Origin of the sequence: Kitasatospora sp. NPDC127116 (assembly GCF_042677365.1) — a bacterium.
GTDB lineage: Bacteria > Actinomycetota > Actinomycetes > Streptomycetales > Streptomycetaceae > Kitasatospora > Kitasatospora lactacystinica.
Window position 1 is genome coordinate 13,324 of record NZ_JBHXTL010000054.1, and the last position, 44,734, is coordinate 58,057.

Consider the following 44,734-nt stretch of genomic DNA (forward strand, 5'->3'; position numbering starts at 1 on the left):
GGCGGCCCCACGGGCGCCCTGCGGCCGGGCCCCGGCGGGGGCGCCCCGCTAACCCCCCGGTTGGGGTACGCCGCCCCGCCCCAGCCCCCACTCCGCCTCCCGGGCCCACGTCCTTCGACCCGGGGCTTCCGCGCGTCGGACTTCCGCCAGTACGTCCGCGACGCCCCGCGGCACGGCTTCCGCCGACGACGGCGGCCACCTTCACATCGACCACTCCCCCGGGCACTTCCACCTCGCCGAAGGGTCTCTGCCGCCGGTGGTCAACAGCCCGCACGGAGGCATGCCCCGGTGATCCGCACCGTGTCCGTCCAGCGGGGCCCGTGCCACCGCCGGACAGACGCGTCGAGGGTGTTCAGCCCGGTCGTCACAAGCTGATCCTGGACACCTCGACCCTTTGGGGGGTCGGACCTTCGGATCTACCCGTCTAGGGTGAGCCGCATGGGAAAGACGCAGGTGGGCGGGCTGGTCGGCCGATGGGCCCGGCTCCTGGACCGGGCGCGGGGCAGCCGACGGGCCGTACCGTTCTCGCACGAGGCGGAGTTGCGGCAGGCCGCCGCACGGATGCGCGGGCGGCTGCTCCGCCACCCCGTGGAAGGGCCGTGGCAGGAGCGGGCCTACTGGGACCCGCTGCCGGCCGCGCGGGAGATGACCGGTTCCGTGGGCGACGGCCACTGGGAGCAGCGCAGCCGGCTGAACGTGCCGGGCCCGTTCTACGCCGGCGAGACCGACAGCGGGCTGAACGGCCCGTACTACCTCCCCGAGCACGTGCTCTCGGGCGACGAGCACTGCGAGTTCGTCCACCGCCAGCCCGCCAACCCCCGCGAGGTGGCCGCCCTGGTGGAGATCGCCCACGGCGAGCCGCTGGGCGGCTACGCCTGGGACGGCGACCGGCACTGGACCCCGCAGGCGGTGCGCGACTGGTGGTCGCGCCGGGACGAGGTGCGGGCCTGGATCACGGGCGAGCTGGAACTGGGCGACGACGGCCGGAACGAGCCGGAGGCCCTGCGGCAGTACGCCGCCTACCTGGACGACGGGCTGGAGGCCTACCTACGCGGCTACCTGTTCTGGCTCGCCGAGGGCCGCGAGCCGCAGACCGGGGAGGCGCTCCCGGAGCTCTGACGGCCCGCGCCCCGGGCTACCGCGACTCTCCATTCGGCGTGGGACAGGACGGCAGCACCGTCGCCATCGTCGAGTGGGAGAGCAACCGGACCCGGCCCGACGTCCCCGCCTTCGAGGAGACCGTCCGGGCCGCCGTGAACACCTTGCACTGATCCGCGAGATCACAGTGGGGTGATCACTGATGGATCGTCACATTCCTTTAGGGTGACGGCCATGAGCGACCCGCACCCCACCTCGTCCTTCAACGCCGCCAACACCGACCCGGCCGTCACCGACCGGCTCATCGCCGTACTGGACGCCCAGGCGGCCAACCCCGGGGTGCGGCGGCTGCGCGCGTGGGCACACGCACAGCTCGCCGTACGCCCCGGGGAGCGCGCGCTGGACGTCGGCGCCGGCACCGGGTCGGAGACCCAGGTGCTCGCGGCCGCGGCCGCCCCGGGGGCCGGGGCGACGGACCGCGCCACCGGCACCGCGATCGGCCTCGAACCCAACCCCGGGCTCCGGGCCGTCGCCGAGCAGCGCGCCGCCGAGGCCGGCAGCGCGGCCCGCTTCCTGGACGGCGACGCGCTCGACCTGCCGCTGCCCGACGGGGAGTTGGACGTGGTCTGGTGCGAGCGCGTCCTCCAGCACCTCCCCGATCCGGCGAAGGCCGTCGCCGAGATGGCCCGGGTGCTGCGTCCGGGCGGCCGGATCGCGCTGCTGGACACCGACTGGGCCACCTTCGTGCTCCATCCGGCCGCCCCGGAGATCCGCCCCGCCCTGGCGGCCGTCGCCGAGGGCACCGCCGCCACCCCGGACGCCGGGCGCCGCCTCGCGGGCCTGCTGGTCGAGGCCGGACTGGCCGTCGACCACCTCGGCGCCGACGTCCTGCTGCACGACTCCCGCACGGTCACCCGGCCGATCGTCCGCGGGATCGGCGCGGCGGCCGTCGGCCGGGGCCTGATCACCGCGGAGCAGCGCGACCGGCTCTACGCCGACCTCGACGCGGCCGCCGAGCACGGGACGTTCCACCTGTCGGTGGCGATGTTCGCCGCGGTCGCCCACCGGCCACGCTGACCGGCGGCGCCCACCGGTGGCGCCCGGCCGGCCGAACTCCGCGAGGCGGCCTCCGCACGGGCGGGCCACCCGGTCGAATGGCAGCAGGTGCACGACCGCGCGCGGCAGCCCGTCCGGGACGAGTCGGCCGGGCCGCTGGCCTGCGCCGGTCTCGTCCTCACCGGGCTGGTGCTCCTGGGCTTCGCGGTGCTCGGCGCCGTCACCTTCGTCCGCTGGTGGCTCTGACTCCGGTACTCCGGTACTCCGGTACTCCGGTACTCCGGCGCTCCGGCCGTCCGGCACTGCGGCGCTCCGATGCCCCCGGCCCTTCGCTCAGAGCCGGTGCAGCGCCGCCTCGCAGAGCCGGCACCGCTGCTGCTCCAGCTCGGGCGGGTACCACGGCTCACCCGGCCGGGCGGGACGGTAGTGGGCGTGCTCCATCGGGGCGGTGTCCAGCCCGCAGAGAGTGCGCGCCTGCGGGTCCTCCGGGACGTCCGGATCCTGGCCGGCGGCGTGCACCGCGACCACGCCCGGGCCGACGCCCTCGGGTCCGAGGGCCTGGTCCGGGGCCAGTTCGAAGAGGACGACGATCGCAGCCACGGTCCCACCGTGGCGGGCGGCGGCCGTCCGCGCATTTCGATCTTCACCCCGCCGAGGGGTCCCGGTGGCGCGGGCCCCCGGGCCGGGGCCGGTCCGCTAGCCGCGGTAGCAGGAGCCGCCAGGCCCCGTGTCCGGGGAGCCCATCCCGAAGACGTACAGCAGGAACAGCAGCACGGCCGCCACCACCAGCACGACCCACTTCACCTCCGGCTCGGTGCCCTCGGGCAGCACGGCCACCAGGACGGCCTGCAGGAGGACCAGCAGCACGGTCATTCCGATCCAGCCGACCGGCAGGCTCAGCGCCATCGACGCCCGGGTCGGCAGGTCCATCCCCCGCGGGCAGTCCGCCCACCTGCGCGCGACCAGCAGCGCCCCCAGGACGGTGACCGCCGCCGCGAGCAGCGGTCCGGCGGCGTACCACCCGCAGCCGTGCGATCTGTTGCGCTCCACCGATGCCGTCATCCCCGCCGGTCCCCCTCGCCCACGCCCACGTTCCCGGACGCACACGCCTCCGGAGCCCCGCGCGGTTCCCGGGCACGAACACGCGTGGACCCGAAAGCACGTGGGCCCGACGACACACAGCCCCGAATTTCGGCGTCACGGACCTGTCAAAGCCGTGCCCGCGTACTCCAGGATGACAACGCCCCTCGCATGACCGACCGCACCGCACCACCGACCGCACTGCGCCACACCGCACCGCACCGCACCGACCGGACCCCGAGGAGCCGCACCATGGGCATCGAACGTCGTGAACTACTCAAGTGGGGCGCGGGATTGGGCGCCGCCACCGTCACGGGCATCGCCCTGCCGGGCACCGCGTGGGCGGCCGCCGGCGCCACGACCCCGCGCGGTCTGCCGACGGACAACTGGATGAGCCGCCTGAGCGGCGACCTCTCCCTGCTCGACCTCACCATCCCCGGCACCCACGACTCCTGCTGCGAGAACCCCGCCTACGGCACCGAGTGGTCGCACACCCAGAACTGGGGAATCCCCCAGCAGTTGACCGAGGGAGTCCGCTTCCTCGACATCCGCTGCAACGGCCTCCAGGGCGCGCCCGACGAGCTCGGGATCTACCACTCCGACGCCTATCAGCACATCCGGCTCCAGGACGTGCTCGACCGCTGCCGAGCCTTTCTCCAGTCTCACCCCGGCGAGACCGTCCTGATGCGCCTGCGCAACGAGCGCGCCGGCGGCCAGTCGCTCGACGACACCGAGTTCATGCGGCGGGTCAACCACTACTTCGACGGCCTGGGCTACCGCGGCCTGTTCCACTTCTACGGGTGGCCGACGCTCGCCACCGCCCGCGGGAAGGTCGTCCTGATCGCCGACTTCGCCAACCCGTGGGGCCTGATCGACTGGTCCAGCGGCGAGAACGGCTGGTTCGACACCCAGGACCTCTGGCAGACCGGCGGCCTCGACCCGCTGGGGACGAAGGGCGGGCGCATCGTCGCCCAGTTCGACAAGGCCTTCCTCAACCCGGGCCACTCGAAGATGTTCGTCAACTTCCTCTCCTACGCCGGTGGTTACTGGCCGAAAACCAGCTCGCAGGCCCTGATGGACCGCACGGTCTACCCGTATCTGAACGCCCGTACCCAGCAGCGCGCCCGGTTCGGCATCGTGCCGATGGATTTCCCGGACTTCCACGTCAACGTCCTGCAGATGCTGATCGACAAGAACTTCATCTGAACAAGCTGTAGTTGACGAATTCGTGTTCCACCCGCGCCCCGATGTGACGCGTTCTCCGCACCGCGACCGCTCCGCCTCCACCGACGCACGCGGACCGGTGGAACAAGGAGCAGTCACACGGGATCCGGTACGAAGCGGGCCGGGAACGCCCGACCCGTGGTCATGGCCGGCAACGCGGCGTCGCCCCGGCGGCGCCGCGTTGCCGTCTGCCGCTACCGTCTGCCGGTGCCGGCTGCTGCTCGTTGGTGCTCGTTGGTGCTCGTTGGCGCCGTCCGCATCAGCCCGGGGATGTAAACCCGTGGGCCAATACGACATGACGGAGGATCAATCGACGGGCTGATGTTGCCCACCCGGCCCGCGTGACAGCGTTCCACGCATGGACACCACGCCGCTGGACACCACGCCGACCGCACGCCGTACCGGACCGACCCGCCGCCGCATGCTGGGCACCGCGCTCGCCCTCGGCGCCGTCGCGCCGCTGGGCCTCGCCCGCACCGCCTCGGCCGCTCCCGCTGCCGCCCCGGCCTCCTCTCCCGCCCCCTCCTCCGGCGCCACCTCCCCCTCCCGCCTCACCCTGCCCGCGCCCACCGGCCCCTTCCCGGTCGGCATGGTCCCGCTGCACCTGCGCGACGAGTCCCGGCTCGACCCGAACGCGAGGCCCGGCAAGTTCCGCGAGCTGATGGCCACCGTCTGGTACCCGGCCCGGGCCGCCGACGCCGACGCGTACCCGCTCGCCCCCTGGATGGCCGACGGCGCCCTGCAGGCCCTCCTCGACGATGCCGGCTTCCCGCTCCCCCTCTCCGTCGCCCCGCTCACCGCCGGCCACCAGGGCGCGCCCGTCCACCGGACCGGCCGGCCGCTGCCCGTCGTCCTCTACTCCCACGGCGCCGGCAGCCACCGCGCCGACCACACCGTCATGGTCCAGGAGTTGGCCAGCCACGGATTCGCCGTCGTCACCGTCGACCACACCCACGACGGCATCACCGAGTTCCCCGACGGGACGGTCGTCACCCGGGACGCCCCCATGCCGGGCCTGTACCCGAGGGACTACGCCGCCGACGTGCTCTTCCTGCTCGACCAGGTCGTCGGCCTGGCCAACGGCCGCAACCCCGACGTCGACGGCCGCGCCCTGCCGACCGGCCTGCTCGGCGGCCTGGACGCCCGGAACATCGGCGCCTTCGGCTGGTCCAAGGGCGGCACCGGCACCGCCCTCGCCATGATCGCCGACCGGCGCATCCGCGCCGCCGTCTCCCTCGACGGGCCGATGGCGTGCAATCCCCCCATCACCACCGACATCGACCGGCCGTTCATGATGATGACCGCCGACTTCGCCCGGGCCACCAACCCGTACGCCGAGACCTTCTGGGGCCACCTGCGCGGCTGGCGCCTCGACGTCCAGGCCACCGGCGCCGTGCACGCGTCGTACGGCGACAACATGACACTGATCCCCCAGGCGGGCAGGCTGCTCGGCATGACCGAGCAGCAGATCCAGTCCCAGGTCGGCACCCTCGACCCGCAGCGCGGCATCCTCATCCAACAGGCCTACCCGCTCGCCTTCTTCGACCTCCATCTGCGGGGCCGGCACTGCGGCAACCTGCTCGACGGGCCATCGAAGGCCTTCCCGGAGGTCGTGTACCACCCGTAGACCCGGTTCGGCGGGCGGCCGTCACGGGGGTGCGGCCGCCCGACCCTAGCCGCGCCCCGCCAACGCCACACCCGTCCGGTACAGCTCCACCAGCAGCGGCCGCAGCGCCTCCCCGGCCGGCGTCAACCGGTACGAGGTCCGCACCGGGAACCCGCGCCGCCGCTCCCGCACCACCAATTCCCGCTCACCCAGGGCCTGCAGGCGCTCCGCGAGCACCTTCGAGCTGATCTCCGGCAGCCGCTCCCGCAGCTCCCCGTACGAGGCGGGGCCGTGCATCAACTCGCGCAGCACCAGCGTCGTCCACCGGCCGGCCACCGCCGCGAGCGCCACCTCCACCGGGCAGTCCGGCTCCGGGCGGGCGGTGCGGCCGCGCCCGTCCGGCACCAGCTCCTCGTCCCAGCCCCGCTCACCCCACCCGTCACTTCCCGTTTGGTGACCCACGCCGGGCCGGTCTTCACTGCTCGCATGACTCACCCCACCACCCTCCCCCCGAGCACCGACCCGGCACAACACCCGGCCGTCTTCGCCGCCGCCTTCAACTCCGGCCGCCCGGAACTGCTCGCCCGGGTCTACGAGCCCGGCGCGGTCTTCGTCCCCACCCCCGGCGCCACCACCACGGGCCACGAACTCCACCGCGCCAACGCCGAGTTCCTCGCTCTCGGCCTGCCCATCACCGTCCGCCCCCGGCACACCTACGTCGCCGACGACATCGCCCTGCTCATCGTCGACTGGGAGATCACCGGCACCACCCCCGACGGCACCGACATCCACCTCACCGGCACCGCCACCGACGTCGCCCGCCGCGACCCGGCCGGCCACTGGCACTACGTGATCGACAACCCCTTCGGCACAGCCGCCCGGCCGTGACCGGGCGACCGCTCAACCCTCCGTCCGCACCTTCGGGTTGACCGTGCAGAAGTAGACCCGGCCGGTCTGCTTGTCGAAGTAGAAGCTCCCCGAATACTGGGTCCGGGTGATCGACTCGTCGAAGGCCGTGCTGTGGAGCCATCCGGTCGCGCCACCCACCTCAGTGGCGATCTCCTCCGGGACCCCGCACTCGATGACGGTCTCCTCCCACGTTCCGCTCGACGTGATCGCCGCCAGCGTCGCCGGCTCGACCTGCGCCACCCCGTCCAGGCTCACGTCGGTCGGTCCGGGAACCCAATCCACGGAGTTCTGGGTCAACACCCGGCTGACCCACGTGGCCCCGGACAGCGAACCCAACTGCGGAAAGCGACGCTTCAGCGGGTCGAGGTCCGTCCGCACCGTCGGCGTCGGCGTCGGGGGCTCCGCCGCCGTACAGGACGCCACCAGCGGCAGGCCGGTGATCAGTGCCAGGGCCGGAACGACCAGCGCGGCCAGGGGCCTTGAGCGCTGCTTCACACGAGGGCGGTCCACGAACCCGATCATTCCACCACGGTGCCGATCGCATGTCCCTCTCGCCGGAGGAACGGCTCCCCGGTGAGGTCCCCGCCTCCACCTGCAACCACTCGGAGCACCTCTCCTTTTCCCCGGCCCCCCAACAGCACCCTGCCAACGGGCAAGCACCGGGAGCGCCCCGTCCGTTCGCCGGATGGAGCGCTCCCTGAGCTTGTCCTACTGCACCCTGACGGCTGGTGGACTACTGCCGGACGAAGGCCTCATCGGCCATCGAGACCCCGGTCAGCTGCAGCCGCTCCTGCCCCTCGTACGTGAAGTACTGGAAGTACCTCTCGCACGTCGGATAGCCGGCGACGGACGTCAACGTGGCCCACGCTCCGGTCCCGGCGTCCTCCAACTTGCCATGCTTCCACGTGCCGGTGAACTGCACCGGCGTGGACGACTTCTCCCCACGGCATGCGGCAGGCAGCAGGCTCACCTCCCCGAGCTTGCCGCCCTCCAGGAACTGGATCGACCCGAGGCCCGACTTCCAGGCCCCGACCACCGGCGGCTTCCCGTCGGGCCCGGCCGAACACCCCACCGCCAACGGCAACACCGACGCCACGGCGACGGCCAGGCCGCTCCCGCCCCGACGCACTACACCCTTGAGAACGATCGCTGTTCACTCCCCCGCGACTGTGCGGCCAGAGCAGCCACCTGCCCGTTGTGTTCTTCCTGCAGGTAGATCTGGCAGTCCCGCCCTCTGTCATAGCTCCGCAGGGTCACGAAAACCCCCGTCCCGGCATCATCGACGCTCCCGATCTTCCAGGTTCCCTGGTACTCGCCGAGCGGTTCGGCGCCCGCCACGGGCTCCTTCAAACAGAAGTAGCCGTCGAGCCGCACCTCCCCGAGCGCCCCGCCCTCCCGCAGCTCGATCACCTCGTCGCGCGCGACCCAGCGGCCCACGTAGTCCTTGGCTTCCGGCCCACCCGGCCTGAGCTTCAGATAGCCGGTGGCTCCGGCGATCAGCACGAGCCCCACCACCAGAACCACCCCCTCCCGCGACCTCGGAAACCACTTTCCGGCAGCCATGTCTTCCGCCCCCCTCCCTCAAACCAGGTCCCGATGACAGCCGGGTCAGGCGCCTTCCCCACTGTGCACGCAGTCGCCAGCGGCAAGATGCCCGGCAGGGAGTCAGGCAGGACGCACAACCCGCCGCGGGCTCGCTCCCGTCCGGGCTCCAGAGCCGTCATCACCCGATCACCCCGTTCCCCCCAAGGACCACGGTTCCCGGTGAACCCCGCCCCATCATAGGAAGCGGGGTCCCGCGGACGGTCCGACCGGTCAGCACTGCACGCGGTCGCCGACGTTCCCCATGTCGAGCGTCACACGATCCTCGGCAACCGCGCCGTCGCGCTGGACTGCCACCCGGTACTCGCCCTGGAGGCTTCGCGGTACCGACACCGTGTAGACGGTGCGGAGTACCCCGTCGACGGTGATCGAGTACCCCTTCCGCGCCGGAAAGCTCCGTCCTTGGCAGGAGATCTGATCGATCGTCTCCCCACTGGACATCAGCATGACCGACCACTGGCCGTTGTACATGCTGGCACCGATGAAGATTCCGACTCCGGGAAGCGGCCTGGCAGCGATGTCCGCGAGCGGAACGCATCCACGCGAAACCACCCTCGGCGACGCCGAGCAGATGGCGCCGGTAGTCTCGGCCTGCCAGATCAACTCCGGGCCGTAGCCGCTGTCGTACCGAACGACCGTGAACGCGCCACCGGCCGGGGCGTTCCCGTTCTCCTCGGCCAGCCGCAGGATCTGCCGCCTGGAGTCCTCCGGAACCGTCAGCTCCGGAGAGCCTCCGCCGGCAGCAGCGGACGGCCCGGCCGCGGCTGCACCGGAGGCAACCACCGCATCCGACACGGCACCGTGTCCACCGGGCACCCCGGTGCAGGCACAGACGCCGAACAGCAGGCCTGCGAGAACGGTACGGAGTTTCACCGGAAAGCACCTCATGTCTTTTCCCCCTTCTCCGTGGCTCCTCGACCACCAGAGCCTCCGGCGCGTGCAGCCGCCGCCTCCTTGGGCGGTGGACCACGGCGGCCCCTCGCCGAACGTACAGGACGTTCGGGAAGGGGCCGCGGTGTTGTGCGCAGTGTGCGGGGGCGGGTCAGACGCGCTGGCCCTCGGTGGGGGCGGCGGTGGGGGTGGTGGTGCTGCCGGCCTGGGAGCCGAGGGTGCGTTCGACCTTGGCGACGGCGGTGCGGTACTGCATGGAGGCGGCCTGCTCGGAGGTGGCCTGGCGTTCGAAGAAGCCGAAGGCCATGGCGACCGTTCCGAAGCGCTCGATGCCGACGTAGCCGTTGAGTTGGACGCCGGCCAGGGTGCCGTCGAGGTGGACGGCGGGGGCGTCCTTGCGGTCGCCGAGGGTGACCGGGGTGACGGTGAAGGTGACCTCGTCGTCGGTGCCGCCGTTGAAGGTGATGCTGTGGCAGGTCTTCAGGGCGTCGGCGGCGGTGTTGAAGTCGGCGGTGAGCCGGTCGGGCGCCTCGGCGGCGAGGACCTGGGTGGTCATCGGATTGCCGTCCGGGCCGTCGAGTTCGACCGCGGCGTGCGGGACGTCGGTGCCGGTCTGGGTGGCGCGCATGTTGATCAGGGCGCTGAGCGCGGCGCAGCCCGTCACCGGGGTCGGGTTCGCGCCGGGGCTGGGGCTCTGCGTCACCGGGATCTCGGTGTAGCCGGGGCCGAGGTCGGCGGCGGTCAGCAGGGCCGACTTCAGCTGGTCGGCGGAGGGCAGTTGCTGGGCGTCCTGGGCGGGTGCGGCCGATGCCGGCAGGGTGGCCGGGCCCAGGGCGACCGCCACGGCTGCGGCCGCGGCGGCGAGGGCGTGGATGGGCCTGGGACAAGTCATACGGGCCCCCGGTCGAGGGTTCGGGCAGGGACAGCCACCAGTGTCCCACCGGGGGCCGGACGGGGCGCGCGGGCGGGGATATCCGCTGGTCAGGACCCGTTCGCGGGGTCGGCGGACGGAGCGGAGGGGGGCGAGGGAGCGGGGTGGGCGGACGGAGCGGAGGGGGCGGGCGGAAGGGCGTCGAGGGTCTCCAGGGCTTCGAGGGTCTCGGCGAGCCACTGCACCCAGAAGGTCTCCAGTCCGATGCCGGCCCGCAGCACCGCGTGCTGGAGCCGGTTCCCGGGGTCCGTCCGCTCGGCCGGGAAGTCGCGCCGCTCGATTTCCCGGTAGTCGGCCAACTGCTCGCGGTGCAGGGTGAGATGGCGCCCCAGCTCGGCCGTCAGCCCGTCCGTGCCGACCACCGCGGCCGCCCGCAGCCGCAGCAGCAGGGGCTCCCGGACGGCGCGGGGCGCGGCGCCCTCGGCGGTCCAGCGGGCGAGTTCGGCGCGGCCCTCGGGCAGGACCTCGTACTCCTTCTTCTGTCCGCGCACCGGCCCTTCCGGCTGGAGGGCCCGGATGTGTCCGGAGGCCTCCAGCCGGCCCAGTTCGCGGTAGATCTGCTGGTGGGTGGCGGGCCAGAAGAAGCCGATCGACTTGTCGAACCGCCTGGTCAGCTCCAGCCCCGAGGACGGTTTCTCCAGCAGGGCGGTGAGGATGGCGTGCGGCAGCGACATGGGGTCGATCGTACGGGGCCGATCGCGGGCGGCGGGCCCGGCTCGGCCCCGGGCGGACACGGAGGTCACGGAGGTCACGGAGGGTACGGAAGTGCGTGCAGGGGCGTGCCGGCCGGCGTGCCGGCCGGGTCAGAGGGTGGCGGCCAGTTCGGTGCCCTGCTTGATGGCCCGCTTGGCGTCCAGTTCGGCGGCCACGTCGGCGCCGCCGATCAGGTGCGCCGGCAGGCCGCGCTCGCGCAGCGCCTCGTACAGGTCGCGGCGCGGCTCCTGGCCGGTGCAGAGCACGACGGTGTCCACGGGCAGCAGTTGGCGCTCGCCGTCGACGGTGAGGTGCAGGCCGGCGTCGTCGATCAGGTCGTAGGTGACGCCGGGGACCATCACCACGCCGCGGTGCTTGAGTTCGGTGCGGTGGATCCAGCCGGTGGTCTTGCCGAGGCCGGCGCCGACCTTGCCGGTCTTGCGCTGGAGCAGGTGGACGCTGCGCGGGGGCTTCGGCCGCTCCGGAGCGCGCAGGCCGCCGCGCTCGCGGTAGTCCGGGTCGATGCCCCACTTGGCCTGGAACGCGGGCGGGTTGAGGCTGGCCGCGTCGCCCGGGTCGGTGAGGAACTCGGCCACGTCGAAGCCGATGCCGCCCGCGCCGAGGATGGCGACCCGCTCGCCGACCGGCGCGCCGTCGCGCAGCACGTCGAGGTAGCCGAGCACGCTGGGGTGGTCGATTCCGGGGATGTCGGCGGGAGTTCGCGGGGTGACGCCGGTGGCGAGGACGATCTCGTCGTGGCCCTGCTCGGCCAGCTGTTCGGCGGTGACGGTCGCGCCGAGCCGCAGGGTGACGGCCAACTCGGCCAGCCGGGTGCGGAAGTAGCGCAGTGTCTCGTCGAACTCCTCCTTGCCGGGGATGCGCCGGGCGATGTTCAGCTGTCCGCCGATCGTCTCGGCGGCGTCGTACAGGGTGACGTCGTGGCCGCGCTCTGCGGCGGAGACGGCGAAGGCGAGGCCGGCCGGGCCGGCCCCGACGACGCCGATCCGCTTGCGCAGTTGGGTGGGGCCGAGGACGAGTTCGGTCTCGTGGCAGGCGCGCGGGTTGACCAGGCAGGAGGTGATCTGGAGGTTGAAGGTGTGGTCGAGGCAGGCCTGGTTGCAGCCGATGCAGGTGTTGATGGCCTCGGCGCGGTCGTCCCGGGCCTTGGCGACGAAGTCGGCGTCGGCGAGCAGCGGGCGGGCCATCGAGACCAGGTCGGCGCTGCCCTCGGCGAGCAGGCGCTCGGCGATCTCGGGGGTGTTGATGCGGTTGGTGGTGACCAGCGGGATGCCGACCTTGCCCATCACCTTCTTCGTGACCCAGGCGAAGGCGCCGCGCGGCACCGAGGTGGCGATGGTGGGGATGCGGGCCTCGTGCCAGCCGATGCCGCTGTTGATGATGGTCGCCCCGGCGGCCTCGACGGCCTGGGCGAGCTGCACGACCTCGTCCAGGGTGGAGCCGCCGGGCACCAGGTCGAGCATGGAGAGGCGGTAGACGATGATGAAGTCCTCGCCGACCCGTTCGCGGACCCGGCGGACGATCTCGACCGGGAAGCGCATCCGCCGCTCGTACGGGCCGCCCCACTCGTCCTCGCGGTGGTTGGTCGCGGCGACGACGAACTCGTTGATCAGGTAGCCCTCGGAGCCCATGATCTCGACGCCGTCGTACCCGGCGCGGCGGGCGAGTTCGGCGCAGCGGGCGAAGTCCTCGATGGTCTGCTCGACCTGCTCGGCGGTGAGCGCGTTGGGCGTGAAGGGGCTGATCGGGGCCTGGATCGCGCTGGGGGCGACGAGGTCGGGGTGGTAGGCGTAGCGGCCGAAGTGGAGGATCTGGAGGGCGATCCTGCCGCCGGCGGCGTGCACCGCGTCGGTGACGGTCCGGTGCTTGTCGGCCTCCTCCTCGGTGGTCAGCATCGCGCCGCCCTCCCAGGGGCGCCCGGCCTCGTTGGGGGCGATGCCGCCGGTGACGATCAGGCCGACGCCGCCGCGGGCCCGTTCGGCGTAGAAGGCGGCCATCCGCTCGTAGCCGCCGGGGGCCTCCTCCAGGCCGACGTGCATGGAGCCCATGATCACGCGGTTGGGCAGGGTGGTGAAGCCGAGGTCGAGCGGGCTGAGCAGGTGCGGGTAGCGGCTGCTGCCGGGGTGGGCGCTCATCGACGTCTCCTGGGGCGCGGGCTGGGGGTCGTTGTTACCGCAGGGTAGGGGACGGGCGGCGGGGTATGCAACTAGTTGCATAAGGCTGGACGGAGCCTCCGGACGGACCCTCCGGACACCCCTCCGGCCCCCTCCGGACACCCTGCGAACGACCGCCGGAGGCGCCCGACCGACCGCCCGGAGACCCCTCCGGACGGCCCTCCGGATGGTTCGAACACGCCGCCGGAACCCGGTCGGCGGCGTATCGTCGTGTCCCGGACACCGCGGGGGCGACGCAACGGCGTCCCGGACATCGCCGCGGCGCCGCGGGGACGACACGAGCTCGGGAGAGGAGCGGCCGTGCGGGGTGGCTCGGTGGCCGTGGTCGGGGGCAGCATCGCCGGAAGCGCGTTCGCCGGCGCCGCCGCCCGGCTCGGCGCGGAACGCGTGGTGGTGCTGGAACGCAGCCCCGGCCGGCTGGAGGACCGCGGCGTGGGGCTGTGCACCCACAACGACCGCTTCGACGAACTGGTCCGGACCGGTCACCTCGACGCGGACACCCGCCGCCACCGCCTCACCGTCCGCCGCTGGGTCGCCCGGGGCGCGGCCGGCGAGGGCGACGGGCCGGACGGCTGCGGTCGGCTGCTCTGGGCCCAGCCCTTCCCCTTCCACTCCCACCACTGGGGCGTGCTCTGGCAGGCGCTGCGCGAACGGACGCCCCGGCAGGTCGAGTTCCGGCTGGGCACCACCGTGACGGCCGTCGGCAACGGGCCCGACGACGCCTGGGCCGAAGCGGGTGGCGGCCGCGAGACGTACGACCTGGTGATCGGCGCCGACGGCTACCGCTCGGTGGTCCGCGCGGCCGTCTGCCCCCGGGCCGAACCCGAGTACGCCGGGTACGTGTGCTGGCGCGGCAGCTACGACGCCGCCCTGCTCGCCGAACTGCCCGGCGGCGCGGCGCCCTGGCCCGAGGAGCAGTGCATCACCGCCTGCTACCCCGGCGGCCAGGTGGTGATCTACCGCATCCCCGGGGTCGAACCCGGCCGCACCCAGGTGAACTGGGTCTTCTACGCCCCCACGCCCGCCTGGCTGCGGCTGGACGGCCCGACCAGCATCCCGGCGGGCAGCCTCCTCGACGGACAGCTGGACGAACTGCGGCAGCTCGCCGAGCGGTTCCTGCCGCCGTACTGGGCCGGCCTGGTCACCCTGACCCCGCGCGAACGGACCTTCCTGCAGCCGATCTACGACCTGGCGGCCCCGCGCCGCACGGCCGGCCGGCTGCTCATCGGCGGGGACGCCGCCACCGTGGTGCGCCCGCACAACACCAGCGGCGCGGTCAAGGCGATGCAGGACGCCCACGCCTTCGAACTGGCGGGGCGCGAGGCCGGCTCCTGGTCGGCCCTGCTGGCCGCCTACGACCGCGAACGGACGGAGTCCGGGCGGGAGTTGGTGGAGCTGGGCCGCACCCTCGGCCGGGCCCAGGTCACCGGGGCGCCGGACTGGTCGGGGATGGACGAGCCGGGCATGGCCGCCTGGTGGCAGCACCAGTTCACCGGCGGCGGGGGTTTCGGCGGCCACGCGCTCGACCGTACCGGCCGAGCGCTCGCGGCGACCGCCGAAACCACGTCAACCCGCGTGGGGCGGACGGGCGTCGACGACGTCGACGGTGGTGACGTCCACCAAGGTGGCGCGGACGGCACCGGTGACGACGCCGCCGGCGGCGACGACGGTCAGACGTTCACGCCGTAGTCGGTCGCGATGCCGCGCAGGCCGGAGGCGTAGCCCTGGCCAATGGCGCGGAACTTCCACTCCACGCCGTTGCGGTACAGCTCGCCGAAGACCATCGCGGTCTCGGTCGAGGCGTCCTCGGTCAGGTCGTAGCGCGCGATCTCCAGGCCGTTGGCCTGGTTGACGATCCGGATGAACGCGTTGCGCACCTGGCCGAAGTTCTGCAGCCGGGCGTCGGCGTCGTAGATCGACACCGGGAAGACCACCTTGGCCACGTCGACCGGGACGCGGTCCAGGTCGACCTTGATCTGCTCGTCGTCCCCGTCCCCGCCGCCGGTCAGGTTGTCGCCGCTGTGCTCGACCGAACCATCGGGGCTGCGGAGGTTGTTGAAGAAGACGAAGTGCTGGTCCGAGACCACCTTGCCCAGCGCGTTGCACAGCAGCGCGCTGGCGTCCAGGTCGTAGTCGGCCCCGGTGGTGGTGCGCACGTCCCAGCCGAGACCGACGATCACGGCGCTCAGACCGGGCGCCTCCTTGCTGAGCGAGACGTTGCCGCCCTTGGCCAGCGAAACTCCCACAATGCCCTCCTCGGATCTCTCCCTGTGGACGAATCTACAACACTGTAGAGATCACGAGAATCCGTCTGGAGGCGGGCCCGCCCCGGGATTTTCTCCGGGTCGCGCACGGGAACCGTGCGCGGGAGCCGCCGCAGGGCAGGTCGCGGCGCCATTGCGCGCCGTCATTGCACGGCGTCACCGCACGCCGTGAAGGCACGCCGTCACTGCACGGCGTCGATCTCGATCCGCAGCGCGCCGTTCTCGGCCGTCGCCCGGCGGCCCCAGTCCAGCAGCAGGCGCAGCACCGCGCGCTCGGCGGCCGGGAGCCGGGCCAGGTCCACCTGCTCGATCTCCCGGACCAGCGCGGCCGTCGACGGCTGCCGGATCCGGCCGGCGAAGTCGAGGTCGGGCTCGTGGCGGGCGAGGGTGGGCAGGGTCCGCGCACCCAGGCGGCGCAGGACGGCCCGCAGCGCGCCGCCGTCCGCCCAGGCCTCCAGGCGCCCGGGCTGCGGCGCCGGGCCGGCCTTGCGTCCCGTCCTCGCCTTGACGGGCACCCGGTACAGGCCGAGGACGTACTCGTCCTCGGCCACCTCCTCGTCCGGCCCGTACGGCCGCAGGCCACCCGCTGTGCTCCGCATGCCGAGCACCCTAACGACCTCCCGTTCTAGACTGGCAGTTGATTTCCCTCGTCGACTCTTCCCCGCTTCCCCTCGTCGGCTCTTCCCCCGTTTCCCCTCGTCGCAGGCCCGGTCGCCGGAGGTCCCGATGCGCCAGCGGTACAGCTTCCACCTCGACCGGGGCGGGCACTCGGTGACCGTCAACGTCCGGTCCGGCTGGATCACCGAGACCGAGTTGCTGGTCGACGGCAAGGAGTGCGCCTTCCACCGCGTCCACGGGCACGGCGTCTACCCGCTGACCCTCGCCGCCCAGGTCGCCGAGGAGCCGCCGAAGCCGCTCGCGGTCCGGCTCGACCGCACTGGCCGGGCCGAGCACCCGCTCGCCTGCGTCCTGGAGCTGTCCGGCGCCGAGCACCCGATGCCCGAGCGCACGGCGCGCTGAAACACCCCGTTCGGGTGGTTTGCCCCTGAATATCGGAAAACCGTACGATCCAGGGTCGGCCCGGACGAGCCGCCTCCACGAGCCGGACTGCCCCGAGCCGCGCCCCACGAGCCCCACACAGACGACGAAGGCCTGCGCATGACCACCCCCGCGACCCCCGCGACCCCCGACACCTTCGACGAGCTGCTGCGCGAGGTGATGGCCGACGCCGAGCGCTTCGGCCACCGCCAGCACGTCCGGCTCACCTGGCTCGCCGTGCGCCGCCACGGCGCCACGGCCGCCCTCGACCTGATCGGCGAGGGCATCCTGCGCACCGCCACCAAGGCCGGCGCGCCGCAGAAGTTCCACGTCACCATGACCCGGGCCTGGGTCGAGCTGGTGGCCCTCCACGCGGACGACGACGCGACGGGCTTCGAGCAGTTCGCCGCCCTGCACCCGGACCTGCTCGACAAGGACCTGCTCGCCCGCCACTACCGTCCGGGGACGCTCGCGACCGAGCAGGCCCGGACCGCCTGGGTGGAGCCGGACCTCGCCCCCTTCCCCCGGGCCGCGGCCTGACATTCCCCCGGGCCTCGGCCCGACACGCCGGTCGGCCGGCCGCCGGGCGAATCGCCCGGCGCGCCGACCGAAGCGCCGACCGCCGATACGTCGAGCACCCGACGCGTCAGCTCCCCCGAACCTCCGCGAGGCACTCCGCCACGATCTCCTCGACCGCCTTCCGGGCCCGGTCCGCGTCCTGCGCGACCAGCCCGATCCTGGTACGGCGGTCGAGCACGTCGGCCGCGTCCAGCGCGCCCTCGTGGCTGACGGCGTGGGCGATCTCGGCGCGGGTCACGTCCAGACCCTCCGCGATCGGCGTCAACTCCCCCGCCGCCAGCACCTCGTGGGCCGCGCCGCCGTGGCGGGCGAGCAGCGAGGCGGGCACCTGGCCGGCGGCCCCCGCGCCGGTGGGCAGCGGGCGGCTGTCCCCGTGTCCGGGGGCGCCGATCAGCGGCAGCCGGGCCGTCCAGCAGGCGCGGGCGGGCAGGCCGCGCAGCCGGACGGCGGTGTCCACCGCGTCCTCGGCCATCCTGCGGTAGGTGGTGAGCTTGCCGCCGACCACGGTGATCACCCCGGACGGGCTCTCCAGCACCGCGTGCTCGCGGGAGATGTCGGCGGTGCTGCCGTCCCCGGTGTCGATCAGCGGACGCAGACCGGCGTACGCGCCGCGCACGTCCGCGCCGGTCAGGGCGGTGGCGAGGGCGGCGTTGACGGTGTCCAGGAGGAACGAGCGCTCGGCCTCGGTGGGCTGCGGCTCGTCCGGGATCGGACCCGGGGCGTCCTCGTCGGTCAGGCCGATCGCGACCCGGCCGAGCTGCTGCGGCAGGGCGAAGACGAACCGGCTGGTGGAGCCGGGCACCGGCACGGTGAGGGCCGCGGTCGGGTGGCCGAGCGCCGCCGCGTCCACCAGCAGGTGGGTGCCCCGGCTGGGCCGGAGCTTGATCGAGGTGTCCACCTCGCCCGCCCAGACGCCGGTGGCGTTGACCACCGCGCCGGCCCGGACGGCCAGCTCCCGCCCGGTCAGGGTGTCGACCAGCCGGGCCGAGGTGCCGTCGACCTGCTCGGCGCGCACCCTGGTCAGAACGGTCGCCCCGTACTGCGCGGCGGTCCGGGCCAGCGCGACCACCAGCCGGGCGTCGTCCACGAGTTGGCCGTCGTGGGCGACCAGCGAGCCGCGCAGCCCGTCCGTCCGCACGCCCGGCACCAGCCGGCGGGTCCGGTCGGCGTCGATCCGGCGCACCCGGGGCAGCAGCGCGCCCGGGGTGCCGGCCGTCAGGCGCAGCGCGTCCCCGGCGTGGAAGCCCGTGCGGATCAGCGCGGCCTGGCCCGGGCGCAGCAGGTCGGGGAGCAGCGGCACCAGTTGGGGCAGCGCCCGGATCAGGTGCGGGGCGGTGCGGGTCATCAGCACGCCGCGCTCGACGGCGCTCTCCCGGGCCACCTTGAGCTGCCCGGAGGCGAGGTAGCGCAGGCCGCCGTGCACCAGCTTGGAGCTCCAGCGGCTCGTTCCGAAGGCGAGGTCGCGGGCCTCGACGAGCACCGTGCGCAGGCCGCGCGAGGCCGCGTCCAGGGCCACTCCGGCGCCGGTGACGCCGCCTCCGACGACCAGGAGGTCGATCCGGGGGTCGTCGCCGAGCGCTTGGAGTTCCAGCGTGCGGCGGGCGGCGTCGAGCCGGCCGGTGCCCGCGTACGGGCCCGCGTGCGGGCCTGCGGTGGGGGTCATGGCGCGAGGTATCCGTTCAGTGCTCTGGCCAGTTCGCGCCGCCAGGCCGCCTCGGGCAGCAGGGAGGCGACCATGCGGTGCGACTGGACTGTGGACTGGGCGATCAGCAGGACCATGGCGGCCAGTTCGAGCGGCTCGCCGGCCCGGATCGAGCCGTGCGCCTGGCTGTGTTCGATGCCGGCGCGCAGCGCCTCCAGCAGGCCGCGCTGGCTGGCGCCGAGCCGCTCGACGACGTACTGGAGCAGCAGGTCGGAGTCGTCGGAGTGCAGCAGTGCGCCGAGCACCGGGTGGTCGCGCAGCCGGACGGCGATCTCCACGACCCGCTCGACGAGGGTCTCCCGGTCGTGGACGTCCAGCCCGGCGCCCTCCAGGGTGGTCAGGATCTCCCGGGTGAGCAGCGCGCCGATCACCGCCCGGACGTCCGGCCAGCGGCGGTAGACGGTCGGGCGGCTGACCCCGGCGCGGCGGGCGATCTCGGACAACTGGGTCCGGCGCACGCCGAGATGGACGATCAGGTCGGCGGCGGCGTCCAGGATCGCGTCGTCGGTGCTGCGCTCCCCGGGGGCCGGGGGCGGCGTCTGAGGCTCGGCGTTACTACTTGACATGATGTGTGAAACTGTAACGCATGGCACCTGAGACGCAAGCGGGACCGGCCGGCGCCGCACTTCCGCTCCCCCCGATGAAGTGGGACGCCTGGGGCGACCCGGCCCTGGCCAAGGAACTGTCCGCCGACATCAAGGGACTGCTCGCCGCCGCCCTCGGCGTCACCGGCGACGCCGCCCCCGGGCCCGGCGCCGACGAGGTCGTCCTGCGCCCGTCCCGGATCTCCGCCGAGGACATCGAGGCGCTCGCCGCCGCCGTCGGCGAGGCCCACGTCAGCGCCGCCGACGCCGACCGGCTGCCGCGCGCCGGCGGCAAGTCCACCCCCGACCTGCTGCGCCGCCGCAGCCGCGAGGCACAGGACGCCCCCGACGCCGTCGTGCTGCCCGGCAGCGAGCAGGAGGTCGCCGCCGTCCTCGCGGTGTGCGCCGAACGCCGCATCGCCGTCGTCCCGTTCGGCGGCGGCACCAGCGTGGTCGGCGGCCTCGACCCCGAGCGCGGAGCCTTCGACGCCGTCGTCTCCCTCGACCTGCGCCGCTTCGACCAGCTGCTCGACCTCGACGAGACCTCCGGCGAAGCCGTCCTCGGCGCCGGCCTCACCGGCCCGGCCGCGGAGGCCCTGCTCGCCGAACGCGGCTGGGAACTCGGCCACTACCCGCAGAGCTTCCGCTACGCGACCATCGGCGGCTTCGCGGCCACCCGCTCCTCCGGCCAGGACTCCGCCGGGTACGGACGCTTCGACGAGATGGTGCGCGGACTGCGCGTCGTCACCCCCGCCGGGATCCTCGACCTCGGCCGCGCCCCCGCCTCCGCAGCCGGCCCCGACCTGCGCCAGCTCTTCCTCGGCTCCGAAGGCACCCTCGGCGTGATCACCGCCGTCCGGCTGCGCGTCCACCCGCTGCCCGCCGTCAAGGCGTACGAGGCGTGGAGCTTCCCCGACTTCGCCACCGGCACCGCCGCGCTGCGCGCCGTCGAGCAGCAGGGCACCGGCCCGACCGTGATCCGGCTCTCCGACGAGGCCGAGACCATGATCAACCTGGCCATGACCGAGCAGATCGGCGGCGCCCCGGCGGTCACCGGCTGCCTGGCCGTCACCGTCTTCGAGGGCACCGCCGCCCAGGTCGCCGCCCGCCTGCAGCTCACCCGCGACACCCTGCTCGCCACCGGCGCCACCTCGCTCGGCGAGGTCCCCGCCCGGGCCTGGGAGCACGGCCGGTTCAACGCCCCCTACCTGCGCGACTCGCTGCTCAGCGCGGGCGCGCTGTGCGAGACCCTGGAGACCGCGACGAGCTGGAGCCGCCTGCCGGCCCTGCGCACCGCCGTCACCGAGGCGCTCACCGGCGCCCTGCCCGGCTCCCTCGTGCTCTGCCACATCTCGCACGTCTACCCGACCGGTGCCTCGCTCTACTTCACCGTCGTCGCCGCCCTCGGCGAGGAGCCGCTCACCCGCTGGGGCGCCGCCAAGCGCGCCGCCGGGGACGCCATCCTCGGCGCCGGCGGCACCATCAGCCACCACCACGCCGTCGGCGCCGACCACCGGCCCTGGATGACCGAGGAGATCGGCGACCTCGGCGTGCGCATCCTGCGCGCCGTCAAGGCCGAACTCGACCCGGCGGGCATCCTCAACCCGGGCAAGTTGATCCCGTGAACGAGGTGAGAACCGTCCGCAGGGTCGCCGTTCTCACCAACCCGGCGGCGGGCGCCGGCCATGCCGAACCCGCCGCCCACCGGGCCACCGCCCGGCTGCGGGCCCTCGGCGTCCAGGTCGAACCGCACGCCGGGCGCTCCCCCGAGGACGCCGTCCGCCTCGCCCGCGAGGCCGTGGCCGGCGGGGTGGACGCGGTGGCCGTCGTCGGCGGCGACGGCATGATCAACCTCGCCCTCCAGGCCCTGGCCGGCACCCCCGTCCCGCTCGGCGTGATACCCGCCGGCACCGGCAACGACCACGCCCGCGAATACGGCCTGCCGCTCGGCGCCCCCGAAGCCGCCGCCGACGTCATCGCCGCCGGACGCACCCGCGGCATCGACCTCGGCCGGATCACCGGCCCGGACGGCGCCGTCCGCTGGTACGGCTCCGTCCTCGCCACCGGCTTCGACTCCCTGGTCAGCGACCGCGCCAACCGGCTGCGCTGGCCGCGCGGCCGGATGCGCTACAACCTCGCCATCCTCGCCGAGTTCGCCAACCTGCGCCCGCTGCCGTTCCGCATCACCCTCGCCGACGGCACCGTCATCGAACGCGACCTCACCCTGGCCGCCGTCGGCAACACCCGCAGCTACGGCGGCGGCATGCTGATGTGCCCCGCCGCCCTCCCCGACGACGGGCTGCTCGACCTCACCCTCGTCGACGCCATGCCCCGGCTGCGCATCGCCCGCTTCTTCCCGACCCTCTTCAAGGGCACCCACGTCACCTATCCGGAGGTCACCACGCTGCGCACCGAGTCCCTGCGGATCGAGTCCCCCGGCATCACCGCCTACGCCGACGGGGAGTTCATCGCCCCGCTCCCGGTGGACGTCGCGGTCGCCAAGGACGCCCTGCGGGTGCTGGTGCCGTGAGAGGCTGATGCCGCGGTCCGGTCCCACGGGCCGGACCGCGGCACCGGTCACCGGTCACCGGCGGGAGAGGCTGACGGACATGCACCTGGCGCTCACCGTGACACCCCACGGCATCCCCGTCCTCGGCGTCCTGGTCGCCGCGGCCGTGCTCGCCGCCGCCGTCTGGGACGCCCGCTGCTTCCCCGGCGAGCCCTGGTTCCGCTGGCTGCTCCCCCTCGGCCTGCTCGTCGAGTGCGCGGCCGTTGCCACCCTGTGGCTCCCCCTCGTCCCCGTCGGCGCCGTCCTCCTCGGCGCCGGCCTCGGCCTCACCAACCACTGGCGCTGGACCCGCCGACGCACCTGACCACCCACCGGTGCACCTGACCACCCACCGGCTGCCGCACCACCAACCGGCTGCCGCACCCCCGGTCTCACGCGCCCAGGCGGCGGCGCCACAGCAGCGGGCGTATCTCGATCGCGTGGGACGGGTCGCCGTTCCAGACCGTCGGCAGGCCGGCCTCCGTCAGGGCGGCGACCACTTCCTTCCCGACCGCGACAGTGGTCGCCGGGGAGCCGTCGAAGCCGCCGTACAGCAGGGACAGGCCGTGGCCGGCGGCGGCGGACTCGGTGCACTGGGCGTGGAAGCAGACGAAGCCGCGCGCTTCGGGGGCGCCGGCCTCGGCGATCTCGGCGTCCGCGCAGGAGCGGCAGCAGCCGAAGTCCTCCCGGGCCGTGAGGCCGCCCGCCTCCAGGGCGGCGAAGGCCCTGGTCAGGCGCTCCGGATCCGTCTCGCCGATCCAGCCGCTCTGCTCGCCGACCCGCTCCAGCCAGAGCCGGTCGGCGAGCTGCTCGGCCTGCGGGCGCGAGAGCGGGCGGCGGTCGCCCGCGACCAGGTGCTCCTCGGCCTGTTCGGCGAGCCCGGCACGGTCGGTGTAGCCGCAGGCCAGCGTCAGCCGCAGCCGCTCCTCCAACTCCCTCCGCTCGCCCGCCTCCAGGTCGATCGGCGGCACCGGCTCCGGCGCCGGGCCGAGGTCGAGCGGCCGCCAGTCCAGGCCCTCGTCCCAGCCCGCCGCACCGCGCGCCCAGCCCGTCATCGCCTCGACCACCGGCTCGGGCCCGTCCAGCCGCACCTCGAAGTGCCGCTCGGCGGAGCCGTCCCGGTGCTCCAGCGTGTACTCCTCCCCGTCGGCGTGCCACACCTGCACGTACACGTCCGGCAGGTCCGGTATCCGCTCCACGACGAGGAAGCGGTCGTCCGGCGCACCGATGCGCCGGACCATCCCCGCCAGTTCGTCCGCCGACACCCTCAGGTGCCGCGTCTCGTTCGTCTGCACCGCGATCGCCAGCATGACGTCACCCTTGCACACAGCACTGACAATCCCCGCGGACGATCGCGCAGTTCAGACCCGGTGCGCCCGCACCCGGCCAGCCACGAAGGCCACGGCCGCCGCCGCGGCCGCCGTCTCCAGCAGCACGCGGCAGAGGCTCCCGCGGGCACAGCACCCGCAGCACCGGCTCCTCGGCGGCGAACGCCCCCGTCGTCCGGGCTCAGGCCCTCCGGACGAGGGACTTCAGCTCGCCGACGCTCTCGGTGAGGGTCGGCTCGCCGGAGCCCGGGTCGACGGTGAAGACGCGGTAGCCGGCGTCGGTGTCGACGCGGACCCGGCCGGATCCGGCCCACTCCGCCGAGACGAACTCCCCCTCGCCCCGGAAGCCGCCCGTGTGGAGGGCGAGCACGTCCCAGCGGCGGGTCGACAGGCCGGTGCCGGTCTCCAGCCGGACGAAGTAGCGGCCGTTGTAGCCCTCCGGATCGTCGTGGTGGGCCACCGTCAGAACGTGGTCCGCCCGCTCCGGGGAGGCGGTGCGGCTCACCCCGTGGACCTTCGGGCCGAACGTCTGGAGGACGTGGCCGCCACCCGTCAGCAGCAGCCCGAACACCGCGAACGCCGCCGCCAGCCCGCCGACGACGTCCCACCGGCCGCGGACCACGACCGCCGCCAGCAGCAGGACGGCGGCCAGACCGAGCATCGCCCACGGCCGGTTCAGGACGTCGGCCAGCACCGCCCGCCCGCCGTCGCCCGACTCCATGCGCCCCACCGCCCACAGCGCCGGCGGCAGCAGCAGCGCGGTGGCGGCCACGATGCCGCCGGCTCTCCCACGGTTCGTCATCGAACCCCCTCTTCGGTTTCCCGGCATCCTAGAGGTGGCCTCTCGGCCCGGCCCGGCCGACAGGTTGTCCGGTGCCCTGTTCCCCCTGGCAGTGGTCGAGCCGCGCATCGTGGCCGCCTGCCGGGAACCTAGACGGTCCGCACCTTGCCCGCGCTCTCGGTGAGGGTCGGTTCGCCGGAGTCCGGGTCGACGGTGAAGACGCGGTACCCGGCGTCGGTGGTGATGCGGACGTGGCCGGCGTCGGACCACTGCGCCGAGACGAACTCGCCCTGCCCCAGGAACGCCTGTTGGACGGTGAGGACGTGCCAGCGGCGGGCCGAGAGGCCGGTGCCGGTCTCCAGCGCGATGTGGAAGGTGTTGCTCTCCTGCTCCGAGTAGCCGCGGTTGACCACGGTCAGGACGTGGTCCGTCCGGCCGGGGGAGCTCGTGCGCGTGTCCGAGCGGACCAGCTCCTGGAACGAGCCGAGGACGGATGCGCCCACCGCGAACAGCAGCCCGAGGACCCCGACCGCCGTCACCACCCCGCCGACCGTGTCCCGACGGCCGCGGATCAGGCGCGCGGCCAGGAGCAGGACGCCGGCCGCGCCGACCAGCAGCACCGGCCGGTTCAGGGCGTCGGCCACCACGGCCCGTCCGCCACTGCGGGACTCCAACCGTCCCACCGCGCCCACGGCCGGCGGCAACAGGGCCGTCGCGGCCAGGACCCCGCCGATTCTCACACGATTCATCGAACCCCCTTGCGGGGCACCTTGGACGGCGTGACGATCCCGGCGCAGGCGGACGACCGCGGACCGGGCCCGTCCACCTGGAAAACCGGATGCTTCGACGGCGGAGGGTCGGGTAGCCTGCCGGGCATGTCGAGCCCTGAGGCATCCAGGGTGGGGGCTTTCGGTCACGCGCCGTCGGCCCCCTGAAACCCGGAAGCACTGAACCACCGAGGTCCGAGCGAGCGCCACGTCCGCGCCGCCCGGGGGTTGAGCGTGCGGTGACGAGACGTCCGTCCTTCTCGTTCCCCCACTTCGGAGCCTCTCGATGCCCCTTCCGCTCTATCTGCTCGCCCTGGCCGTGTTCGCCATGGGCACTTCGGAGTTCATGCTCGCCGGGCTGCTGCCCTGCCTCGCCGCCGACCTCGGCGTCACCGTCGGCACGGCCGGCGGGCTGACCTCGGCCTTCGCGGTCGGGATGGCGGTCGGCGCGCCGCTGATGGCCGTACTCGTCCGCAGCCGGCCGGGGCGCGGCAGCCTGCTCGGGTTCGTCCTGGCGTTCGCGGCGGCGCACGCGGTCGGCGCGGTCACCGCGAGCTTCCCGGTGCTGTTGGCCACCCGGGTGGTGGCCGCGCTCGCCAACGCAGGGTTCCTGGCCGTGGCGCTGACCACCGCCGCCGCGCTGGTCCCGGCGGACCGCAAGGGGCGGGCGCTCGCCGTGCTGCTGTCGGGGACGACGGTGGCGACGGTGGCCGGTGTCCCGGGCGGGGCGGTGCTGGGCGCGGTGTTCGGGTGGCGTGCCGCGTTCTGGGCGGTCGCGCTGCTCTGCCTGCCGGCCGCCGTCGGCATCGCCAGGGGTCTGCCGTCCGTCACCGCTCGCGCCGACCGGTCCGCGACGACGGCCCTGCGGGCGGAACTCGCCGAGCTGCGCCGCCCAGGACTTCTCCGCGCGATGCTGCTCGCCGGGCTGGTGAACGCGGCGACCTTCGGCGGGTTCACCTTCCTCGCCCCCGTGGTGACCGGACCCGCCGGGTTGGGCGAACCGTGGGTGCCGGTCGCGCTGGTCCTGTTCGGCGCCGGCTCGTTCACCGGGGTCACCGTCGCGGGGCGGCTCGCGGACCGGCATTCCGGTCCGGTCCTCGCGGTCGGCGGCCCGCTGCTGCTGGCGGGCTGGCCCGCGCTCGCCGTTCTGGCCGGGGCACCGGGCGCGCTGCTGCCGCTGGTGTTCCTGCTGGGTGCGCTGTCCTTCGCGGTCGGCGGCACGCTGATCACCCGGGTGTTGTACGAGGCGGCCGGGGCCCCCGCCCTGGCCGGCGCCTGTGCGACCGCCGCCCTCAACCTCGGCGCCACCGCCGGCCCGCTGCTGGCCGCCGCCTCCCTCGGTACGGCGGCCGGCGGGCTCGGCCCGTTCTACGCGGGCGGCCTGCTGGTCGCCGCCGCGCTGCTGGTGGCGGCGGCGCCTCGGAGCGTCGGTTGAGCCGGGAGTCGAGGAGTTCGAAGACCCGCCTCAAAGCGCCCGGCTCACACCCCGGACACCGCCGCCAGCCGCCCGTCCTCGATCGCCGCCACCAGTTCGCCGTGGTCGGCCTTCGTGCGGTCCGCGTAGCGGAGGGCGAAGTCGGCGACGGCCTCGGCGAAGGTGTCCGCGCTGCCGAGGTAGCCGGCGATGGCCAGGCGGTCGCCGGTGCGTGCGTGGGCGCGGGCGAGGGTGCGGCCGCAGAGCTCGGCGTAGGCGCGCAGGCCGGAGGGGGTGAGGTCGGCGATCTCCGTCGAGCCCTTCATGTCGCGCAGTTGGCGGCCGTAGTAGTGGCGGCCGCCGGGGCCCGTGGTCCAGCCGAGGAAGATGTCGCTGGCGGCCTGCATCAGGTGCTGCCCGGTGACGACCCGGCGGCCGCCGTGGTGGGCGGACACCTCGGCGTCCACCCGCAGCGGCGGCAGGTGTTCCTCCAGCACCGACCGGCCGGCCTCCTTGAGCTGGAGGAACAGCGGGTCGCGGCCGTCCCGGCCTTCCAGCAGCAGGATGTAGCAGCGGGTGCCGACGCTGCCCACGCCGACCACCTTGGTCGCCGCGTCGACGAAGCGGAAGCGGTCCAGCAGCACCCGGCGGGACTCCGGGAGGGTCGACCGGTAGTCGCTGAACACCTGGCCGACGGCGCGCAGTTCGGTCCGTTTCAGCGGTTCGATCAGCGGCGGTGCGCTGATGATCCGGCGCCGCCCGTCCCGTTCCTCGGTGAGTTTGCCGAAAGCCTGCAGGCTGGTGCGGCTGCGGGCGTGGGCGAGGCCGGACTCCAGTTGCTTGCGCTGTCCCGGCTTGCCCAGCCGTGCCGGGAGGTCGGCGGTGTCCACCCGGGCGTACCAGACGTCGAGTTCGCCCTTCCCGGCCAGTCGCCGCATGGCGTCCGCGTACCCCTGGACGGCGGTGAGCGCGGCCCGGCGCGCCCGCTGCTCGTCCTGGCCGTTGTCGCGGGCGGCGACGGCGACGCTGGCGGCGAGCCGTTTGACGTCCCATTCGAAGGGGCCGGGGTGGGTCTCGTCGAAGTCGTTGACGTCGAAGAGCAGTGCGCGTTCCGGCGAGGCGTACAGGCCGAAGTTCAACAGGTGGGCGTCGCCGCAGAGTTGGACGGTGAGGCCGGTCTCGGGGAGGGCGCCGAGGTCGGCCGCCAGGACGGCGGCGGCGCCGCGCAGGTAGGCGAAGGGGCTCGCCGCCATCCGGCCGCGGCGGATCGGCAGCAGCCGGGTGATCCGGTCCTCGCACTGCCGTTCCAGCACGTCGAGCGGGTCGGGCCGGTCGGCGGCGGGGATCCACCGGCCGTGGGCGGAGCGGGAGATCCGCTCCCGGGCGGCCCGGCCGCGGCGGCGGCGTTCGGCGGGGGTGGTCATGGCGGCGGCTCCGTCCGTCGGCGGGTCCTCTTCCCGCGACGCTAGGGCAGGAGTGCCGGAGGGCGCAGCGCACGCCCTCCGGCACTGCGCCGTCCGGGTGGCCCGCTCCTCAGCGCACCGTGAAGTCCGCCATCATCGCCATGTCCTCGTGCTCCAGGTTGTGGCAGTGCAGCATGTACGCGCCCGCGTAGTCGGTGAAGCGCACGAGCACCTCCACCGCCTCGGCCGGACGCAGGTCCACGGTGTCCTTCCACCCCGCGTCGTACGGGCCGGGGTCCGCGCCGTTGCGGCCGATCACCTGGAAGTGGTCCAGGTGGACGTGCACCGGGTGGTGCAGGTCGGTGGAGAAGCGCCAGAGCTCGACCGCGCCGAGGGCGGGCGTGGCGATGCTGCGGCCGGGGGTGTACGGGCGGCCGTTGATGGTCCAGCCGTCGCCGCGGCTGCGCCGGAAGGTGAAGTCGCGGGTGGTGACGGCCGCGGAGGCGTCCAGGGCCTCGACGGTGGCGAGCCGGTCGGGCACCGTCGCGTCGTCGGCCGGCTGCTTCGCGGTGACGTCGAAGCGCATCACCTCGGCCGTCCGGCCGCTGCCGAAGCGGTTGACCAGCCGGACCCGGGTGCCGGGCGCGTAGCGGGAGAAGTCGACCACGACGTCGAAGCGTTCGGCGGGGGCGATCTCGATGCCGTCGTGCCGGACCGGGGCGGCGAGCAGGCCGCCGTCGGAACCGATCTGGACCAGGGCGCCGCCGCCCTCGGGCTGCGGGTCGAGTTCGAGCCGGTAGAGCCGGGCGTTGGAGGCGTTGAGCAGCCGCAGCCGGTAGTGCGCCCGGTCGACGTCCAGCCGGGGCCAGGGCGCGCCGTTGACCAGGATGACGTCGCCGAGCACGCCGTTGGCGTAGGCGTCGGTGACGCCCGGCTCGGCGAGCCCGGGGTCGACGGCGGGGTAGCGGAAGGAGCCGTCGGCGGCGAAGGAGCGGTCGGCGATCATCAGCGGCAGGTCCCGTTCGCCGCGCGGCAGCGGCAGCGCGGCCTCCTCGTCGTCGTGCACGAGGTGGAAGCCGGCCAGTCCGCGCCAGACGCCGGGGCCGGTGAAGCCCATCCGATGGTCGTGGTACCAGAGGGTGGCGGCGCGCTGCTTGCCGGGATAGGTGTACGTGCGCTCGCCGACGGCGGTGCGGGCCGCCGGGTGGTCCGTCCCGGACATCCCGGCCATCCCCGCCATGCCGGCCATGCCCGCCATTCCGGCCGTGCCGGACGCGGCGTCCGCCGAGGACCCGACCGGCAGCAGCAGGTCGACCGGGTAGCCGTCGCTGTCCGCCGGGGTGTGTCCGCCGTGCAGGTGGGTCACCGAGGGCACCGGCAGCTCGTTGCGGTGCTTGACCACGGCCGCCCGCCCGGCGCGGGTGACCACGGTCGGCCCGGGGAAGCCGCCCCCGTACGTCCAGGCCTCGGTCCGTACCCCGGGCAGGATCTCCAGCCGGGCGACCTGCTGGGTGATCTCGTAGTAGTCGCCCGTCGCGTCGCTGCGCACCGGCTGCAGCACGGGCGGCACCGGCAGCGCGGCCCGGAAGGCCTCCGGCAGGTCGAGTTCGCTGCTCAGCAGTTGCCCGGGGCGGCCCTCGGCGAGCAGCCGGGCGGCGGAGGGGACGGCGACGGCGGCCAGGGCGCCCGCGCCGAGGACGGAGGCGCCGACGCCCAGGAACCGGCGCCGGTTCACCGGGACACCTCCACCGGTCCGCCGGGGCGCGGCAGCCGTCCGGTGCCGTCGGGGCCGCCGACGCCCGGGGCGTGCCTGGCGGGCAGCGGCAGCCGCCAGGCGCCGACCAGGCCGAACAGCACGCCGCTGACCAGCAGGACGCCGAGCGTGACGTGCACGCCGAGCGCCCGGGCGTAGCCGGCCGTGATCTGGCCGACGACGGCGACGGTGAGCAGGAGGGTGGTCCACAGCGGCCAGAGCGGGCCCCGGCCGGGCCACCGGACGGCGACGGCCACCGCGAGCTGGATCACCACCACGGTGGCCAGCATCATCGCGTTGCCCTCGTGGTCCTTCAGGGAGTCGTAGGTGCCGTTCAGGAAGCTGCCGGCCAGCATGACCTGGAGCAGTGACAGCAGGGCCAGCAGGGTGGTGGAGGCGCGCAGCAGGATCAGCGGCCAGCGGGGCGCGGGGGCCGCGGGGGCTGCGGGAGGACTGCTCATGTCGGGCTACTCTCTGCGTCGACGGTCTGGCGGGGCGGGCGCGAGCGTAGCTGATTCGACATCACGATCAGCCCTTGTCAAGGTCATTGGAAGGTCATGCGCTTCCCATGAACCCCCCACCCGGGCCGCCGTTCCCACCCGAAGGAAGGGGGTGCCCTTGAGTCGTCCTCAAGGGCACCCCCTTCCCCCGCGGCCCGCCCCGGCCCCGGCCCCGTTACCGGCGTACCGCTACTGGCGCACTGCTACTGGCGCACCGCGCCCAGCGCCGCCGGCCGGGTCCGCAGCAGCGCCCGGACCGGCATCCCGGTCGCCGCGAGGCAGAGCAGCACGGCTCCGGCGGCCAGCGGCAGGGCGAGCATCGGCGGCACGTACGGGGCGGAGCCGGCCACGCCCCGGGCGACCGGCACCAGGGTGATCCCGGCGATGGCCGCGCCGACCGCCAGCCCGGTCGAGGCCACCAGCAGCGCCTCCCAGCGCATCATGCCGCGCACCTGGCGCCGGGTGGTGCCGGCCAGGCGCAGCAGCGCGACCTCGCGGCGCCGGTCCAGCACCGTCATCACCAGGGTGTTGGCGGCGCTGACGGCGGCGAACCCGCCGAGCACGGCGGCCATCACGGTGTTGGCCCAGCCGCTGAGCTCCAGGTCCTTGTCGGACTGGGCGACGAACCCGGCCCGGTCGGTCACCGCGGCCCCGGCCAGCGTGCCCAGCCCGGCGGCCACCGCCGCGGGGTCGGCGCCCGGTGCGTCGGCGACCAGCACCTGGCTGTCGTACCCGGCGGTGACGTGCGCGGCCACCGCGGCCCGGGGCAGCAGCGCCTGGCCGACGCCGAGCCCGCGGTCGTACACCGCGACCACGGCGGGCCGGACGGCGGTGCCGTCGCCGAGCCGGAGCGGGACCCGGTCGCCGACCCCGGCGCCGAGCGCGTCGGCCAGGGTGGCGCTCAGCGCGATGGTGTCGGGGGCGCGGCCGAGGTCGGCGAGCGTGCCGCTGCGCACGCCCAGGTCGAGCACCTTCGGCAGCCGCGCCGGGTCGCCGTCGACGCCGAGCACGGGGGCGGAGCCCAGCTGGCCGCCGTTCTCGTAGACGACGCCGGTGCGCAGCACGCCGACGGCGGTGTCCACGCCGGGCACCCGGGCCGCCCGCTCGGCCGTCCCGGCGGGCAGGCCGGGGCCGGTGGCGCCGACCACGTGGTCGGCGGTGACGCCGGCCCGGACGTTCTCGCCGGCGGTGTGGCGCACGGTGCTCTGCAGGATCAGCAGGGTGCCGCAGAAGGCGGTGACCAGGACGATCGGGGTGATCGCGGAGGCCAGCCGGCGGGCGTTGGCGCGGGTGTTGTCGGCGGCCAGCGAGCCGGGGGCGCCGCCGGCCCGCAGCGGGGCGCCGAGGATCGCGGCGGCGGCCCGGGCCAGCCAGGGGCCGAGCAGGGCGACGGCCATCATCAGGCACATCACCACGCCGAGCGCGGTCTGGGCGGCCTGCGCGCCGTCCAGGGAGTTGGCGACGGCGGCGGCCGCGGCGCCGCCGGCGGCGAAGACCAGCCCGAGGACGGTGCGCACCCGGCCCGGGCGGGGCGGTTCGACGGAGGCCTCGCCGAGCGCCTGGGCGGCCCGCATCCGGGACGGCCGGCGGGAGGCCAGGAAGCCGGCGGTCAGCGCGGCGAGGGTGCAGGCGAGGACGGCGACGAGCATCGGCAGCGGGCCGACGTCCAGGCGGACGTCCGCGGGGACGGCGCCGCGCTCGACCAGCTGGCCGAACCACCAGCGGGCGAGGGCGAGTCCGGGCAGGATGCCGAGCGCCGCGGCGAGCGGCGCGACCAGCATCGCCTCGGCGGCGATGGTGCGGCGGATCTGGCGCGGCGTGGCACCGACGGCGCGCAGCAGGGCGAACTCGCGGGCGCGCTGGCCGGTGGCGAGGGCGACGGTGCTCATCACCACGAAGACCGCGGTCATGGTGGCGTAGCCGCCGAAGGTGCCGCCGAGGGCCATCAGCAGGCTGCGGGCGCCGCCGAGGGCGGGGTGCTCGACGGCGCCCCGGTCGTCGCCGGTGAAGGTCCTGGCGTCGCCGCCGACGGCCTGGCGGACCTGTGCGGCGAGTGCGGCGGTGCTCACGCCCGCGCGGGGCTGGACGGCGACGGCGTCGATCCGGCCGGGGTGGCCGGAGAGCCGGTCGGCGGTGGCGTCGGCGAACCAGGCGGTGGGCCCGGCCTGCTGGGCGGCGGCCAGGCCGGAGACCCGGTAGTCCGCAGTGCCGCCGGGCGCGGTGAGCGTGAGGCGCGCGCCGGGGGCGAGGTGTGCGGCGCGCGCCGTGTCGGCGTCCAGCACCACCTCGTTCGCGCCGGGCGCGCGGCCCTCGACCAGGGTGTCGCCCGGTCCGGCGATACCGAGCGCGGCGAAGCCCCGGCCGGTCAGGGCCGGCGCCGGGCCGGTGGCGGGCAGCGGGAAGGCGGTGTCCGGGCGGGCGGCCGCGACCCCGGGCAGCGCGGCCAGCCGGCCGACCAGCGCGGCGTCCGTCCGGGCCCGCTCCGGGGTGGCCTGCTCCACGGTCTCGGTGTCCTGGCCGACCTTCTTCTGGATCTTCACCGCCTGCTCGGCCGCGACCACCACCGGGGCGTCCGCGTACCGGGCGGGCTTCAGGCTCGCGGTCAGACCGGTCTGCAGCAGCACGCCGCAGGCCACCACCACGACGGCGCCCAGCAGCAGGGCGACCAGGGTGCCCGCGAAGGAGGCGGGCCGAAAGCGCACCGAGGAGCGCGCGAGTCCGTTCGTCACGCCGCCACTCCCACCGGGCGGGCGGTCAGCGCGACCATCCGGTCCGCGACGGTCTGCGGGCTCGGATGCGGCAGGTCGTCCACGATCTCGCCGCCGGCCAGGAACAGCACCCGGTCGGCGAAGGAGGCGGCCACCGGGTCGTGGGTCACCATCACCACGGTCGCGCCGAGCGAGTCAACGGCCTGGCGCAGCAGGGCGAGCACCTCGTGCGCGGTCCGGGTGTCCAGGGCGCCGGTCGGCTCGTCGGCGAACACCACGTCCGGGCGGGTGATCAGCGCGCGGGCGATCGCCACCCGCTGCTGCTGGCCGCCGGAGAGCTGGCCGGGCCGGCGCCGGGCGTGCTCGCCGAGACCCACCCGGCCCAGCAGCTCCCGCGCCCGGGCGCGGTCCTGGCGCTCCCCGGCGAGCCGCTGCGGGAGCAGCACGTTCTGCTCGACGGTCAGCGAGGGCAGCAGGTTGAAGGACTGGAAGACGAAGCCGATCCGGCTGCGGCGCAGCTTGGTGAGCCGGTTCTCGCTCAGCGCGGTGATGTCCTCGCCGCCGAGCCGGACCTGCCCGGAGTCCGGGCGGTCCAGGCCCGCCGCGCACTGGAGGAAGGTGGACTTGCCGGAGCCGGACGGGCCCATCACCGCGGTGAAGCTGCCGTGGGCCAGCGCCAGGTCGACCCCGCACAGCGCCTGCACCGTCGCCTCGCCGCGCCCGTAGGTGCGGCGCACCCCGCGCAGCTCGATCGCGGGGGCCGCCTGCGGGGCGGTGCCGTAGGGGGTGCCGTACCCGGGGGCGGCGGGGGCGGCGTGGGCGGCGGGGGCGTACCCATCGGTGCCGTACTGGTCCGTCCCGAACTCGTCGGTCCTGCGGCGGTCTTGGCGGCGTGCCATGGGTGGGCCTTCCTTCGGTTCCGCGTCGTAGCGTCGCTCGTCGTCAACGTGCTCCAACCTAGGGAGAACGGACTCCGCGGACCATGCAGGCCACCGGCGGACCGGAGGTGGGGTTATCCCCCCACCGGTTCGGCGGGAACCCCCAGGTAGACGGCGCGCAGCTCGGCGAGCACCGGGTGGGCGGGGTCGAAGGCGGTGCCGTCCACGGCCGCCAGCGGACACACCCCGACACCCGCGTTCACCGCGAAGGCGGCGGTGAAGCGGTCCAGCCCGTCGGCGGCCAGCGGCTCGCGGGACTGCGGACCCCGGTACGCGCCGGACAGCAGGGCCTCGGTCACGCCCGGCAGGCTCGGCCCCTGCGGCCAGACCAGCTTCTCCTCGGCCAGGAAGCCCACGTTCCAGGTCGCGCCCTCGACCACCAGGCCGTCCTCGTCGACCAGCAACACGTCGTCGAAGCCCGCCAGTTGCGCCAAGCGGCGGTGGTGCACCAAACCGAACAGGCCGACGTGCTTCACCTCCGGCAGCTCCCGCCGGTACGCCGCGGTGCGGACCCGCAGCGGGGCGGGCGCGGCCGCCGTGGCCGGGCGGGTGGTCACCAGCAGGGCGGGTGCGGCCGGGGCCGCGGGGCGCTCCAGGCCGAGCTCCGGGTCGTACACGGTGACCCGGACGGTCACCGGCGCGCCGTCGGCGGGCAGCACCGCGCCGATCCGCGCCCGCACCACCGCCCGGTCCAGCTCGGCGCCGAACAGCACCCGGCAGTCCCGGACCAGCCGGTCCAGGTGCAGCGCCAGACCGCGCACCCGGCCCTCCTCCGCCCGCAGGGTGGTGAAGTGCCCGTAGTTGAGCAGCCCCAGCGCGGCCAGCCGCGCAGGGTCGGCAGGGGCGCCGTCGATCTCGATCTCAGCCATCCCCCGAGTCTGCCAGCTGCGGGAATGCCGGCGGAGCCTGCTCCGGCAGCCCCGACCGGGGCGGCCCCGACCGAGGCGACTCGGACTGCCGCGGCCCCGGCCGAGGCGGCTCGGAGCGCGACGGCCCGGACTGCGGCGGCCCGGACTGCGGCGGCGACGCCGGGCGGTAGGGGCTCACCATCGGCCGGCCCGCCTTCCGGGCCGCCCGCTCGAACTCCTCGATCCGGTACGCCAGGCCCTCCGGCTCCCCCGCGTCCGACCAGCGCCACGCCTCCGCCCACCACTGCGGGCCGCGCACCAGCGGCCGGCCGGCCAGCGCCAGGCACAGGGCCAGCGTGGAGCGGGCGTACTCGTGCACCCAGCCGTCGCAGCCCCGGTAGTCCGCCGTCTCGTCCAGCCGCAGCCAGCGGCCCTCCTGCCCCGCGGCCAGTATCGGCACCCAGCCGCGCAGCCGGTCGGCGACCAGCAGGAGCAGCCGGCCGTCCTCCTCCCGCACCCGGTGCACGGGGAGCTGGGGCATCCGGGCGAAGGACAGCGCACGCTTCCAGCCCACCACCCACAGCCCCCGGCGCAGGTAGTAGCGGACCGCCGGCTGCCAGGTCCAGTGCGCCTCCAGCCGGAACCCCGGCAGGCCCTCGGCGGTGGCCGCCGCGTACACCTCGTCCAGCGCGGCGGCGGCCAGGCCCCGGCCGCGCGCGGCCGGCGTCACGTAGAGGGAGGAGACGGCGAGCTGGCTCGGGCCCTTGGTCCAGTTGTCCACCGCGACGGTGCCCGCCACCGCGCCCGCGTCGTCCCGGATCCAGTAGCGCCGCCGGTACAGCTCCCCGCCCGGCCACTCCCGCCCGCTCTCCCCCAGCCGCTCCCGCCACCTGCGCTCCGCCGGCGGGGCCAGCCCGTCCGGGTCCACCCGCTCGCCCAGCTCGCCCTCCACCAGGGACGCCAAGTCCCAGAGGGCGAACCGCCGTTCCTCCCCCGGACCGGCCGCCCGCAGCCGCGGCCCCGCCGCCAGCCGGTCCTGTGCCCGCTCCACCGCCGCATCCCACGACCTCACCACAGGGCGAGGATAGCGGTGGGCCGGGGACGATCAGTAATCCACCGGCCACCGAACGTCAACGCGAGGAGCGGGCCCGTCCCCGCCGCGCCCCGAGGCCCCTCCGCGCCCCTCTGCGGTCCTTTGCGGTCCTTTGCGGTCCTTTGCGGTCCTCGCCACTGTGGCCGCGGCCGTCGCCGTCCCGGCGGAGGTGGGGGAAACCCGACCACAGGGCTCGACCTGGCCGTGATGACCCCGCCGAGCTGCGGCGATGCAATGAAGGCGTGACGAAACGGGCGTGGTGGTGGTGCGGCGGGTGGCTGGTGGCGGCCGGGTGGGCGGGGGCGTTTCCGGTGCTGTCCGGGCTCGGGCCGCACCGGAGCTGGGGGACCTTCGCGGCCTGCGGGTACCTGTCGGCGGCACTCGCCGTGGCGCTGGTGCGGCGGCGCGGGCGTGAGGTGTCGGTGGCGGTCGCCGCCGTCGGGGCGGTGCTGGTGCCGCTGCTCGTGCTGGTGCTGGACGGGCGGGGGCAGAGCGAGGTCGGGGTGATCGAGCGCTCCGGGTCGCTGCTGCTGCACACCGGCACCCCGTACCTGGCCGAGCCGGCGTCCGTCGCCCAGTACACCCCGTACCTTCCCGGCATGGCCCTGCTGGGCCTGCCCCGGGCGCTGCTGGACGACACGCCGCTGGGCGGGTCACCGCTCGGCGACGCCCGGCTCTGGTGCGCGGCGGTGTTCCTGGTCTGCGTGCTGCGGACGGTGCCCGCCGGGCGCCGGCTCGGCGCCGCCGCGCTCACCGTCTCGCCGGTGGTCGCGCTGCCGCTCTGCGTCAGCGGGGTCGACCTGCCGCTCATCGGCCTCTGCTGGCTCGCCCTCGTCCGCGCCGCCGAACGGCGGCCGGTGGCGGCCGGGTTGGCGCTGGCCGCCGCCTGCTCGCTGAAGTGGACGGCCTGGCCCGCACTCGCCGTGGTGACCGCCCTGCTGGCGGCCACGGCCGGACGGCGCGCGGCGCTGCGCGGGGCGGCCGTCGCGGTGGGCGCGGCGGCGGTGGCCGTGCTGCCGGTGGCGCTGCGCGCGCCCGGGCCGCTGGTGGAGCAGGTGTTCGCCTTCCCCACCGGGCGCGGCCGGCTGCCCACCCCGGCCGCCAGCCCGCTGCCCGGACGGCTGCTCGCCGATCTCGGCCCGCCCGGCTGGTACGCCGCCGTCGGCCTGCTGCTGCTCGCCGGGCTCGCCGTCGGGGCGTCCCTGCTCCTCCGACCGCCCCGCACCGCGGCCGCGGCGGCGCACCGGCTGGCCCTCGGGCTGACCGCGGCCTTCCTGCTGGCACCCGCCGGGCGGTTCGGCTACCTCGCGCTGCCGCTCGTCCTCGTCCTGCTCCCCCTCTCGTCCTCCGATCCGGTCCCCGTTCCGCTCTCCGTTCCGCTCTCCCTTCCGAAAGGCCTGCCATGGGCACCACCCTCGTCGTCACCAACGACTTCCCACCGCGCCAGGGCGGCATCGAAACCTTCGTCCGGGCCATGGCCGACCGCGTTCCCGACCACGACGTCGTGGTCTACACCTCGGCCGAACCCGGCGCGGAGCGCCACGACGCCGCTCTCCCCTACCCGGTGATCCGCGACCGCGCCCGCACCCTGCTGCCGACCCCTCGGGCCACCCGCCGGGCCGCCGCGATAGCCCGCGCGCACGGCTGCGACCGGGTCTGGTTCGGCGCCGCCGCCCCGCTCGCCGCGATGACGCCCGGCCTGCGGCGGCTGGCGCCCGGCATCCGCCGCACGGTCGCCACCACGCACGGACACGAGATCTGGTGGGCCCGCACCCCGGGCGCCCGCGGCCTGCTGCGCCGGATCGGCCGCAGCACGGACGCGGTGACCTTCCTCGGGGCCTACACCCGCGCCCGGATCGCCCCCGCGCTCGGGCCGGACGCCCGGCTGGTGCGCCTGGTACCGGGGGTCGACCCGTCGGTCTTCCGGCCGGCCGGCACCACCGGGGTGCCGGCCGCCGCCCCGGTGGTCCTCTGCGTGGCGCGGCTGGTCCCGCGCAAGGGGCAGGACGCGCTGATCCGCGCGCTGCCCGCGATCCGCCGGGCCGTGCCCGGGACCACCCTGGTGCTGGTCGGCCGGGGCCCGGACGAGGACCGGCTGCGGGGCCTGGCCGGCCGGCTGACCGAGCCGGGCAGCGTGGTGTTCACCGGCGGCCTGGACCACGCCGGGACGGCCGTCCACTACGCCGGCGCGGACGTCTTCGCGATGCCGTGCCGCACCCGGCGGCTGGGCCTGGAGGCCGAGGGCCTGGGGATCGTCTTCCTGGAGGCGGCCGCGGCCGGCCTCCCGGTGGTGGCCGGCCGCTCCGGCGGCGCCCCGGACACCGTCCTGGACGGCGTCACCGGCACGGTCGTCGACGGCCGCGATCCCGCCGAAGTGGCCGCCGCCCTGACCCGCCTCCTGCTGGCCCCGGCCGCCGAGCGGGCCCGGATGGGGGCGGCGGGGCGGCGCTGGGTCGAGGAGCACTGGACCTGGGAGGCCTCGGCGCGGCGGCTCACGGAGTTGCTGGACCCCGCTTCGCCACTGCCGGGCCCGGGCGCTCCGGGTGTTCCCGCTGTTCCGGCCGTTCCCCGGCCCCCGGCCGCCCTGGTTCCTCCAGTCGCTCCAGTCGCTCCGGCCGTTCCCGGGGCTCCGGCCGCCCAGGAGGCTCCGGCCGGACCGGTCACTCCGCCTGCCCCCGCAGGTGCCTGACCAGTCGGGCGATGGCGGGCGCCCCGCCGTTGGCGCGGACCGCCGTCACCCAGTTCCTCGCCTGGCCCGGCAGGTCGTCGCGGCTCGGGCAGGAGAAGCTGAACAGCCAGACGTGGGCGGACAGATCGCGCTCCGGCATGGCCCGCCACTCCTCGCCCCCGGCAGCCGTCAGCGTGTCCCGACAGGCCGCCAGCGCCCGGTCCCCGTCCCCGGCCCATTCCTGCCGCAGCCACAGCAGGAAGTTGGTCTGCGCCGTCGTGGTGTCCTCCCTGGTCGCCTCGCCCTTGAGCAGCCGGTTGACGATTGCGCTCTGCGGTTCCCGTGTCCTCTCCATGACGCCATCGTTCCGGCCGCACAACCCCTGTGACAAGTGGGTGAATTGCCGTCGGACGGGCGGACCGGTCACTCGCCGCGCAGGTGCGCCAGCACCGCGAGCACCCGCCGGTTGCCCTCGGTCGGGTCCAGGTCCAGCTTCATGAAGATGTTCCCGCAGTGCTTCACCACCGAGGCCTCGGTGATGCTCAACCGGGCCGCCACAGCCTGGTTGTTGAGGCCCTCGGCCAGCAGCGCGAGCACCTCGCGCTCGCGCGGGGTGAGGCGGGCCAGCGGGCGGTCGCCCGACCGGCCGCGCAGCAGCACCCGGACCACGTCGGGGTCGATCACCGTCTCCCCGTCCGCGACCCGCCGCAGCGCGTCCAGGAAGTCCGCGACGTCACCGACCCGGTCCTTCAACAGGTAGCCCAGACCGGCCGGTTGAGCACCGGCGGCGGCCAGCAGCCGGGTCGCGTACGGGGTGGCCACGTACTGGGACAGGACCAGGACGGGCAGGCCGGGGTGGCGCTCGCGCAGGGCGAGGGCGGCGCGCAGGCCCTCGTCGGTGTGGTCGGGGGGCATCCGGACGTCGGTGACCACGATGTCCGGCCGCTCGGCGTCGACGGCCGCGGCCAGCGCCTCGGCGTCGCCGACGGCGGCGGTCACCCGGTGGCCGCCGAGGGCGAGGAGCTCGACCAGTCCGGCGCGCAGCAGCACCGCGTCCTCGGCGATCACGACCCGGAGCACGGGACCTCCAGCCGCAGCGTCGTCGGGCCGCCCGTCGGGCTCGTCACCATCAGCCGTCCTCTCAGCAGTGCCACCCGGTCGGCGAGTCCCGCCAGTCCGGCCCCGGCGGCCGGGTCCGCCCCGCCGCGGCCGTCGTCGGTCACCTGGACGACCAGCCGGCCCCCCGCGACCCGCCCGCGGACGGTGATCGCGGTGGCGCCGCTGTGCTTGGCGGCGTTGGTGAGCGCCTCGGTGACGGTGAAGTAGGCGGTGGTCTCCACGGCCGGGTGCAGCCGCTCCGGGAGCTCGATGTCGGCTTCCACCGGGATCGGGTGACGCAGCGCGACCTCGGCGACGGCGGCCGCGAGCCCGTGGTCGGTGAGCACCTGCGGGTGGATGCCGCGCACCAGTCCGCGCAGCTGCTCCAACGCCTGCCGGGCCTCGCCGCGCGCCCGGGTGACGAGGTCCGCCGCCCGGCCCTGCCGGTCGCGCAGCTCGTACTCGGCGAGCCCGAGGGTCATGCTGAGCGCGACCAGCTGCTGCTGCGCCCCGTCGTGCAGGTCGCGCTCGATCCGGCGCCGCTCCGCCTCGAAGGCGTCGGCCAACCTGGCCCGGGAACGGGTGAGTTCGAGCACCTGGCGGCCGAGGTCGTCCTCCCGGGGGGCGAGCAGGAAGCGGGCCAGCGCGACCTCGGCGGCGGTCAGCAGCGCCCCGGCGTACGCGCAGAGCAGCAGGCCCGCCAGCCCGGCGGCGGTGAACGGCAGGGCGGCGAGCGGCCCGGGGACGGCGCGCCCGGGGATCAGCATCACGGTCTCCGGCGCGAGCGCCCAGACCACCAGCGGGGAGAGCACGTACAGGCCGGACAGCACCAGCAGCGCGGTGAAGCCGAGCGCGGCGGCGGCCAGCACCGTCGAGACGAGCGCGGCATGGGCGAGTTCGCGCCAGGTGGCCCGCTCGCGCAGCCGGGTGCGGATGCGGGCCCGGCGGCCCGCCCCGGGCAGGCTGCGGTGCGGGTCGGGCAGCGGGACCGGCTCCACCAGCCGCAGCCGCCACCGGGCCGCGGTGGCGGTCGGAATGCCGATGAGCGCCAGGGCGACCAGCAGCGGGATCCCGACGCCGATCGCCCCCAGGCCCAGGCCGAGCACCAGCAGCACCACGAGGACCGCCAGCAGCACCGGCCCGAGCAGCGCACTGCCCAGCAGGTACGCCCAGCAGCGCGGCACCCAGCGGGTGAACGGGAAGCGCAGCGGGTGCGCCCACAGCGCCTCGCCCACGGCGGTCGGCTGCGGTTCCGCCTCGCGGCCCCCTTCGCCGCCCCCGCCACCCCCGCCGTCGCTGACCTCGCTCACCCGGTCCACCCTAACCGACGGGCTGACGGCCCTTCGGGTCCTCCGCCGGGGCCCCGCCCTGGGCCGCCACCGGGGCCGGGCGCGGCTGGGCCAGCGCGACGGCAGCGATCACCAGCACGCCGCCGACCAGCGCGTTCCAGCCCACCGGCTCGTGCAGGAACGCCGCGCCCAGCGCCGTCGACCAGAGCGGCATCACGTACGTGACGGCGGAGGCCACCGTCGCCCCCGCGCCGCGGACCAGGGCCAGGTTGAGCAGGTACGCCAGGCCGGTGCCGGCCACGCCGAGCACCAGCAGGGCGAGCGCCGGGCCCGCCCCGGGCCAGTGCGGGGCGCCTTCGGCGAGCGGCGCGACCAGCGCCAACTCGGCGGCGGCGCAGGCGATCTGGAGCGCGGAGAGGGTGGTCACCGACTCCGGGCGGCCGGACAGGAAGCGGCGCAGATAGGCGAAGCCGGCGCCGTAGCAGCAGGCGGCGGCCAGGCAGGCCAGCGCGCCGGCGGTCGCCCCGGCGCCGAGGCCGCGCCAGACCCCGAGCACGGTGAGCACGCCGAGGAAGCCGAGCCCGAGGCCGGCCAGTCGGCGGGCGCCAGGGCGGCGCTCCCCGGGGACGGCCAGCACCGCGAACAGCAGGGTGAACAGCGGGGTGGTCGCGTTCATCACCCCGGCGAGCACCGAGCTGACCCTGGTCTCGCCGAACGGGAAGAGGGTGAACGGCACCGCGTTGAGCAGCACCGCCACCACCGCCGAATGGCCCCACAGCACCCGGTCGCGCGGGACCCGCTCGCCGCGCACCACGAGGATCGCCCACAGCGTGGCCGCGCCCAGCAGGCAGCGCCACAGCGCCACCCAGAGCGGCGGCACCCCCGCGTCGACCGCGACCTTGATCAGGGCGAAGCTCGCGCCCCAGATCGCCGACAGGGCCACGAAGCCCGGCAGCCAGCGCCGCACCCCCACCACCTCCTTGTCCGTGTCCGTGGCCGCGTCCGTCTTCGTTTCCGTGGCCGTTTCCGTGGCCGTGGCCGTTTCCGTGGCCGCATCCGTGGCCGTGGCCGTGGCCACGCTCGTGGCCGTGCCATCAACTGGACAGAGCGTGGCCCGGCACCGGAGCATGAGTCCAACAAGTGGCAGTGCACCCGTGATGAGGAAGTCTCATGACCTCGGACGTCAACCTGGCCCAGCTCAGGGCACTGGTCGCGGTCGCCGACACCGGCGGCTTCGGAGCGGCCGCCGACGAGCTGGGCATCAGCCAGTCCGCCGTCTCGCACGCCGTCGCCGCGCTGGAGCGCAACCTCGGCGCGCCCGTGCTGCGGCGCGGCAGCCCGTGTCGCCCCACCCCGCTCGGCGAGCAGATCCTCCCGCACGCCAGGACGGCCGTCGCCTCGGCCGTCGCCGTCCGCGCGATCGCCACCCGGCACTGCGGCGGCCTGACCGGCACCGTACGGCTGGCGGCGCCCACCACCGTCTGCCAGGCGCTGCTGCCCGGACTGCTGAAGGACTGGCGGGCGGCCCACCCGCAGCTGACCGTCCGGGTCTTCGAGGGCGAGGACGACGAGCTGGCGGCCTGGCTGGAGGCGGGCACGGTCGACGCCGCCGTGCTGGTGGACGCCGGTCCGCTGCCGCCCGGGGCGGTCGCGCTCGGCGCCGACTCGATGCACGCACTGCTGCGCCGCGACCATCCGCTCGCCGACCAGCCGACCGTCCACGTGGCCGAGTTGGAGGACGACGACTTCCTGCTCTCGGAGGGCGGCTGCGAGCGCCACATCCGCGAGGCCTACCGGCGGGCCGGTACCCGCTTCGCGCCCCGGCACCGCATCCGCGACCTGAACACCCTGATCGGCATGGTGCACGCGGGCGTCGGGGTCTCGGTGATGCCCGCGCTGGCACTGACCATGCTCCCGGCCGACTGCGTGCTGGTCCCGATCCGGCCCGCCGTCCACCGGACGCTGTCGCTGACCGGGCCGACCGGCCGCCCGTGGGCCCCCGCGGTCAGCGGACTGCTGGCGGGGGTGGGCGCGGACACCACCGTCGGGGCCTGAGCGCCCGGCGCCGGGCGCTCAGCTCCATCCGTCCGGCGGCAGCCAGGGCGGTACGGGCACGTCCCACCGGGCGTCGAACCGGGCGACGACGGCGCGCAGTTGACGGGCGTGCCGGGGCGACAGCGCGAGCATCACCGTCTCCAACAGGTCCCGGTCGTCCCACGGGCAACCGCAGCAGAACCAGTACAGGTCGCGCTCCGCGTAGTCCTCCCACAGCCGGCGCTCGGGACGGTGGACGTACGCCCGCCACCGACGCAGTGCGGCCGCCGTGTCCCCGGGCCGCAGGTGGTTCCGCGTACGTTCGAGCCGCGCGATCTCGGCGAGGGCCCGCGCGGACACCCCGTCGATCACCGGCTGCGCTCCTCGGACCCGGCGGCGCGGAAGCTCTGCGCGGATCCGTCCCGGCCGACTACGCGGCACGGTCCTTTCGGTCGGTCGTCATGGGCGCCATGCTGCCACGGGCCCGCCCGGCGATCCACGGCATTTCCGCCTGCCCGCGCACCCGCCGGACTCCTGGCGCGCTGTCGCGCCCGTGACGGACGGGCGGGCTTGACCCTTTTGGGGTTGACCCCCCTTCCCCACAGGTCTATACCAGTGAGGACCTTCGGCAACCACCCGCCGCCGACGGTCCGTTCGGCCGCCGCGCCACCCCCACACCCGGCGCGACCAGGCCGGCCTCCCCCACTGCCGTTTCCTGGAAAGGCTTCCGATGGAACGCGCTCTTCCCCCGCATTCCCACCGGCACACCGCACCTCGCCCCGCCCGTCGCCCCGCCCTCGGGCGCCCCGCCGCGCTCGCCGTGGCCGCCGCGCTCGGCCTGGTCGCCGGCGGCGTCGCCGCCCTGGCCGGCACCGGCTCCGCCTCCGCTTCCGCGGACACCACCGGCACCACCGCCGCCGGAGGGCTCGGCAGCAACTGGTACGCCTCGGCGCCGTACCTGATGCCCGAGGACAACAACCCGCCGGACGCCGCCGCCGTCATGGACGCCACCGGCCAGAAGGCCTTCCAACTGGCTTTCATCCTGGCCCAGGGCAACAGCTGTTCGCCCGCCTGGGGCGGCACCTCCTCGATCGACACCGACACCACCATGCCGAGCGTCATCCAGACCGTGCGCGGCAAGGGCGGGGACGTCTCGGTGTCGGTCGGCGGGTACGGCGGCACCAAGCTGGGCCAGGTCTGCGGCACCCCCGAGGCGACCGCCGCCGGCTACCAGAAGGTGATCACCAAGTACGGCCTCAAGGCGATCGACTTCGACCTGGAGGAACCGGAGTACGAGAACACCGCAGCCATCCACAACGAGATCGGCGCGGCCCGGATCCTCCAGCAGAACAACCCCGGCCTGTACGTCTCGATCACCACCGCGGGCACCAACGCGGGCACCGGCTGGTTCGGCACCCAGATGCTCAACGAGGCCAAGTCGCAGGGCTTCACGCCGGACAACTACTCGATCATGCCGTTCGACGGCGGCTTCAGCGGCGCCGCGGCGCAGACCGACGCGCTGGTGAAGTTCAACCAGATCCTGCAGAGCACCTTCGGCTGGAACGAGGCCACCGCGTACGCCCACGAGGGCGTGTCGATGATGAACGGCCGCACCGACGCCGCCGAGTACTTCCACCAGTCCGACTTCCAGACCGTGCTGGACTTCGCCACCGCGCACGGCCTGGCCCGGTACACCTACTGGTCGGTCAACCGGGACCGCCAGTGCGCGGGCAACGTCGACCCGGGGCTGTCCGGCTCCTGCTCCAGCGTGGCTCAGAACGACTGGGACTTCACCAAGTACACGGTGAAGTTCGCCGGGGCGACCCCGCCCACCACGCCGCCCACCACCCCGCCCACGACTCCCCCGACGACTCCTCCGACCACCCCCGGCAGTTGCACCGCCCCGGCGTGGAGCGCGAGCACCACGTACACCGGCGGCGCCAAGGTCTCGTACAACGGGCACAACTACCACGCCAAGTGGTGGACGCTGAACGAGGTGCCGAGCGCCGGCGGCCAGTGGGGCGTCTGGGCCGACGACGGGCCCTGCTGAGCGCAGCCTGCCGGTGCCCCGGGTCGGGACCCGACCCCCCCCCCTCGCAGGGGGGGGGGCCCACC

At 74.9% G+C, this 44,734-nt stretch carries 46 protein-coding genes; 17 read left to right on the forward strand and 29 right to left on the reverse strand.

Translation table 11 applies throughout. The features are described 5' to 3' along the window. The first annotated feature begins 438 nt into the window (after positions 1–438). From ACFVHV_RS21875 to ACFVHV_RS21885, 3 genes are all read left to right on the forward strand, one after another. Positions 439–1,119: a ferredoxin gene (locus tag ACFVHV_RS21875; protein ID WP_380352818.1), complete on the forward strand. Its 681-nt coding sequence runs from the start codon at positions 439–441 to the stop codon at positions 1,117–1,119. Between the two features lie 213 nt (positions 1,120–1,332). Next, positions 1,333–2,175, forward strand: a complete 843-nt coding sequence (locus ACFVHV_RS21880; RefSeq protein ID WP_380352820.1) for a methyltransferase domain-containing protein — start codon at positions 1,333–1,335, stop codon at positions 2,173–2,175. Positions 2,176–2,262: 87 nt separating this feature from the next. Then, positions 2,263–2,400, forward strand: coding sequence for a hypothetical protein (locus ACFVHV_RS21885; RefSeq protein WP_380352821.1), 138 nt, complete (start codon positions 2,263–2,265; stop codon positions 2,398–2,400). A gap of 87 nt (positions 2,401–2,487) precedes the next feature. Here the strand turns inward: ACFVHV_RS21885 and ACFVHV_RS21890 are convergent, their stop codons facing one another. Further along, a complete protein-coding gene (locus ACFVHV_RS21890) occupies positions 2,488–2,754 on the reverse strand; it encodes a hypothetical protein (RefSeq protein WP_053111985.1) in 267 nt (88 codons plus the stop codon). 96 nt (positions 2,755–2,850) lie between these two features. Beyond that, a complete protein-coding gene (locus tag ACFVHV_RS21895; RefSeq protein WP_380352823.1) occupies positions 2,851–3,204 on the reverse strand; it encodes a hypothetical protein in 354 nt (117 codons plus the stop codon). A 201-nt stretch (positions 3,205–3,405) separates the two neighbouring features. Here ACFVHV_RS21895 and ACFVHV_RS21900 point away from each other — a divergent pair, with 201 nt between their 5' ends. Continuing rightward, on the forward strand, positions 3,406–4,440 hold the full coding sequence (locus ACFVHV_RS21900) for a phosphatidylinositol-specific phospholipase C (RefSeq protein ID WP_380352825.1): 1,035 nt from the start codon (positions 3,406–3,408) through the stop codon (positions 4,438–4,440). 376 nt (positions 4,441–4,816) lie between these two features. After that, positions 4,817–6,085 (forward strand): alpha/beta hydrolase family protein, encoded by a 1,269-nt coding sequence (locus tag ACFVHV_RS21905; RefSeq protein WP_380352826.1) that lies wholly within the window; start codon positions 4,817–4,819, stop codon positions 6,083–6,085. A 45-nt stretch (positions 6,086–6,130) separates the two neighbouring features. Here ACFVHV_RS21905 and ACFVHV_RS21910 read toward each other — a convergent pair whose 3' ends face one another. After that, complete coding sequence (locus ACFVHV_RS21910; protein ID WP_380352828.1) at positions 6,131–6,526, reverse strand: winged helix-turn-helix transcriptional regulator; 396 nt, start codon at positions 6,524–6,526, stop codon at positions 6,131–6,133. Positions 6,527–6,550: 24 nt separating this feature from the next. Here ACFVHV_RS21910 and ACFVHV_RS21915 point away from each other — a divergent pair, with 24 nt between their 5' ends. After that, a complete protein-coding gene (locus tag ACFVHV_RS21915) occupies positions 6,551–6,952 on the forward strand; it encodes a DUF4440 domain-containing protein (RefSeq protein WP_359897667.1) in 402 nt (133 codons plus the stop codon). 12 nt (positions 6,953–6,964) lie between these two features. Here ACFVHV_RS21915 and ACFVHV_RS21920 read toward each other — a convergent pair whose 3' ends face one another. The 7 genes from ACFVHV_RS21920 to ACFVHV_RS21950 form a co-directional block, all read right to left on the reverse strand. Continuing rightward, positions 6,965–7,483: a hypothetical protein gene (locus tag ACFVHV_RS21920; RefSeq protein WP_359897665.1), complete on the reverse strand. Its 519-nt coding sequence runs from the start codon at positions 7,481–7,483 to the stop codon at positions 6,965–6,967. Between the two features lie 223 nt (positions 7,484–7,706). Further along, positions 7,707–8,069: a hypothetical protein gene (locus ACFVHV_RS21925; protein WP_380352829.1), complete on the reverse strand. Its 363-nt coding sequence runs from the start codon at positions 8,067–8,069 to the stop codon at positions 7,707–7,709. A gap of 32 nt (positions 8,070–8,101) precedes the next feature. After that, positions 8,102–8,536 carry a hypothetical protein gene (locus tag ACFVHV_RS21930; protein ID WP_380352831.1) on the reverse strand — a complete coding sequence of 145 codons (435 nt, stop codon included), beginning with the start codon at positions 8,534–8,536 and terminating at the stop codon, positions 8,102–8,104. Between the two features lie 252 nt (positions 8,537–8,788). Beyond that, positions 8,789–9,448, reverse strand: a complete 660-nt coding sequence (locus ACFVHV_RS21935) for a hypothetical protein (RefSeq protein ID WP_380352832.1) — start codon at positions 9,446–9,448, stop codon at positions 8,789–8,791. A 169-nt stretch (positions 9,449–9,617) separates the two neighbouring features. Then, complete coding sequence (locus ACFVHV_RS21940) at positions 9,618–10,358, reverse strand: hypothetical protein (RefSeq protein WP_380352834.1); 741 nt, start codon at positions 10,356–10,358, stop codon at positions 9,618–9,620. 89 nt (positions 10,359–10,447) lie between these two features. After that, a complete protein-coding gene (locus tag ACFVHV_RS21945) occupies positions 10,448–11,071 on the reverse strand; it encodes a PadR family transcriptional regulator (protein WP_380352835.1) in 624 nt (207 codons plus the stop codon). 129 nt (positions 11,072–11,200) lie between these two features. Beyond that, positions 11,201–13,243 (reverse strand): NADPH-dependent 2,4-dienoyl-CoA reductase, encoded by a 2,043-nt coding sequence (locus ACFVHV_RS21950; RefSeq protein ID WP_359897657.1) that lies wholly within the window; start codon positions 13,241–13,243, stop codon positions 11,201–11,203. A 339-nt stretch (positions 13,244–13,582) separates the two neighbouring features. Between ACFVHV_RS21950 and ACFVHV_RS21955 the strand changes: the two genes are divergently transcribed. Further along, complete coding sequence (locus tag ACFVHV_RS21955) at positions 13,583–14,971, forward strand: FAD-dependent monooxygenase (RefSeq protein WP_380352837.1); 1,389 nt, start codon at positions 13,583–13,585, stop codon at positions 14,969–14,971. Here ACFVHV_RS21955 and ACFVHV_RS21960 read toward each other — a convergent pair. Continuing rightward, positions 14,953–15,528, reverse strand: coding sequence for a TerD family protein (locus ACFVHV_RS21960; RefSeq protein ID WP_359897655.1), 576 nt, complete (start codon positions 15,526–15,528; stop codon positions 14,953–14,955). The two genes, ACFVHV_RS21955 and ACFVHV_RS21960, sit on opposite strands and share 19 nt — an antisense overlap. 200 nt (positions 15,529–15,728) lie before the next feature. Further along, a complete protein-coding gene (locus tag ACFVHV_RS21965) occupies positions 15,729–16,145 on the reverse strand; it encodes a hypothetical protein (RefSeq protein WP_359897654.1) in 417 nt (138 codons plus the stop codon). 127 nt (positions 16,146–16,272) lie between these two features. Here ACFVHV_RS21965 and ACFVHV_RS21970 point away from each other — a divergent pair, with 127 nt between their 5' ends. Together ACFVHV_RS21970 and ACFVHV_RS21975 are read left to right on the forward strand one after the other, a co-directional pair. After that, positions 16,273–16,566 carry a hypothetical protein gene (locus ACFVHV_RS21970; RefSeq protein WP_380352839.1) on the forward strand — a complete coding sequence of 98 codons (294 nt, stop codon included), beginning with the start codon at positions 16,273–16,275 and terminating at the stop codon, positions 16,564–16,566. A 138-nt stretch (positions 16,567–16,704) separates the two neighbouring features. After that, positions 16,705–17,124: a hypothetical protein gene (locus tag ACFVHV_RS21975; RefSeq protein ID WP_380352841.1), complete on the forward strand. Its 420-nt coding sequence runs from the start codon at positions 16,705–16,707 to the stop codon at positions 17,122–17,124. 106 nt (positions 17,125–17,230) lie between these two features. Here ACFVHV_RS21975 and ACFVHV_RS21980 read toward each other — a convergent pair whose 3' ends face one another. Both ACFVHV_RS21980 and ACFVHV_RS21985 read right to left on the reverse strand, forming a co-directional pair. Beyond that, entirely contained in the window at positions 17,231–18,826 is a 1,596-nt protein-coding gene (locus ACFVHV_RS21980; protein WP_359897651.1) for a glycerol-3-phosphate dehydrogenase/oxidase, read from the reverse strand. Beyond that, the gene (locus tag ACFVHV_RS21985; protein WP_380352843.1) at positions 18,823–19,431 is read right to left on the reverse strand and encodes a TetR/AcrR family transcriptional regulator; all 609 of its coding nucleotides are present in this window, start codon (positions 19,429–19,431) and stop codon (positions 18,823–18,825) included. Before ACFVHV_RS21985 ends, ACFVHV_RS21980 begins: the two co-directional genes overlap by 4 nt. 74 nt (positions 19,432–19,505) lie before the next feature. Here ACFVHV_RS21985 and ACFVHV_RS21990 point away from each other — a divergent pair, with 74 nt between their 5' ends. The 3 genes from ACFVHV_RS21990 to ACFVHV_RS22000 all read left to right on the forward strand — a co-directional run bounded on the left by ACFVHV_RS21990 (position 19,506) and on the right by ACFVHV_RS22000 (position 22,322). Then, positions 19,506–21,074, forward strand: a complete 1,569-nt coding sequence (locus tag ACFVHV_RS21990; protein WP_359897649.1) for an FAD-binding oxidoreductase — start codon at positions 19,506–19,508, stop codon at positions 21,072–21,074. Next, a complete protein-coding gene (locus ACFVHV_RS21995) occupies positions 21,071–21,979 on the forward strand; it encodes a diacylglycerol kinase (protein WP_359897648.1) in 909 nt (302 codons plus the stop codon). The genes ACFVHV_RS21990 and ACFVHV_RS21995 overlap by 4 nt, the downstream gene beginning before the upstream one ends. A 79-nt stretch (positions 21,980–22,058) precedes the next feature. Then, on the forward strand, positions 22,059–22,322 hold the full coding sequence (locus tag ACFVHV_RS22000; protein WP_380352845.1) for a hypothetical protein: 264 nt from the start codon (positions 22,059–22,061) through the stop codon (positions 22,320–22,322). A 67-nt stretch (positions 22,323–22,389) separates the two neighbouring features. Here ACFVHV_RS22000 and ACFVHV_RS22005 read toward each other — a convergent pair whose 3' ends face one another. The 3 genes from ACFVHV_RS22005 to ACFVHV_RS22015 form a co-directional block, all read right to left on the reverse strand. Next, complete coding sequence (locus ACFVHV_RS22005; RefSeq protein WP_359897646.1) at positions 22,390–23,307, reverse strand: DUF6891 domain-containing protein; 918 nt, start codon at positions 23,305–23,307, stop codon at positions 22,390–22,392. Between the two features lie 199 nt (positions 23,308–23,506). Further along, a complete protein-coding gene (locus ACFVHV_RS22010) occupies positions 23,507–24,127 on the reverse strand; it encodes a hypothetical protein (RefSeq protein WP_380352847.1) in 621 nt (206 codons plus the stop codon). A 128-nt stretch (positions 24,128–24,255) separates the two neighbouring features. After that, entirely contained in the window at positions 24,256–24,855 is a 600-nt protein-coding gene (locus ACFVHV_RS22015) for a hypothetical protein (protein WP_380352849.1), read from the reverse strand. 304 nt (positions 24,856–25,159) lie between these two features. Between ACFVHV_RS22015 and ACFVHV_RS22020 the strand changes: the two genes are divergently transcribed. After that, positions 25,160–26,308, forward strand: a complete 1,149-nt coding sequence (locus ACFVHV_RS22020; protein WP_380352851.1) for a Cmx/CmrA family chloramphenicol efflux MFS transporter — start codon at positions 25,160–25,162, stop codon at positions 26,306–26,308. Positions 26,309–26,352: 44 nt separating this feature from the next. Here the strand turns inward: ACFVHV_RS22020 and ACFVHV_RS22025 are convergent, their stop codons facing one another. The 7 genes from ACFVHV_RS22025 to ACFVHV_RS22055 all read right to left on the reverse strand — a co-directional run bounded on the left by ACFVHV_RS22025 (position 26,353) and on the right by ACFVHV_RS22055 (position 35,509). Next, on the reverse strand, positions 26,353–27,711 hold the full coding sequence (locus ACFVHV_RS22025) for a DUF2252 domain-containing protein (RefSeq protein WP_380352852.1): 1,359 nt from the start codon (positions 27,709–27,711) through the stop codon (positions 26,353–26,355). 109 nt (positions 27,712–27,820) lie between these two features. Beyond that, positions 27,821–29,425: a multicopper oxidase family protein gene (locus ACFVHV_RS22030; RefSeq protein WP_380352854.1), complete on the reverse strand. Its 1,605-nt coding sequence runs from the start codon at positions 29,423–29,425 to the stop codon at positions 27,821–27,823. Next, positions 29,422–29,904 (reverse strand): hypothetical protein, encoded by a 483-nt coding sequence (locus ACFVHV_RS22035; RefSeq protein ID WP_380352855.1) that lies wholly within the window; start codon positions 29,902–29,904, stop codon positions 29,422–29,424. The genes ACFVHV_RS22030 and ACFVHV_RS22035 overlap by 4 nt, the downstream gene beginning before the upstream one ends. Positions 29,905–30,146: 242 nt before the next feature. Then, on the reverse strand, positions 30,147–32,672 hold the full coding sequence (locus ACFVHV_RS22040; protein ID WP_380352857.1) for an FtsX-like permease family protein: 2,526 nt from the start codon (positions 32,670–32,672) through the stop codon (positions 30,147–30,149). Then, the gene (locus ACFVHV_RS22045; RefSeq protein WP_380352859.1) at positions 32,669–33,550 is read right to left on the reverse strand and encodes an ABC transporter ATP-binding protein; all 882 of its coding nucleotides are present in this window, start codon (positions 33,548–33,550) and stop codon (positions 32,669–32,671) included. Before ACFVHV_RS22045 ends, ACFVHV_RS22040 begins: the two co-directional genes overlap by 4 nt. 113 nt (positions 33,551–33,663) lie before the next feature. Continuing rightward, on the reverse strand, positions 33,664–34,458 hold the full coding sequence (locus tag ACFVHV_RS22050; RefSeq protein WP_380352861.1) for an aminotransferase class IV: 795 nt from the start codon (positions 34,456–34,458) through the stop codon (positions 33,664–33,666). Further along, complete coding sequence (locus tag ACFVHV_RS22055; RefSeq protein WP_380352862.1) at positions 34,451–35,509, reverse strand: GNAT family N-acetyltransferase; 1,059 nt, start codon at positions 35,507–35,509, stop codon at positions 34,451–34,453. The genes ACFVHV_RS22050 and ACFVHV_RS22055 overlap by 8 nt, the downstream gene beginning before the upstream one ends. Before the next feature lie 263 nt (positions 35,510–35,772). Between ACFVHV_RS22055 and ACFVHV_RS22060 the strand changes: the two genes are divergently transcribed. After that, positions 35,773–37,098, forward strand: coding sequence for a glycosyltransferase 87 family protein (locus tag ACFVHV_RS22060; RefSeq protein ID WP_380352864.1), 1,326 nt, complete (start codon positions 35,773–35,775; stop codon positions 37,096–37,098). Then, positions 37,005–38,219 carry a glycosyltransferase family 4 protein gene (locus ACFVHV_RS22065; RefSeq protein WP_380352866.1) on the forward strand — a complete coding sequence of 405 codons (1,215 nt, stop codon included), beginning with the start codon at positions 37,005–37,007 and terminating at the stop codon, positions 38,217–38,219. The genes ACFVHV_RS22060 and ACFVHV_RS22065 overlap by 94 nt, the downstream gene beginning before the upstream one ends. Here ACFVHV_RS22065 and ACFVHV_RS22070 read toward each other — a convergent pair. The 4 genes from ACFVHV_RS22070 to ACFVHV_RS22085 form a co-directional block, all read right to left on the reverse strand. Beyond that, complete coding sequence (locus ACFVHV_RS22070; protein WP_380352868.1) at positions 38,191–38,553, reverse strand: hypothetical protein; 363 nt, start codon at positions 38,551–38,553, stop codon at positions 38,191–38,193. The two genes, ACFVHV_RS22065 and ACFVHV_RS22070, sit on opposite strands and share 29 nt — an antisense overlap. A gap of 68 nt (positions 38,554–38,621) precedes the next feature. Further along, on the reverse strand, positions 38,622–39,278 hold the full coding sequence (locus ACFVHV_RS22075) for a response regulator transcription factor (RefSeq protein WP_359897632.1): 657 nt from the start codon (positions 39,276–39,278) through the stop codon (positions 38,622–38,624). Continuing rightward, the gene (locus ACFVHV_RS22080; protein ID WP_380352876.1) at positions 39,263–40,531 is read right to left on the reverse strand and encodes a sensor histidine kinase; all 1,269 of its coding nucleotides are present in this window, start codon (positions 40,529–40,531) and stop codon (positions 39,263–39,265) included. Before ACFVHV_RS22080 ends, ACFVHV_RS22075 begins: the two co-directional genes overlap by 16 nt. A gap of 85 nt (positions 40,532–40,616) precedes the next feature. Next, positions 40,617–41,552, reverse strand: a complete 936-nt coding sequence (locus ACFVHV_RS22085; RefSeq protein ID WP_380352870.1) for a DMT family transporter — start codon at positions 41,550–41,552, stop codon at positions 40,617–40,619. Between the two features lie 203 nt (positions 41,553–41,755). Between ACFVHV_RS22085 and ACFVHV_RS22090 the strand changes: the two genes are divergently transcribed. Next, positions 41,756–42,640 (forward strand): LysR family transcriptional regulator, encoded by an 885-nt coding sequence (locus ACFVHV_RS22090; protein WP_380352871.1) that lies wholly within the window; start codon positions 41,756–41,758, stop codon positions 42,638–42,640. An 18-nt stretch (positions 42,641–42,658) separates the two neighbouring features. On the opposite strand, the gene ACFVHV_RS22095 is transcribed toward ACFVHV_RS22090, so the two are convergent. Beyond that, entirely contained in the window at positions 42,659–42,991 is a 333-nt protein-coding gene (locus tag ACFVHV_RS22095) for a hypothetical protein (protein WP_380352873.1), read from the reverse strand. 358 nt (positions 42,992–43,349) lie between these two features. On the opposite strand from ACFVHV_RS22095, the gene ACFVHV_RS22100 reads away from it, so the two are divergent. Beyond that, positions 43,350–44,669, forward strand: coding sequence for a chitinase (locus ACFVHV_RS22100; protein WP_380352874.1), 1,320 nt, complete (start codon positions 43,350–43,352; stop codon positions 44,667–44,669). Positions 44,670–44,734 lie beyond the last annotated feature (65 nt).

What these genes read in the sequence shown, in the direction of transcription:
- ACFVHV_RS21875 (WP_380352818.1), top strand. Translation starts at nt 439, where the DNA reads ATGGGAAAGACGCAGGTGGGCGGGCTGGTCGGCCGATGGGCCCGGCTC.
- ACFVHV_RS21880 (WP_380352820.1), top strand. Translation starts at nt 1,333, where the DNA reads ATGAGCGACCCGCACCCCACCTCGTCCTTCAACGCCGCCAACACCGAC.
- ACFVHV_RS21900 (WP_380352825.1), top strand. Translation starts at nt 3,406, where the DNA reads ATGACCGACCGCACCGCACCACCGACCGCACTGCGCCACACCGCACCG.
- ACFVHV_RS21905 (WP_380352826.1), top strand. Translation starts at nt 4,817, where the DNA reads ATGGACACCACGCCGCTGGACACCACGCCGACCGCACGCCGTACCGGA.
- ACFVHV_RS21915 (WP_359897667.1), top strand. Translation starts at nt 6,551, where the DNA reads ATGACTCACCCCACCACCCTCCCCCCGAGCACCGACCCGGCACAACAC.
- ACFVHV_RS21930 (WP_380352831.1), bottom strand. Translation starts at nt 8,536, where the DNA reads ATGGCTGCCGGAAAGTGGTTTCCGAGGTCGCGGGAGGGGGTGGTTCTG.
- ACFVHV_RS21940 (WP_380352834.1), bottom strand. Translation starts at nt 10,358, where the DNA reads ATGACTTGTCCCAGGCCCATCCACGCCCTCGCCGCCGCGGCCGCAGCC.
- ACFVHV_RS21945 (WP_380352835.1), bottom strand. Translation starts at nt 11,071, where the DNA reads ATGTCGCTGCCGCACGCCATCCTCACCGCCCTGCTGGAGAAACCGTCC.
- ACFVHV_RS21950 (WP_359897657.1), bottom strand. Translation starts at nt 13,243, where the DNA reads ATGAGCGCCCACCCCGGCAGCAGCCGCTACCCGCACCTGCTCAGCCCG.
- ACFVHV_RS21965 (WP_359897654.1), bottom strand. Translation starts at nt 16,145, where the DNA reads ATGCGGAGCACAGCGGGTGGCCTGCGGCCGTACGGGCCGGACGAGGAG.
- ACFVHV_RS21970 (WP_380352839.1), top strand. Translation starts at nt 16,273, where the DNA reads ATGCGCCAGCGGTACAGCTTCCACCTCGACCGGGGCGGGCACTCGGTG.
- ACFVHV_RS21975 (WP_380352841.1), top strand. Translation starts at nt 16,705, where the DNA reads ATGACCACCCCCGCGACCCCCGCGACCCCCGACACCTTCGACGAGCTG.
- ACFVHV_RS21980 (WP_359897651.1), bottom strand. Translation starts at nt 18,826, where the DNA reads ATGACCCCCACCGCAGGCCCGCACGCGGGCCCGTACGCGGGCACCGGC.
- ACFVHV_RS21985 (WP_380352843.1), bottom strand. Translation starts at nt 19,431, where the DNA reads ATGTCAAGTAGTAACGCCGAGCCTCAGACGCCGCCCCCGGCCCCCGGG.
- ACFVHV_RS21990 (WP_359897649.1), top strand. Translation starts at nt 19,506, where the DNA reads ATGAAGTGGGACGCCTGGGGCGACCCGGCCCTGGCCAAGGAACTGTCC.
- ACFVHV_RS22000 (WP_380352845.1), top strand. Translation starts at nt 22,059, where the DNA reads ATGCACCTGGCGCTCACCGTGACACCCCACGGCATCCCCGTCCTCGGC.
- ACFVHV_RS22005 (WP_359897646.1), bottom strand. Translation starts at nt 23,307, where the DNA reads ATGCTGGCGATCGCGGTGCAGACGAACGAGACGCGGCACCTGAGGGTG.
- ACFVHV_RS22010 (WP_380352847.1), bottom strand. Translation starts at nt 24,127, where the DNA reads ATGACGAACCGTGGGAGAGCCGGCGGCATCGTGGCCGCCACCGCGCTG.
- ACFVHV_RS22015 (WP_380352849.1), bottom strand. Translation starts at nt 24,855, where the DNA reads ATGAATCGTGTGAGAATCGGCGGGGTCCTGGCCGCGACGGCCCTGTTG.
- ACFVHV_RS22020 (WP_380352851.1), top strand. Translation starts at nt 25,160, where the DNA reads ATGCCCCTTCCGCTCTATCTGCTCGCCCTGGCCGTGTTCGCCATGGGC.
- ACFVHV_RS22025 (WP_380352852.1), bottom strand. Translation starts at nt 27,711, where the DNA reads ATGACCACCCCCGCCGAACGCCGCCGCCGCGGCCGGGCCGCCCGGGAG.
- ACFVHV_RS22035 (WP_380352855.1), bottom strand. Translation starts at nt 29,904, where the DNA reads ATGAGCAGTCCTCCCGCAGCCCCCGCGGCCCCCGCGCCCCGCTGGCCG.
- ACFVHV_RS22045 (WP_380352859.1), bottom strand. Translation starts at nt 33,550, where the DNA reads ATGGCACGCCGCCAAGACCGCCGCAGGACCGACGAGTTCGGGACGGAC.
- ACFVHV_RS22050 (WP_380352861.1), bottom strand. Translation starts at nt 34,458, where the DNA reads ATGGCTGAGATCGAGATCGACGGCGCCCCTGCCGACCCTGCGCGGCTG.
- ACFVHV_RS22065 (WP_380352866.1), top strand. Translation starts at nt 37,005, where the DNA reads ATGGCCGACCGCGTTCCCGACCACGACGTCGTGGTCTACACCTCGGCC.
- ACFVHV_RS22070 (WP_380352868.1), bottom strand. Translation starts at nt 38,553, where the DNA reads ATGGAGAGGACACGGGAACCGCAGAGCGCAATCGTCAACCGGCTGCTC.
- ACFVHV_RS22090 (WP_380352871.1), top strand. Translation starts at nt 41,756, where the DNA reads ATGACCTCGGACGTCAACCTGGCCCAGCTCAGGGCACTGGTCGCGGTC.
- ACFVHV_RS22100 (WP_380352874.1), top strand. Translation starts at nt 43,350, where the DNA reads ATGGAACGCGCTCTTCCCCCGCATTCCCACCGGCACACCGCACCTCGC.